51 protein-coding genes (1 of these 51 running past the window's edge) are annotated in these 57,671 nt (G+C 62.3%); 16 read left to right on the top strand and 35 right to left on the bottom strand.

Annotation, left to right across the window (positions count from 1 at the left end; genetic code table 11):
• The 6 genes from AABE10_RS03960 to mscL form a co-directional block, all read right to left on the bottom strand.
• Positions 1–1,679 carry the 5' portion of a CHASE2 domain-containing protein gene (locus AABE10_RS03960; RefSeq protein WP_342931960.1) on the bottom strand. Its footprint begins 772 nt before the window's first position, so only the first 1,679 of its 2,451 coding nucleotides appear in the window; its start codon is at positions 1,677–1,679; the stop codon falls past the left edge of the window.
• Positions 1,679–3,058: a FecR domain-containing protein gene (locus tag AABE10_RS03955; RefSeq protein ID WP_428983264.1), complete on the bottom strand. Its 1,380-nt coding sequence runs from the start codon at positions 3,056–3,058 to the stop codon at positions 1,679–1,681. The genes AABE10_RS03960 and AABE10_RS03955 overlap by 1 nt, the downstream gene beginning before the upstream one ends.
• A gap of 74 nt (positions 3,059–3,132) precedes the next feature.
• Positions 3,133–3,831, bottom strand: a complete 699-nt coding sequence (locus AABE10_RS03950; protein WP_342931959.1) for a response regulator transcription factor — start codon at positions 3,829–3,831, stop codon at positions 3,133–3,135.
• Positions 3,832–3,897: 66 nt separating this feature from the next.
• Positions 3,898–4,305, bottom strand: a complete 408-nt coding sequence (locus AABE10_RS03945) for a hypothetical protein (protein WP_342931958.1) — start codon at positions 4,303–4,305, stop codon at positions 3,898–3,900.
• A gap of 545 nt (positions 4,306–4,850) precedes the next feature.
• Positions 4,851–4,991 carry a hypothetical protein gene (locus AABE10_RS03940; RefSeq protein WP_342931957.1) on the bottom strand — a complete coding sequence of 47 codons (141 nt, stop codon included), beginning with the start codon at positions 4,989–4,991 and terminating at the stop codon, positions 4,851–4,853.
• Between the two features lie 124 nt (positions 4,992–5,115).
• Positions 5,116–5,562, bottom strand: coding sequence for a large conductance mechanosensitive channel protein MscL (gene mscL, locus AABE10_RS03935; protein WP_342931956.1), 447 nt, complete (start codon positions 5,560–5,562; stop codon positions 5,116–5,118).
• Positions 5,563–6,006: 444 nt separating this feature from the next.
• Between mscL and AABE10_RS03930 the strand changes: the two genes are divergently transcribed.
• A complete protein-coding gene (locus tag AABE10_RS03930; RefSeq protein ID WP_342931955.1) occupies positions 6,007–6,279 on the top strand; it encodes a hypothetical protein in 273 nt (90 codons plus the stop codon).
• Between the two features lie 205 nt (positions 6,280–6,484).
• Here AABE10_RS03930 and AABE10_RS03925 read toward each other — a convergent pair whose 3' ends face one another.
• Together AABE10_RS03925 and AABE10_RS03920 are read right to left on the bottom strand one after the other, a co-directional pair.
• A complete protein-coding gene (locus AABE10_RS03925) occupies positions 6,485–6,709 on the bottom strand; it encodes a hypothetical protein (protein ID WP_342931954.1) in 225 nt (74 codons plus the stop codon).
• A 293-nt stretch (positions 6,710–7,002) separates the two neighbouring features.
• Positions 7,003–9,444, bottom strand: a complete 2,442-nt coding sequence (locus AABE10_RS03920; RefSeq protein WP_342931953.1) for a glycosyl hydrolase family 65 protein — start codon at positions 9,442–9,444, stop codon at positions 7,003–7,005.
• A 316-nt stretch (positions 9,445–9,760) separates the two neighbouring features.
• Here AABE10_RS03920 and AABE10_RS03915 point away from each other — a divergent pair, with 316 nt between their 5' ends.
• Positions 9,761–12,199 (top strand): glucose/quinate/shikimate family membrane-bound PQQ-dependent dehydrogenase, encoded by a 2,439-nt coding sequence (locus tag AABE10_RS03915; protein ID WP_342931952.1) that lies wholly within the window; start codon positions 9,761–9,763, stop codon positions 12,197–12,199.
• Positions 12,200–12,315: 116 nt separating this feature from the next.
• Here AABE10_RS03915 and AABE10_RS03910 read toward each other — a convergent pair whose 3' ends face one another.
• Positions 12,316–13,521: a zinc-dependent alcohol dehydrogenase gene (locus tag AABE10_RS03910; protein WP_342931951.1), complete on the bottom strand. Its 1,206-nt coding sequence runs from the start codon at positions 13,519–13,521 to the stop codon at positions 12,316–12,318.
• A gap of 201 nt (positions 13,522–13,722) precedes the next feature.
• On the opposite strand from AABE10_RS03910, the gene AABE10_RS03905 reads away from it, so the two are divergent.
• The 3 genes from AABE10_RS03905 (at position 13,723) to AABE10_RS03895 (ending at position 15,461) form a co-directional block, all read left to right on the top strand.
• On the top strand, positions 13,723–14,679 hold the full coding sequence (locus AABE10_RS03905) for a PfkB family carbohydrate kinase (RefSeq protein WP_342931950.1): 957 nt from the start codon (positions 13,723–13,725) through the stop codon (positions 14,677–14,679).
• Between the two features lie 280 nt (positions 14,680–14,959).
• Positions 14,960–15,139, top strand: coding sequence for a hypothetical protein (locus AABE10_RS03900; protein ID WP_342931949.1), 180 nt, complete (start codon positions 14,960–14,962; stop codon positions 15,137–15,139).
• 52 nt (positions 15,140–15,191) lie between these two features.
• Positions 15,192–15,461 carry a DUF1488 family protein gene (locus AABE10_RS03895; RefSeq protein ID WP_342931948.1) on the top strand — a complete coding sequence of 90 codons (270 nt, stop codon included), beginning with the start codon at positions 15,192–15,194 and terminating at the stop codon, positions 15,459–15,461.
• Between the two features lie 51 nt (positions 15,462–15,512).
• Here AABE10_RS03895 and AABE10_RS03890 read toward each other — a convergent pair whose 3' ends face one another.
• Positions 15,513–16,688: an MFS transporter gene (locus tag AABE10_RS03890; RefSeq protein WP_342931947.1), complete on the bottom strand. Its 1,176-nt coding sequence runs from the start codon at positions 16,686–16,688 to the stop codon at positions 15,513–15,515.
• Positions 16,689–16,829: 141 nt separating this feature from the next.
• On the opposite strand from AABE10_RS03890, the gene AABE10_RS03885 reads away from it, so the two are divergent.
• Positions 16,830–17,717: a LysR family transcriptional regulator gene (locus tag AABE10_RS03885; RefSeq protein ID WP_342931946.1), complete on the top strand. Its 888-nt coding sequence runs from the start codon at positions 16,830–16,832 to the stop codon at positions 17,715–17,717.
• 76 nt (positions 17,718–17,793) lie between these two features.
• On the opposite strand, the gene AABE10_RS03880 is transcribed toward AABE10_RS03885, so the two are convergent.
• From AABE10_RS03880 to AABE10_RS03835, 10 genes are all read right to left on the bottom strand, one after another.
• Entirely contained in the window at positions 17,794–19,143 is a 1,350-nt protein-coding gene (locus tag AABE10_RS03880) for an MFS transporter (RefSeq protein WP_342931945.1), read from the bottom strand.
• 260 nt (positions 19,144–19,403) lie between these two features.
• Entirely contained in the window at positions 19,404–20,711 is a 1,308-nt protein-coding gene (locus AABE10_RS03875) for a TRAP transporter large permease (protein ID WP_342931944.1), read from the bottom strand.
• On the bottom strand, positions 20,708–21,256 hold the full coding sequence (locus tag AABE10_RS03870) for a TRAP transporter small permease (RefSeq protein ID WP_342931943.1): 549 nt from the start codon (positions 21,254–21,256) through the stop codon (positions 20,708–20,710). The genes AABE10_RS03875 and AABE10_RS03870 overlap by 4 nt, the downstream gene beginning before the upstream one ends.
• 9 nt (positions 21,257–21,265) lie before the next feature.
• A complete protein-coding gene (locus AABE10_RS03865) occupies positions 21,266–22,285 on the bottom strand; it encodes a TRAP transporter substrate-binding protein DctP (protein WP_342931942.1) in 1,020 nt (339 codons plus the stop codon).
• A gap of 59 nt (positions 22,286–22,344) precedes the next feature.
• Positions 22,345–23,265 (bottom strand): ArgK/MeaB family GTPase, encoded by a 921-nt coding sequence (locus AABE10_RS03860; protein ID WP_342931941.1) that lies wholly within the window; start codon positions 23,263–23,265, stop codon positions 22,345–22,347.
• Entirely contained in the window at positions 23,262–24,440 is a 1,179-nt protein-coding gene (locus AABE10_RS03855) for a CoA transferase (RefSeq protein WP_342931940.1), read from the bottom strand. The genes AABE10_RS03860 and AABE10_RS03855 overlap by 4 nt, the downstream gene beginning before the upstream one ends.
• Positions 24,437–24,901 (bottom strand): cobalamin B12-binding domain-containing protein, encoded by a 465-nt coding sequence (locus AABE10_RS03850; protein ID WP_342931939.1) that lies wholly within the window; start codon positions 24,899–24,901, stop codon positions 24,437–24,439. Before AABE10_RS03850 ends, AABE10_RS03855 begins: the two co-directional genes overlap by 4 nt.
• Entirely contained in the window at positions 24,898–26,532 is a 1,635-nt protein-coding gene (locus AABE10_RS03845; protein WP_342931938.1) for an acyl-CoA mutase large subunit family protein, read from the bottom strand. The genes AABE10_RS03850 and AABE10_RS03845 overlap by 4 nt, the downstream gene beginning before the upstream one ends.
• Before the next feature lie 50 nt (positions 26,533–26,582).
• A complete protein-coding gene (locus tag AABE10_RS03840) occupies positions 26,583–27,428 on the bottom strand; it encodes an enoyl-CoA hydratase/isomerase family protein (protein ID WP_342931937.1) in 846 nt (281 codons plus the stop codon).
• A gap of 27 nt (positions 27,429–27,455) precedes the next feature.
• On the bottom strand, positions 27,456–28,187 hold the full coding sequence (locus AABE10_RS03835) for an IclR family transcriptional regulator (RefSeq protein ID WP_342931936.1): 732 nt from the start codon (positions 28,185–28,187) through the stop codon (positions 27,456–27,458).
• Between the two features lie 382 nt (positions 28,188–28,569).
• On the opposite strand from AABE10_RS03835, the gene AABE10_RS03830 reads away from it, so the two are divergent.
• From AABE10_RS03830 to AABE10_RS03805, 6 genes are all read left to right on the top strand, one after another.
• Complete coding sequence (locus AABE10_RS03830) at positions 28,570–29,856, top strand: MFS transporter (RefSeq protein WP_342931935.1); 1,287 nt, start codon at positions 28,570–28,572, stop codon at positions 29,854–29,856.
• Positions 29,857–29,878: 22 nt separating this feature from the next.
• Positions 29,879–30,748, top strand: a complete 870-nt coding sequence (locus AABE10_RS03825; protein WP_342931934.1) for an amidohydrolase family protein — start codon at positions 29,879–29,881, stop codon at positions 30,746–30,748.
• A 32-nt stretch (positions 30,749–30,780) separates the two neighbouring features.
• Positions 30,781–31,560 carry a class II aldolase/adducin family protein gene (locus AABE10_RS03820; protein WP_342931933.1) on the top strand — a complete coding sequence of 260 codons (780 nt, stop codon included), beginning with the start codon at positions 30,781–30,783 and terminating at the stop codon, positions 31,558–31,560.
• A 105-nt stretch (positions 31,561–31,665) separates the two neighbouring features.
• Positions 31,666–32,136, top strand: coding sequence for a VOC family protein (locus tag AABE10_RS03815; protein WP_342931932.1), 471 nt, complete (start codon positions 31,666–31,668; stop codon positions 32,134–32,136).
• A 187-nt stretch (positions 32,137–32,323) separates the two neighbouring features.
• Complete coding sequence (locus tag AABE10_RS03810) at positions 32,324–33,151, top strand: MetQ/NlpA family lipoprotein (RefSeq protein ID WP_342931931.1); 828 nt, start codon at positions 32,324–32,326, stop codon at positions 33,149–33,151.
• A gap of 126 nt (positions 33,152–33,277) precedes the next feature.
• Positions 33,278–34,258, top strand: coding sequence for a sulfonate ABC transporter substrate-binding protein (locus AABE10_RS03805; protein ID WP_342931930.1), 981 nt, complete (start codon positions 33,278–33,280; stop codon positions 34,256–34,258).
• Positions 34,259–34,286: 28 nt separating this feature from the next.
• On the opposite strand, the gene AABE10_RS03800 is transcribed toward AABE10_RS03805, so the two are convergent.
• The gene (locus tag AABE10_RS03800) at positions 34,287–35,255 is read right to left on the bottom strand and encodes a LysR family transcriptional regulator (RefSeq protein WP_342931929.1); all 969 of its coding nucleotides are present in this window, start codon (positions 35,253–35,255) and stop codon (positions 34,287–34,289) included.
• 179 nt (positions 35,256–35,434) lie between these two features.
• On the opposite strand from AABE10_RS03800, the gene AABE10_RS03795 reads away from it, so the two are divergent.
• From AABE10_RS03795 to AABE10_RS03780, 4 genes are all read left to right on the top strand, one after another.
• Positions 35,435–36,799, top strand: a complete 1,365-nt coding sequence (locus AABE10_RS03795) for an MFS transporter (protein ID WP_342932256.1) — start codon at positions 35,435–35,437, stop codon at positions 36,797–36,799.
• Positions 36,796–37,293: a GAF domain-containing protein gene (locus tag AABE10_RS03790; RefSeq protein ID WP_342931928.1), complete on the top strand. Its 498-nt coding sequence runs from the start codon at positions 36,796–36,798 to the stop codon at positions 37,291–37,293. The genes AABE10_RS03795 and AABE10_RS03790 overlap by 4 nt, the downstream gene beginning before the upstream one ends.
• 110 nt (positions 37,294–37,403) lie before the next feature.
• Positions 37,404–38,645 (top strand): metal-dependent hydrolase family protein, encoded by a 1,242-nt coding sequence (locus AABE10_RS03785; protein WP_342931927.1) that lies wholly within the window; start codon positions 37,404–37,406, stop codon positions 38,643–38,645.
• A gap of 375 nt (positions 38,646–39,020) precedes the next feature.
• Entirely contained in the window at positions 39,021–40,442 is a 1,422-nt protein-coding gene (locus AABE10_RS03780; RefSeq protein WP_342931926.1) for an inorganic phosphate transporter, read from the top strand.
• A gap of 323 nt (positions 40,443–40,765) precedes the next feature.
• Here the strand turns inward: AABE10_RS03780 and AABE10_RS03775 are convergent, their stop codons facing one another.
• From AABE10_RS03775 to AABE10_RS03710, 14 genes are all read right to left on the bottom strand, one after another.
• On the bottom strand, positions 40,766–41,896 hold the full coding sequence (locus AABE10_RS03775) for a hybrid-cluster NAD(P)-dependent oxidoreductase (protein ID WP_342932255.1): 1,131 nt from the start codon (positions 41,894–41,896) through the stop codon (positions 40,766–40,768).
• 14 nt (positions 41,897–41,910) lie between these two features.
• Positions 41,911–43,167 carry an aromatic ring-hydroxylating dioxygenase subunit alpha gene (locus AABE10_RS03770; RefSeq protein WP_342931925.1) on the bottom strand — a complete coding sequence of 419 codons (1,257 nt, stop codon included), beginning with the start codon at positions 43,165–43,167 and terminating at the stop codon, positions 41,911–41,913.
• A gap of 183 nt (positions 43,168–43,350) precedes the next feature.
• Positions 43,351–44,280, bottom strand: coding sequence for a LysR substrate-binding domain-containing protein (locus tag AABE10_RS03765; RefSeq protein WP_342931924.1), 930 nt, complete (start codon positions 44,278–44,280; stop codon positions 43,351–43,353).
• Between the two features lie 20 nt (positions 44,281–44,300).
• Positions 44,301–44,705 carry a cupin domain-containing protein gene (locus tag AABE10_RS03760; RefSeq protein ID WP_342931923.1) on the bottom strand — a complete coding sequence of 135 codons (405 nt, stop codon included), beginning with the start codon at positions 44,703–44,705 and terminating at the stop codon, positions 44,301–44,303.
• A gap of 61 nt (positions 44,706–44,766) precedes the next feature.
• On the bottom strand, positions 44,767–45,801 hold the full coding sequence (locus tag AABE10_RS03755; protein WP_342931922.1) for a GlxA family transcriptional regulator: 1,035 nt from the start codon (positions 45,799–45,801) through the stop codon (positions 44,767–44,769).
• 106 nt (positions 45,802–45,907) lie between these two features.
• On the bottom strand, positions 45,908–46,909 hold the full coding sequence (locus tag AABE10_RS03750) for a LysR substrate-binding domain-containing protein (protein WP_342932254.1): 1,002 nt from the start codon (positions 46,907–46,909) through the stop codon (positions 45,908–45,910).
• A gap of 197 nt (positions 46,910–47,106) precedes the next feature.
• Positions 47,107–47,877, bottom strand: coding sequence for a pyrroline-5-carboxylate reductase (locus tag AABE10_RS03745; protein WP_342931921.1), 771 nt, complete (start codon positions 47,875–47,877; stop codon positions 47,107–47,109).
• Between the two features lie 101 nt (positions 47,878–47,978).
• Complete coding sequence (locus AABE10_RS03740) at positions 47,979–49,472, bottom strand: aldehyde dehydrogenase (RefSeq protein WP_342931920.1); 1,494 nt, start codon at positions 49,470–49,472, stop codon at positions 47,979–47,981.
• 17 nt (positions 49,473–49,489) lie between these two features.
• Positions 49,490–50,821: an FAD-binding oxidoreductase gene (locus tag AABE10_RS03735; RefSeq protein ID WP_342931919.1), complete on the bottom strand. Its 1,332-nt coding sequence runs from the start codon at positions 50,819–50,821 to the stop codon at positions 49,490–49,492.
• A gap of 5 nt (positions 50,822–50,826) precedes the next feature.
• Complete coding sequence (locus tag AABE10_RS03730; RefSeq protein WP_342931918.1) at positions 50,827–51,714, bottom strand: dihydrodipicolinate synthase family protein; 888 nt, start codon at positions 51,712–51,714, stop codon at positions 50,827–50,829.
• 43 nt (positions 51,715–51,757) lie between these two features.
• The gene (glyA, locus tag AABE10_RS03725) at positions 51,758–53,053 is read right to left on the bottom strand and encodes a serine hydroxymethyltransferase (RefSeq protein WP_342931917.1); all 1,296 of its coding nucleotides are present in this window, start codon (positions 53,051–53,053) and stop codon (positions 51,758–51,760) included.
• Positions 53,054–53,160: 107 nt separating this feature from the next.
• The gene (locus AABE10_RS03720) at positions 53,161–54,042 is read right to left on the bottom strand and encodes a glycine betaine ABC transporter substrate-binding protein (RefSeq protein WP_342931916.1); all 882 of its coding nucleotides are present in this window, start codon (positions 54,040–54,042) and stop codon (positions 53,161–53,163) included.
• A gap of 71 nt (positions 54,043–54,113) precedes the next feature.
• Positions 54,114–54,995, bottom strand: a complete 882-nt coding sequence (locus AABE10_RS03715) for a proline/glycine betaine ABC transporter permease (RefSeq protein ID WP_342931915.1) — start codon at positions 54,993–54,995, stop codon at positions 54,114–54,116.
• Positions 54,992–56,281: a glycine betaine/L-proline ABC transporter ATP-binding protein gene (locus AABE10_RS03710; RefSeq protein WP_342931914.1), complete on the bottom strand. Its 1,290-nt coding sequence runs from the start codon at positions 56,279–56,281 to the stop codon at positions 54,992–54,994. Before AABE10_RS03710 ends, AABE10_RS03715 begins: the two co-directional genes overlap by 4 nt.
• Positions 56,282–57,671 lie beyond the last annotated feature (1,390 nt).

Below are 57,671 nucleotides of genomic sequence, written 5' to 3'. Positions count from 1 at the left end.
GCCTCGCCTTGCGCGTTCGTGCATCTCGCGTAGCGCAACAGGTGATCGCGCTGGTTGCGGTCGCGCACTTCGATGCCCTGCTCCATCATCCCGGCAAACGCAATCCGGCCAGGGTCGAGTATCGCGGGCCAATGCGCGTGCCCGAAGCTGTCGGCCTCCGCGCTCGAGCCGATCGCCTTCACGAAGACGAGATCGCCGAGCACTTCGCGCATCTGCCGTCCTTCGGGCCTCGGCGCGCCAAGCCCCGCGAAGTGCGCCTTCGCCGCATGGTTCGCGATCAGCACGATACCGCGCACATCGCTCACGAGGATCGGTTCCGGCACGCTGTCAAGGCTGTCCCACACGAAGCGCTTCATGTCCTGCACGCGCCGAGCCGCCTGCGCCATCAGCGCCATGTGCTGCGCGAGCACGTCGCCGCCGAACTCGCGGCTGCGATGCGGCGCCTCGGGCAGCAGATACGGCTCGTCGGCGAGACGCTGCAGTTCTTTTCGCAGATACGACATCGTCATTTCGAGCCGACGCCAGTTCCATATCGGATACACGGCGATCAGTCCGACGATGGCGGGCACGGGCGAAATCCAGAGCCGCAGTCCGTACAGCAGCGCCGCGCTGCCCGCCATCATCGCGACGCAGAGCACGAGCGTCATCAGCAGCGAACGCAGCGGCGACAGCACGAGCAGACCCGCGAGCAGTGCGCCGAGCGGCACGAGCGACGCGGCGCACACGAGCGCCTGGGTCGCGGGCTCGATCTCGCGTCCGGTGACGAGCATATCCAGCACGTTCGCGTGGATGTAGACGCCGGGCAACGGGCCGAGCTGGCCCGACACAGGCGTCGAGAACCTGTCGTAGAGCCCCGATGCCGTCACGCCGATCACCACGATCTTTCCGCGCAGCATGTCTTGCGGCACCCGGCCATCGAGCACGCTCGCGAACGAAACCTTCGGATACGACTGCGCGAGCGGGCTGAACGGAATCAGATAGCGCCCTTCGCCATTGCCGTCGACTCTCGTTCGATCCGGCGATGCCGTAGCCGTGCCGGGACCGTCCGCGAGCTTCAGCTGGCCCTGCCTGATCGCGCGCCATACGGGCACCATCAGCTGCGGCCAGCGCATATGCGCGCCGCCTTCGAACAGCGCGACACTGCGCACGATGCCGTCGCCATCCACTTCGAGGTTGATATGGCCGAGCCCCGCCGCTGCCTCGGCGAGCGGCTCGACGGGCTTGACCGCGACGCGCTCGCCGCTCGCATCTTCAGGCGTCAGCAGAACAGGCAGCCACGTCGGATTCGCGGCGATCGATTGGGCGAGTTGCGCATCGTCTTCGGCCGGCTCGGTGAAGAGCACGTCGTAGACCACGGCAGCGGGATGCGCTTTCGCGATTTCGTCCAGCAGCCGCGCATGCACGGCGCGCGGCCAGGGCCAGCGCCCGAGCCGCGCGATGCTCGCGTTGTCGATTTCGACGACGGCGATATCGGGCAGCACCGGTTGCGCGCGCCAGCGCAGAAAGCGGTCATAGACGAGGTGATCGGCGCTCGACGTCAGCCTGCCGAGCGAGCCGAGCAGGACGACCACGACGCCGAGGCAGCCGATGCACAGCCATTCGAACAGAAAGCGGCGCCCGACTGGCCGCCCAAGACGTATGCGCGGATCGAAGCTCATGCGCGGGCCGCCAGTGGTCATCACCTGGCCAGTGTAAACGAGCGGACGGAACTTCCCTTCTGATAGAAGCGGCCGTTTTCGAACTGCTCGGCGATCACGGTCCAGTAGTAGACACCCGGCGGCAAATCGGACACGACGATCTGTCCCGCCGCGAGATCCGTGCGATCGACGATCGGCTCGCGCAAATCGTCGGTGGTGGCCAGCACGAAGCGGAACCGCGTCTCGACACCCGGACGGCTCGCCGACAGCCAGCGGAACTCGAAGTCGCGGCTGCCGGCGCGTTGTCCCGCCGATGCGTCGAGCGCGAACTGGCGGCGCTCGAATGCATAGATCTGCGGCAAGCCTTCGAGGCCGATGTCGTCGATTGACGTAACGCGCACGAAGTAGTTGCCGTCCGGCAAGTCCTGGAACGATGCGCGCGGCGCATTCACGCGCTGGTCGCGGATCAGGTCGAACAGGTCGGCGTCGCGCGCGATCTGCACGCGATACGCGCGAGCTTTGTCGGATGGCACGATAGCGAACGAGACGTCCTTCGCGTCCTGCACCTTGCCGGGTTCCGCGAGCGCGGGTGCAGGCAGCAACGCCACGGGCGCGCCGACGCCGCCCTTCGCGCGCGTAACGCTGCCGAACTTCGCGCCGATCAGTTGCGTCGACGCCTGCAGCGGCACGCCCGGCGCGCGCGGAGGCAGGCGCGCGGCATCGACGCCGACCGCGCCATCGAGCACGGCGACGGCCGTCGATTGCTCGCCGCCGTCATAGTTCACGCGAAAGCGCGTGCCGCGCACGCCCGCCACCACGGAAGGCGAGCGGATCTGAAAGCGATCGTCCTTCTTCGTCGCATGCGTGACCTCGCTGTCGACCTCGCCTTGCCTCAGCTCGATCACGCGATCCTGTGAACCCGTCAGCACGGTCTGGCGCAACGTGCCGATCTCGATCGTGCTGTCCTGCGGCACCGACAGATGCGAGCCGTCGTCGAGTTCCAGCGTAGCGAAGCCGTTGTGGCCCGTGCGCACGCGGTCTCCTTCGACAAGCGTCATGCCGACGGTGACGGGCACGAACGCGTTCTGACGAAACGCGTGTTCGGCGGGACCGCTCATCGCGACGACGCGTGCGGTCCTGGGCTCCTGCTTCAGCAACGCGACGGGCAGGATCAGCTTCGCGCCCGGCTGAAGATGAAGCGGGTCCGCGACGTCATTGAGCTTACGCAGCAGGACCCAGTCGCGCGGGTCGCGCAGATAGCGATCGGCGACGTCGTAGAGCGTGTCGCCGGCATGCGTCACATAGATCGTGGATGCAGCAGGCGCATGTCCCGCCGATGTTTGCGCGTCGGCGCACGCGGGCAGCAGCGCCAGCGCAGCCATCAGGCATGGAATGATGCCGCGCAATGCGAATGGCGCCATCCGGATGGAAACGCGCGGCGTCGGCAACGACGGCGTCGACGGCACGCGCAGTGCAATGTCCACTGCGGCCACCGTCACGCATCCCCCTTTTCGAGTCGTTCGAGCCGGTAGCCGTAGCCGTAGATAGGCGTCAGCCGATAGCCCTTCTCGGGGCGAAGACCGAGCTTCGCACGCAGCATCGATACGTGCGTGTCCATCGTGCGCGACGGAATGTCGATGTCCTGTCTCCAGATTGCTTCGAGAATATGCGCGCGCGACAGCGGCTGGCTCAGATGCCGGAACAGCAGCAACGCGAGTTCGAATTCCTTCTGCGTCAGCGTGACGGGCAGGCCGCGAGCGACCACCTGCTTCGATCCCAGCTCGAACTCGAATTCCCCGAAGATTTCCCGCGTCGCCGCCTGGTTGAGCTGGTATGCGCGGCGCAGCAGCGACCTGACGCGCGCGAGAAGCACGCTCGTAGCGACGGGCTTGACGACATAGTCGTCGGCGCCCTTGTTCAGCATCGCCGCGATGTCCGTCTCGCGGCTGCGGCTCGTCATGAACAGCACGGGCAAACGGTCGGACAGGCTCTGACGCACCCAGCGCAGCACCTCTTCGCCCGACATGTCGGGCACGTTCCAGTCGAGCACCAGCAGATCGAACGTCTGGCGGCGCAAATGCCTCACCAGCGCCTGGCCTTCGGCAAAAGCATGGCAATCGTGTCCATCTACCGCCAGCGACTGACAAACGAAGTCGGCTTGCGCCACGTCATCGTCCAGCACTGCAATTCTCATAAGACCCCGCACGCGAAATCACTCATCGGGCAGACGGACCGCATCGTCCGGGACGCGCTCTGTCCATCATGCCTTTGCTCCAGCGCCACTCAGCGCCGCCACCTTGTCGTCAACGTTTTCCTTCGGCCGCAGATGCGCGCTCAGCGCCGCCTCCAGCCCCTTCCTCACATGCTCCCACACGGCGTGCGCGTAGTCCGGCTCGCGCGACGCCCACTCCTGCGCGAGGTCGAACACGCGGCGAACCGTCGATGCGCAATTCGTCAGACCGGCATCGCCGCGTGTCGCGGAATCGCGCAGCCATTCGGCGAGCCACGGCATGTCCAACGCACAGGAATCCGCATAGGCTTCCATTGCCGCGCGAGCGTGATAGTCGCTCGCCGGGTCCAGCTGGATCCGCCGCCCGTCGCTGCCGCCCTTGCGCGATTCTTCGCCGGTCCTGAACGGAATCCTCGTAGTGCCTGGTCTGAAAAACATCCGATCCCTCGGTGAACGACGACGATTCGAGTCCCTCTCCGTGCCGACCGGGCCGGGTAGCCCGAAAAATTGTCATCCGACGTTGACGGATTTTGACAATTTTGCGCACAGTATAAAAAGAGGGCGCAATAAAATCATTTAAAGATTGTTAGATCGGTTAGATCGGTTCGCCTAATCGATTGCTTTCGCCCGCCGGGGCCGCCCGCAAGGCAGCGCTTTCGACGGTGCGGCGGGACGCCTGTCATCGACCTCTCGTGGGCCTTTCATCGGCCTCGGGCCCGCCTCTCGCCCCTGCCGCGGGCCGTGATCGCTGGCTGCGGATTCACGTCGGTAGCCCTGAACTGTCGCCATCCGTCAGTTGTGGCGATCTGCTGTCACCATGAACTGTCAAACGGCTGACGGCCACAAAGCGGATGAATTGACAATTGAGCAGACGGGGCCGTGTCGATTGCAGCGGTCCCGCTCATCGTCGCCGACTCGCCGCTCGCGGCACGCGAACTACCGGATGGTTGCCGGCTCGCACCGGCAACCGATCGGCAGATGAGTTACGGATGCACGACGTGGGGCAGCGTTCCACCCGCGCCACGTGCGGCCACGCCTTCCTGCAGGATCACGCACATGCTCGTGAACAGGACGAGGACGATGAGCGCCATGCTGCACAATCCGATGATTCTCCAGGTCTTCATCTTCGCCATCCCTGTAAGCAGCGTGCGATGAGCGCGCGTTGCGAATGAAAGGCCTCGGTAATGCTTTGAGTCGCGGCTTGAACACTTCGCGAATCGCGCCGTGAATCGCGCTGGGAATGAACCCTCAGGAAACGCGGCCCGTCACGGCATCGCGAATCTCACGCAGCAGCAGCACGTCTTCCGATGGCGCGGCGGGTGCGGCTGCGGCGACCGGGTCCGGACTGCGCAGACGATTGATGAACTTCACCATCATGAAGATGATGAAAGCGAGGATGATGAAGTTGATCAGCACGGTGACAAAAGAGCCGTAACCGAACGCCGCGACGCCGGCAGCCTGCAGATCTTTATAGGAGTCCGGGTTGCCCTTGAAGGTGGACGGTATGTCGCCAAGACGTATGAACATGTTCGAGAAGTCGAGGCCGCCAGTCGCGACACCGATCACGGGCATGATCAGATCCTTAACCAGCGAATTGACGATGCCCGAAAAGGCACCGCCAATGATGACGCCGACAGCAAGATCCATTACGTTGCCCTTGAGGGCAAATTCCTTGAATTCCTGAACGATAGCCATCGACTTTCCTTTATCTTTTTGCGAGCAAATTGCAATGACTTCTGCGTGACGACTTGATGACCGCGACGTGTCATTCGCACGCTTTAACGGTCATCGGGACGCTGGATAGTCCAGTCTGGTAGTTCTCCCTGATTGCCCTCGTATTCGAAGAAATTCGAATTGCGGTAGGTACTATATGAGATTCGCGAATCGAATTCTTTTAGCAATTGTCAAGTTGGAGAACAAACACGAATGACAATTCCGGTGTGTGCCTTTGATGCAATGACATAGCGAAAGAAGACGTGCACATGCGTGTCGTGCGGAAACTGCACTAACATTATTTAAAAAACGAACACATCGGGTTTTGGTAGTCTTTTGACGTCAGAATCGATCGTCGTATGTGAACGAGCAGTGCAACAGCTTCGCAGCCTGCGCAACGTTGTCCGATAATGCGAGGGATTCATCATGCTGATGTGGATTGCAAACTGGGCAGCACGCCACGCGCCGACGCCCGAGAAACAGGCCGAACGCGCGGTGGATGAACTGCGCATGGAATTGTTCCGTGCCGAACAGCAGGTAATCGACGCACAGTTGCGCGCCGAGTACTACCGGTCTCGCCTGATCTTCCTCGAAGATGTCACGAGAAAGGGCATCGAGGCGGTGTCCGATCAGCGCAAAGGACAACAGGACGTGTCACTGCCGACTCGCCCGGGACCGAGGCTCACTGCCGCGCAATAGCGGCATCGCGACTTGCGACGCAGGGAATGTGTTGAAAGCCGAAGGGATTTGCGACGCAAAACCCTTCGGCTTATTTGAATGACCGCGAAGAAGACTTCACAGCTGCAACTCTGCCGCGATTCGAGTCTTCATACGTGCAGCCAACGCATCGACGATTACACAACTGCCCGGTCTCGTCTTGCACCGGCCGGCATGCGGTACGCGATTACGCCTGGGAACCCGAGGCGTCATCCGCTTGCGTATCGTCCGCTGCCTCTTGCGCGTCATCCTTTTTCTTTTCGATCAGCGACTCCAGCGCGCCCGCGCCTTCGAAGCCTGCCACTGCGGCCGCTGCCTTGGTCAGCAGACCTGCATCCGAATCAACCTTTTCGAGCGCTTCGACTGCCGCTACTGCGCCCGCAATTTCGCCTACCTTGTCGAGGATTCCCATATCACGCTCCCTTAAAAGAATTCGTTGCCCACATCGAGCCATGCCGCATACGCGCTGCCGTCACACGCTGCCAATAGCATCTTCATTCACAACGCAAAAAAAGAAGCCGCAGCCACGGCTGCGGCTCTAAATGCCACTTGCGGTACGGTCACCGCGTCTTCATTCTCGTTCGTTGTCCCGCAGGCATCAACGTCGATCGTGCAGATTTAACCATCTTTGAACTTCTGACGATGTCGCCCGCGCATCTGTTCGTCGAATGGGTTTTTGCAGATCCTGCGAATCGACGCGCGCAGTCACGTGATCGCGATAGCGCCGCTGCCCGCGCGTATCGTCAACGCAGCGCCTGGTTCAAGCATGATGCGTCGTCCGCGCGCGGCGACAGCGACTTCCTGCGTGTTGTCGCGCGCAGCACGCAGCGCAACGGCCTGCACGCCACCTTCGAGTTGCAACTGCTGATGACGGAACATCAGCGACAGGCAGGTTCGCGGCAATTCTCGCGGCCACGCAGGATCGAATTGCAACACGCCGTCTTCGAAGTCCACGCCGCCATAATGACGCACGACGACATCGAGCGTCCCCGCCAGCGCGCCCAGATGCAATCCCTCGTGAGCGCTGCCCTCGCGCGGCGTGACATCGGTTGCCAGCGCATTGGAGAAGTACTGCCACGATCGCTCGGGCTGGCCGCGCGCGAGCGCGCCAGCGCACACCACCTGCGACAGACTCGATTCGTGCGTCATGCGAGCAAGGTAATAGTCGAGCGTGCGGCGCGCGGCAGTTGCGTCGAACGCATAGCCCGCCTGTGCGAGCAATTCGCGCAAGTTCGTTTCGCCGAGCAGATAGAACAGCATCACGACGTCGGGCTGCTTCGCGACCTGCCATGCGTTCACCGTATCGCCGGCACGTTCGAGCGACCAGTCCACGCGCGCGCCGTCATCGGCGAGTCCTTTCGGATCGGCGGCTCGGCGCAGGCGCGCGAAGCCTTCGAACTGTTCGATCACGCCATCGTCGACGAAAGGCACAGCCAGATTGCGCGCAACGTCGAGCCATCGATCAGGCTCGTCGTCGCGCAACGCAATCTTGCGCGCCAGCGCGGCGCGGTCGCGCTCGACGAGCGCTGCCAGCGCCTTGTGCGCGCAGCGCAGCGTCCACATCGCCATCACGTTCGTGTATGCGTTGTTGCGCAAGCCGGGCCTGTGCGTTTGCGGCGATAGATCGTGATACTCGTCCGGCCCGATCACGCCGTCGATCGCATAGCGGCCGCTGTGTTCGTCGAAGGCCGCCGCGCTCGCCCAGAAGCGCGCGATTTCGATGATCATCTCCGCACCGCGATCGCGAAAGAATCCGTCATCCGCCGATGCACCCCAGTAGCGCCAGATATTCCACGCGATCGACGAGCCGACATGCCGTTCGAGGCGCGTGTGGTCGCGCATCCATCGGCCGTCGAGCGGATTGAACTGCAGGCGCGGTGTTTCTTCATCGCCCGTTGCCGCGCTTCGCCACGGATACATCGCGCCTTCGAGACCCGCCGCGCGCGCCGCCAAGCGAGCCACGTCGAGACGCCGGTAGCGATAGAGCAGCGGCCCGCGCGCATGATCCGGCTCGTCACGCGTGACGACGGGCAGCACGAACAGGTCGTCCCAGAACACATGGCCGTGGTAGCCCTCCTGCCAGCCGCGCGCGGGAATGCCCGCGTCCTCGAGCGCCGAATGCGCGGAGACCGTCTGCAGTACGTGAAATGCGCGCAGATTCAGTTGACGCACGAGCGGTTCGTCGTCGCCATCGGCGCGCACGCCGTCCCACGTCGGCTGCCACGAGCGAAGATGCGCGTCATACAGACTGTCTGCGTTGCGTGCGCGATGCACGGCAGCAAGCGCCGCATCGGCGGGGTCGGGAGCGACTGCATCGCGCGACGTATGCACCGACACGATCTTGTCGATGCATACCGTCTCGCCCGCGCGCAGATGCACGGTACGACGCGTGAAGCAGGCCGCGCCCTCTTTCCATTCGACGCGTGAGCCGATTTCCTCACTCGCGCACTGCACGTCCACACGCGATCCGATCGCGATGCTCACCTGCGCGCCCGACAACATCGCGCTCGTCAGCAGCACGCCATCGGGCTGCATCGCGTGCATCGCATCGACGATGTGGCGGCCGTCGAACGCGCGCTGCCTTTCGACGATCGCGTTGCGCACGTCGCCGTCCGTGCCGTCGGCGATATCGAGCGGCCCCGACCAGTCGCACGCCGTGACCTGCCAGCGAATCACGAACACGGACGGATGCGCCGCGCTGACAAAACGCGATTCGACGATCTGCGTCGTGCTGTCCGCCAAGCGCAGCAAAAGCGTACGCGTTGCCTGCGCCGTCTCCATGTCGAGCGCATGCGTGTAGCGAACGAGCTGCGCCGTCTGCGAGCCGAGCCACGGCTCGCCGCTGCGCCGAACCGCGAGCACCGTCGCATCCGGCAAGCGCGGCAGGAATGCCGCGCGCAAAGTCTCGCCGTTCGCACATGCTGTCATCGAGTTGTAAAGCCCCGCGCGATAGATGCCGGGATAGTGCGCGTGCGCTTCGTCCAGCGGGTAGTTTGCCGGGAAGTCGAAGGTACGCGCGAGGCGTTGTTCCGGCGCGCTTGCACGCACGAACAGCACGCCATTGCCGAGACCGAGCAGCGACTCGCGGCGCCGCTCGTCGCGCGGATCGTAGGCATCGAAACGCAACGGATGCGTGTCAGGATTCATGAGCGCTCGGCGAGCAATCAACGAACCCGGCGCATCGTCAGATGTCGTCGATTGAAAATTTTCCCTGCGCCGCGTGACGAAAATCGGGTGTCACCGATGAAGACTCAATGCGCGAAAACGTGCCATCATCGATCGCACCGGCGTACGTCGCTCGCGTCGTTGCCTATGACGTCGCCCATGATCCGCGATGCATGCAAGCCGGGCGCGCAACATGCTTGATCGCGAGGTTGCAGATCAGATTGCTCGCGCATGTTTTGCGCATACCGGCCGAACATGCATTTCGTATCGGCACGCCGACGATCCGGAGGGATACAGCATGAACGACGAAAAGAAAGCGGACGCGTCCAGGGCTTCTTCGGGTGACGCGTCAAAGCCCAGGCCCCCATTGAACATCGCAAGCTGGTTGAGCGTGCTCTTTGCCGCGCTGTCGGGGCTGTATCTGCTCGCGGGCGGAGCGTGGCTCGTCGCGATCGGCGGGTCGCCTTATTACGTGGTTGCCGGGATCGTGCTGCTCGTGGTCGCGTGGCTTGCATATCGACGCAATGGGCTCGCGCTGCTGCTCTATGCGCTGCTGCTGATCGGCACGCTCGCGTGGGCCATCGCAGAATCGGGCTTCGACTTCTGGGCGCTCGTGCCGCGCACCGATATCCTTGTGCTGTTCGGCCTGTGGCTGTTGCTGACGTTCGTCTTTCAGGCGTTCGGCACGTCGGCGCGAGCCGGCGCGCTCGCGCTCGTCGCGTGCCTCGTCGTCACGGGCATCGCGCTCGCGTATGCCGCGTTCAACGATCCGCAGCAGATCAACGGCACGGTCGCGGCAAACGCGGCGACGAATGCGGCGGCGCCAGCGCAAACGGATGTCCCGCGCGAGGACTGGACGGCGTACGGCCGCACGCAGGCAGGCACCCGCTATTCGCCGCTCACGCAGATCGACCAGCACAACGTGAAGGATCTGCAAGTCGCGTGGACATTCGAAACAGGCGACAAGAAAGGCCCGAACGATCCCGTCGAAATCACGAACGAAGTGACGCCGATCAAGGCCGGCGACATGCTGTACCTGTGCTCGCCGCACCAGATCCTGTTCGCGCTCGATGCCGCGACGGGCAAGGAGAAGTGGCGCTTCGATCCGGGCCTGAAGGCCGACCCGAGCTTCCAGCACGTGACCTGTCGCGGCGTGTCGTATCACGAGACGGCCGCCGCCAGCAGCGGCGCCGCGCAAGGCGCGCAGCCCGCTTGCGCGCGGCGCGTGATCCTGCCCGTCAACAACGGCCATCTGTTCGAGCTGGATGCTGCAACGGGCCAGCGCTGCGCCGGCTTCGGCAACAACGGCGACCTCGATCTCCAGCATCTGCAGCCCGTCACCACATCGGGGCAGTACGAACCGACATCGCCGCCCATCGTCACCGACAAGATCATCGTCGTCGCGGGGTCCGTGACCGACAACTATTCGACGCGCGAACCTTCTGGCGTGATACGCGGCTTCGACGTCGAAACGGGCAAGCTCGTGTGGGCCTTCGATCCCGGCTCCAAAACACCGAACGAGATTCCCGACGACCAGCACAGCTTCATTCACAATTCGCCGAACTCGTGGGCGCCTTCCGCCTATGACGCGAAGCTCGATCTCGTCTATCTGCCGATGGGCGTGGCAACGCCCGACATCTGGGGCGGCGACCGCACGCCCGACAACGAGCGCTATGCAAGCGGATTGCTCGCGCTGCATGCATCGACGGGCAAGCTCGCGTGGTTCTATCAGACGGTCCATCACGATCTGTGGGACATGGACGTGCCCGCGCAGCCGACGCTCGCGGATATCCCCGATAGCAGCGGCAATGTCGTGCCCGCGATCTACGTGCCGGCGAAGACAGGCAACCTGTTCGTGCTCGATCGCCGCACGGGCAAGCTGATCGTGCCCGCGCCGGAACAGCCCGTGCCGCAAGGCGCTGCGAAAGGCGATCATGTATCGCCGACACAGCCGTTCTCGCAACTGACCTTCCGTCCGACGAAGAATCTCACAGGCGCCGACATGTGGGGCGCAACGATGTACGATCAGCTCGCGTGCCGCGTGATGTTTCACCGGCTGCGCTACGAAGGCACGTTCACGCCGCCATCCGAGCAGGGAACGCTGGTGTTCCCGGGCAATCTCGGCATGTTCGAATGGGGCGGGCTCGCCGTCGATACGGACCGGCAGATCGCGATCGCGAATCCGATCGCTCTGCCGTTCGTCTCGCGGCTGATGCCGCGCGGCCCCGGCAATCCGATCGAGCCGGCGGAGGCCGGTCCCGCCGGCACGGGCACCGAGGTCGGCATCCAGCCTCAATACGGCACGCCGTTCGGCGTGACGCTGAACCCGTTCCTATCACCCGTCGGACTGCCGTGCAAGCAGCCCGCGTGGGGCTATGTCGCAGCCGTCGATCTGAAGACCAACCAGATCGTGTGGAAGAAGCGGATCGGCACGGTGCGCGACAGCGCGCCTGTTCCGCTGCCGTTCAAGATGGGCATGCCGATGCTCGGCGGCCCGATCACGACGGCGGGTCATGTGTTCTTCATCGGCGCGACGGCCGACAACTATCTGCGCGCGTTCAGCACGGACACGGGCGAGGAGCTATGGCGCGCGCGCCTGCCCGCAGGCGGACAGGCCACGCCGATGACCTACGAGATGAACGGCAGGCAGTACGTGGTCATCGCCGCGGGCGGGCACGGCTCGTTCGGCACGAAGCTCGGCGACTATGTGATCGCGTATGCGTTGCCCAACAAGTGACGCTCGTTCATCAGCGGCAAGTGCACGTTAGCGGGCTTCATGGCTCGGCAGGAGGCCCGCTAACACTGCGATCCGTATTGCTTGAAGAACGCTCAATGCCGGACGCCCGGTGCTGCTCAAGGTTCCAGCTTGACCTTGATCCAGCCCGGCTCGCGCTTGTCGAAGGCCTGGTACGCTTCGATCGCATTCGTAATCGGCTCGCGATGCGTGAGGATCGACGCAGGATCGAATGAGCCGTTCGCTACGAGTTCGACCAGCCGCGGCACGATCGAGCGATGATTGCAGTTGCCCATCTTCACGGACAGATTGCGGTTCATCGCCTCGCCTATCGGGAAGAAACGATCGTTCATCGGATAGACGCCGATCACCGATAGCGTGCCCGCCTTCGCCACTGCCTTCACTGCCCACTGCAACACTTGCGATGGACCGCTGCCGGGTTTCCATTGACCGTCCTGCACGTTCTGCTCGGGCGCGATCTCGCTGAGCTCTTCGTCGAACTTGCCTTTGTCGGTCTGAGCGTTTGCGGCGGGGCCCTGTTCCGCGCGCTGCGCATCGACGCCCACTGCATCGATCACGCGATCGACGCCGATGCCGCCCGTCAGTTCGAGGATCGTCTGCACGGGATCGTCGTCGTCGAAGTTGACGACCTCGGCGCCTTGTGCGCGCGCCATGTCGAGACGCGAAGGCACGCGATCCACGGCGATCACGCGGCCCGCGCCCATCAGCTTCGCGCTGGCGATCGCAAACTGGCCGACAGGCCCCGCGCCGAACACGGCAACCGTATCGCCGAGCTTGATCTCCGCGAGTTGCGCGCCGAAATAGCCGGTCGGAAAGATATCCGACATCAGGATCGCGCGATCGTCGTCGACGTTGTCGGGCAGCCGAAGCAGGCTCGCGTTCGCGAGCGGCGTGCGCGCGTATTGCGCCTGCAAGCCGTTGAACGGCCCCGTCGATTTCGGGCCGCCATAGAAGGCGGTGCCCGCAAGCGGCCCGTTCGGATTCGCGGTGTCGCATTGCGCCGTATAGCCCGCGCGACAGTACGCGCAATAGCCGCACGAGATCGTCGACGGCACGAGCACGCGATCGCCCGGACGCAGATTGCGCACGTTGCGACCCACTTCCTCGACCATGCCGACGCCCTCGTGCCCGAGTATCGTCCCCGGCTGCATGCCCGGCATCGTGCCGCGCACCATGTGCAGATCGGTGCCGCATATCGCGCTCGATGTCACGCGCACGACGGCATCTGTAGGCTGCTCGATGACGGGATCGGGAACGGTGTCGAGCCGGATATCGCCGATACCGTGAAATACGACTGCTCTCATGTTGCGCACTCCCTTTGATGAACATGAATCGAAACGCGCCCGCTAGACGCGGGCATCTGTGCGAATCAGCCGCATGTGCCATTCCCGCGCCGACGTGCCGTTCGAGTCCCGCGTTCCGCTGCGTTCCGCTGTGTCCCGATAGCGGGCCCGCGACTTGCGGCGTGTCCCGACATCTCCTGTCAGCCTTGGGGGTACTGCATCGTGGCCACCGTTGTGAGCATCGGCAGCATCAATCTCGACCTCCAGATGCGCATCGACGAGCCGCCTGGCGCGGAGACCGTTCGCGCCCGCGATTTCTCGCGGCTATCGGGCGGCAAGGCGGCGAACCGTGCGTATCTCGCGCGCCTGCTCGGACACGAAGCGATGCTGATCGGCATGGTCGGCAGCGACGATTTCGGCAACGAAGCGCTCGCGCCGCTCAGCGGCATCGGCGTCGACGTGAATGGAGTCGGCGTTGCGCAAGGTGTCGCAACGGCCGTGTCGATCATCGTGGTGCCGCCCGACGGCAAAAAACGCATCGTGTTCGCGTCGAATGCGAACGAGGCCTGGAACGAAAGCGATATCGATCTCGCGACCCGCGCGCTCGCGTCGGCGCCACGCGACGCCGTCGTGGCAATGGACTGCGAAATCGCGGCCGGTGCATGCGCCGCGTTGCTCGATGCCGCGATCGAGCGAGGCGCGCGCGTCGTGCTCGACCCGGCGCCGCCGGCGCATGCGCTCGATCAACGGGTGCAACATCTGTGGTCCGGCGTATACGCAGTAACGCCCAACGAAGAAGAAGCGGCCGCGCTGACAGGCATTCGCATCGAATTCGGGCAAGATGTCGTGTGCGCGGCTCGCTGCCTTCACGATCGCGGCGTCGCGCTCGCGGTCGTGAAGCGCAGCGATGGCGGCTGCATCGCCGTATCGGATGACGGCGTGATTGCCGTACGCGTCGGCAAGGTGGACGTCGTCGATTCGACGGGCGCAGGCGATGCGTTCACGGGCGCGCTGGCCGCCGCGCTCGCCGAGCGGCGCCCGCTCGATGCCGCGTTGCGTTTTGCGACTGCCGCTGCGAATCTCGCCGTCACGCGATGGGGGTCGCAACCGGCCTACGGACGGCGCGACGAGATCGAAACGTGGTCCGCGAAGCTGACCACGGAAAGAATCGATGGTTGATGCCCGAGCGCATTGCCGCGCCGCATGTCTGACCCGTCTGCCCTGCCCCGCCCTGTTCTTTCCCGCCGCGCACCCATCCCGCGAGAACCCATCGGTGCGAAGTCCAGTAGCGACAGGCATGTCCGGAATATTCCGCTTTCGGACACATCGCGCTTCTCCGCAACCACTTTCTGCGCGGCTAGAATCCGTTTGACAATTGAGGGCGCGTAGCCGCGATCGAAATGCAGTGCCGGGTGATCGCGCCGCAATGACGCCAGGACGCAAGAAGAGAGGTGACCAGATGACGAGCATTCGTGATTTGCCACTGCCAGTGGATTCGGACGAACAGCCGGCGCGGCGCATTCTTCCTTATGTGCTCGTTCATGTGCTCGAACGGCTGGGCGAGCGCGACGAGTTTCCGCAAGAGTACCTGCCATATCTGCTCGTGGCTGTCGAGCGCATCAAGAACAGCCATTCGTGAGGCCGACACTCAACCAGAAAGCGCCCCTTGACGCGCTGACTTCCGATTGCCGATGGAAACACTCGATCTGGAACCGCAGGTGCTCGCAAATGGCCGTGGCGTGACATTCGGCCTCGTGCATCAGAACAGCACCGTCGAATGCGTGATCAGCATCGCTGCGCTCGAAGCGTATTTCTGGCTCGAACCGAAGGCGAGCGACGCACGCGTGCTGAAGACCTTCCGCGACGGCTATGGCCGCATCCGCGCCATCGCGGAGCGCAAGCTGCTCGCGCATCAGGCCGCGCATATCGAGCTGACGGCGGACGATTTCGCGCGTCGTTGAGCTCAACGGCTAAAGCATTGCGTGGCATAGCCCGCCGTCGCGCCGCCCGCATCAACCGCGCGATCGTTGCCGATGCGCCGTCTCACCCGCAGGCCCCGCCTGCAACATCAGCGACCCGCATCCGAGCAGCAGTCCGACCGCGCATACGCCCGGCCAGTGCCATACGCTCCACGCCCAGATGCCCAACGACGAGCCGAGCGCGCCGCCCGCAAAGCGAATCGCCATATAAAGCGTATTGATGCGGCTGCTGGCGTCGCTTCTGATGCTCATATTGCGCGCCATGTTCGCGACATGCCCGCTCTGCAATCCGAGGTCGAGAACGATGACGCCTGCGACGAGCCCCGCGATCGTGGAACCCGCCAGTGCGAGGATCGCGAACGCCGCGACGAAGATCGCGCCGCTCGCCAGCACGACGAGACGCGGATTGCGCGTGTCGATCAGCTTGCCCGCGCTCGTCGATGCAAGCGCGCCCGCTACGCCGACGAGTCCGAACAGCCCCGCCACCTCGCTTCCGTAACTCGCGTCCATGCTGCGCAAGTGAAACGCCAGCGTTGCCCAGAACGCGCTGAATGCGGCGAACTGAAGCGCCGCGATGGCCGACGTTTGACGCACGAGCGGCTCTTCGCGGAGGAGCGTCCAGAGCGAACCCATCAAATGGCGATAGGTGCCCGTGTAGCTCGGCTGGCCGCGCGGCAACATGCGCGACAGCACGGCAGCCGTGACGAGCATCGCAGCCGCCGCGAGCCAATAGACGGCGCGCCAGCCGAAGTGCCCGGCGATCGTTCCGGAAATCGAGCGCGACACGAGGATGCCGCACAACAGCCCGAACATCACGATGCCGACCGCTTCGCCGCGCTGCTGAGGCCCAGCCAGTTGCGCCGCGAACGGCGTGAGCAACTGCGGCGCGACGCTCGCGAGGCCGGTCACGAAGCTGGCGGCGACGAGCCAGTTCAGTGTCGGCGACAGCGCGACGGCAACGAGCGAAAGGCTCGCGGCGCATAGCAACGCGCGCAGCATCGAGCGGCGCTCGAGCATGTCGCCGAGCGGCACGAACAGTAGCAGGCCGAGCGCATAACCTGTCTGCGCAGCCACCGACACCGTTCCCGCCTGCCGCTCGCTCGCATGAAACGCAAGCGCGAATTCGGCCAGCAACGGCTGGTTGTAGTAGTTGTTCGCGACCACGATGCCGGCCGCGGCTGCCATCAGCCAGTAGATCGAACGTTTCATCCTTGCGCTCCAAAGCCTGGACGCGGGGCGACACATGCCGCCATCGGCCGCCTCTTGCGCAACGAATGTAGACTATTCCGTAAATCGCCGGTATCCCTGTCAATCGGCAAGCACCCTTGCGAAATCCGGGAGACTCGAATCATGGACCGATTTGAAGCAATGAACGTCTACGTGCGGGTCGTGGAGGCGGGAAGCCTGTCCGCGGCTGCGCGCGCAATCCCGATGTCGTTGACTTCGGTGAGCAGGCACCTCTCGGCGCTGGAAGAGCAGTTCGGCGCGCAGTTGCTCCGGCGCACCACGCGCAACCTCGCGATGACGGACGAAGGACGCATTCTGTATGACCGTGCGAAAGCGATACTCGGCGAGGTCGATGAGCTCGGCAGTGCGCTGTCGGCCGGTCGCGGCAAGCTGTCCGGCCGTCTGCGGATCAGCGCGCCGAATCTGCTTGGCCGGCTCGTGATCGCGCCGCTGCTGCCGCGCTTTCTCGCGCTTCATCCGGAAGTCGCCGTCGATCTCGTGCTTGTCGACCGTGTGGTCAATCTCGTCGAAGAGGGCCTGCACCTCGCCGTGCGCGTGGGCCGTCTGCCGGATTCGAGTCTGGTTGCGCGCAAGCTCGATGACATTCAGATGGTCGTGTGCGCGGCGCCCGCGTATCTCGCGCGGCGCGGCACGCCCCGCGCGCCCGACGATCTGCGCAAGCACGATTGCCTCGTGTTCTCGGACGCGCCGGGCCCCGTCGACTGGCGCTTCCAGTCGGGCGCGACACGCTCGCGCATCGGCGTGACGGGGCGTCTGTGGATGAATAGCCTGGATGCCCTCGTGTCGGCGTCGATCGAAGGCGCGGGCGTCGTGCGCGCGCCCGGATGGCAGGTCGCGGCGCATATCGAGGCGGGACGCCTGCGGCTCGTGCTTGAGAAGTACGCACCGCCCGCGACGCCCGTCCACGTGCTGTTCGAACGCGCGAAGCTGTCATCGCCGAAGATCCGGACGTTCGTCGATTACCTCGTCGAACAATGGCCCGGCCGCTGACGGGCTTCGCGCATTTAGCGGTAAAACGCGTGGCGCGGTGAGGCGACTGCGCCGTCGCCGCGCACACGCCATGCGCCTACGGCCCGACGGTGCTTGCGCGGCGGGCGTCGTCGAGATCGTCCGTCGATGCCGCTTCGAGCGAAGGGTCGTGATGCAGCAGCAGAACGGCCGCCACGCCGATCATACCCGCGCCCGCGAGACACAGCAGACCCGCGCCGAACCCGCCCGTGCTGTCCTTGATCCAGCCCATCGCATAAGGTCCGAAGAAGCCCGCCAGGTTGCCGAGCGAATTGATCGCGGCGATGCCGCCCGCAGCCGCTGCGCCTGACAGGAAAGCGGCCGGCAACGTCCAGATCACGGGCAGGCAACCGAAGATCCCGAACCCCGCGATGGACAGCGCGGCCATCTTCAGCACGGGATTGTCGAGGCCAGCCGACGCCGCAATGCCGCCCGCCGCGACCAGCAATGCAATCGCGACGTGCCAGCGGCGCTCCAGCTTGCGGTCCGAGTGGCGGCCCCACGCGATCATGCTGATCACGCCGACCACATAAGGCAGCGACGTCACGAAACCTGTCTGCACGTTCGTCAGGCCGAACGACTTGACGATCTGCGGCAGAAAGAAGCTCAGGCCGTAGTTCGTTGCATTGGCACCGAAATAGATCAACGCAATGGCGAGCACACGTGGATTGATGAGCGCCTCCTTCACGCTGAATGCACGCACGGCCTCCCGTTGCCTGCGTTCCTCTGCCTGGCGCATGACGAGCCAGTCGCGCTCGTCAGTCGAAAGCCAGTGTGCATCGGCCGGCTTGTCCGTCAGGTAGAAGTACACGACAAACGCAAGCAGCAGCGCCGGCAACGCTTCAATCAGGTAGAGCCACTGCCAGCCCGCGAGCTGGCCGCGACCATCGAGCGACAGCAGCGCGCCCGATATCGGGCTGCCGATCACCGTCGACAACGGAATCGCCGCCATGAAATAGCCGACGACCCGCCCGCGATACACGGCGGGAAACCACAACGTCAGCAGGAAAATGATGCCGGGGAAAAATCCCGCTTCGGCGATGCCCAGCAGCACACGCAGCCCGTAGAACACATGAACCGACGACATTCCCGTATATCGGGAAATATCCGGAATGAAGGCCATCAGGCCAGCGAGAATGCCCCACGTGAACATGATCCGCGCGATCCAGCGCCGCGCGCCGAACCGCTCGAGCAGAAGATTCGACGGTACTTCGAAAAAGAAGTACGCGATGAAGAATACGCCCGCACCGAAACCGAACTGGCTTGCCGAAAAGCCCAGTTCCTTGTTCATCTGCAACGCCGCGAAGCCGACATTCACGCGGTCGAGATAGGCAATGAAATAACAAACGATCAGGAATGGCACGAGACGCATCATCACGCGCCGCATGGTGCGGTTTTCCAGCTCCATCGGTTGTCTCCTCCGAAATTGATCCGGTATCAATGCTTCACGAGACTACTCCTTAGGCCGCGCGCGCAAAAGCGATTTATGGCCGTTTGAAAGGAAGGGGCTTCGCTGGCAAAGTATCGAGAGCAAACCTTCGGAAAGAATTTCCTTGCGAAAGCATTCATCAGCAACACGTTCCGCAAGATGCGGCCGTGAATCGCCAGACAGTTGCACGCGAGAACGCTTTGCTTCGATGTTGTTGTACGTTTTTGACGTGCTTCCCGTCACGCGCCATTGAAAAGCAGCATCGTCAGTTGCGGATAGATGCCGATCAGCGCAAGCACGCCTGCCATGATGAACACATAGGGCAGCGTCCCCAGCACGATGCGTCGCAGCGGCACGTCGGGCGCCACGCTTTGCACGACGAAGAGGTTGAGTCCGACGGGCGGATGGATCAGCGCCATCTCCATGTTGATCACGACGACGACGCCGAACCAGATCAGGTTCCAGTGATACGCCTGCACCACAGGAACGAGCACGGGCATCGTCACGACGATGATCGCAATGGTCTCCATGAAACAGCCGAGAAAGATCAGCAGCAGGTTGATGCTGATGAACAGCACCCACGGCTCGACGTGAGCGCCCGCAACCGCTTGCGTCAACGATGCGGCCACCTGGCTCGTCGTCATTACATAGCCGAACACGATCGCCGATGAAATCACGGCCAGGATCATCACGCTGCTTTGCGCCGCGTTGATGAGAATCTCGTGAAACTTCCGCCAGTTCAGTTCGCGGTAGACGACGCCCGCCAGAATCAGGCTTGCGATAATGCCGAGCGACGCCGCTTCCTGCGGCGTCGCGAGCCCGCGATACAGCGAGCCGAGAATGATCAGGATCAGCAGCGCGAACGGCCCGATGTCCTTCAGCGCGACGATGCGCGCGCTGAGCGGCGCAAGCGGGCGCGTGCGGCGTTCGCCACGCGACTTGCGGCGCAGCGCGAGCGCCATCTGATAGACGCCGAACGCCGACGCCATGATTGCACCCGGCACCAGCGTCGCGACGAACAGGCGGCCGATCGACTGCTCGGCGATCACGCTATAGACGATGAGCGGAATGCTCGGAGGCAACAGGATACCGAGCGTTCCGCCTGCCGCCACCGAACCGCACGCCTGTGACGCAGGCAATCCGTGCCGCCGCATCTCCGAGACGGCGAACCCGCCGATCGCCGCCGCCGTCGCGACACTCGATCCCGATACGGCCGCCATCACGCCGCACGCGAGCGTCGTCGCGACGGCGAGACCGCCCGGCACGCCGTCGAGGATCGTCGCGAGCGCGCTATAGAGCCGCGCGCCCATGCCCGACGCCGACACGATCGCGCCCATGAACATGAACATCGGCACGGAAGTGAGCGTGAAGGTCGCCACCGATCCCCAGTACGTGCTCGGGATCAGATTCAGCGCATCCCACCCGCCGCCCGTGACGAACAGCGACACGAGCGCGACGAACAACAGCGCGAACGCGATCGGCACGCCGAACGACAGCACCGCGAGCAGCCCGCCGAACATGCCGGCGCCGATGAAAAGCTGGGTCACTTGTCTCTCCCGAGCACGAGTTCTTCGACGGACAGATCGTGGGTCAGCTCGCGGCGCGCGAACACGATCGTCGCGAGCCGCACCAGTTGCACGAGCGTCAGCAGCAGCGTGCCGGCGACGAGGCACAGATAGGGTATCCACAGCGGCAGCGAGAACATGCCCCACGAACGCTCGCCGCTCGTGTACGCGTCCCACCAGAACTGCACGGCCAGCACCGCGATCACGACGGCGACAGCCGACATCACGATCGTCGAGACGGCGGCCAGCACACGCTTGCCGCCTTCGCCGAGATGATGTCCGAGCACGTCGATCTTAAGATGCCGCGACTGCCATGCGAGCGCCGCCGTGCCGACGAACGTCATATACGCCATCAGATACGTCGTCACTTCTGTCACCCAGACGTCCGACAGATGCAACACTTCGCGCGCCATCACGCCATACGAAATCACCGCGACCGTCGCGATCACGGCGACACCGGCCGACAGCGCGACGCCCTTGCAAAAGACGTCGAGCAGATGAACGAGACGATCGAGCGGCCCTCGCATGCCTGCCTCCTACTTGTACAGCGCGACGCTCTGATCGAGCAGCCGCGCGCCGTCGGGCACTTCGTTGCGGAACTTCGGGAAGCTGACCTGCTGGAACAGCTTCTGCCATTGCGTCCATTCGTCGAGCGTCATCTTGTGGATCTGCACGCCGTGGCTCGCAAAGAGTTGCGCGACCCGGCGGTCGTCGGCTTTCGCGCCTTCGAATGCGCTCTGTTCGAGGCTCTGCCCCACGTCCGTCAGGATCTTCTGCTGCGCGGGCGTCAGCTTGTTCCAGGTCTTCATGCTGATCGCGATCGGCTCGATCGTGTAATAGATGCTGTACTGCTCGGGCGAGTCGTAGTACTTGGCCACCTCATAGAGACGGTACGAGCCGAACGTGCCCGACGACGTCCACAGGCCATCGAGCAGCCCCAGTTGCATCGCGTTATACGTCTCCGACGAAGCCATCGACACCGTGCTCGCACCCGCGCTCTGCAACGCCGCCTCCATCATCTTGCCGGCGCCGCGCACCTTCGTCCTCGAGAGATCGCCAGGCACGTTGACGGGCTTTCCCTTCGACGCCATGCCGCCCGATATCTGTATCCAGCACAAGGTCTTGAAGCCGTATGCTTCCATCTTCGCTTCCAGTTCGCGCCACGGCGCGGACGTGCGGAAGCGGTAGACGTCGTCGGGCGTCTTCCAGAGGCCCGGCAACAGGATCAGGTTCATCTGCGGGATCGCGCCCGCTGCATAGATGTACGGATAGATCGCCAGATCGACGCTCCCGTTGCGCAGCGCCGTATGCATGTTCAGCGCCTTCACCAGCGATTCGGCGGGAAAGATGTCGATATGGATCTTGCCGCCCGAGCGCTGCATCACTTCCTGCGCGAACTTCTTGCCCGTCTGCACGACGTAGTCGTTCGGATCGTCGGGCCACTGGTGAGCCATCTTCAGCGTGATCGCATCGTCCGCATGCGCCACGGGCAACGCGGCGACGGTACACGCCACGGCCGCCATCAGCGTCGTCAACAGATAACGAAGTCGTTTCATCCGCGTCTCCTTCCATGTTGGTTTGTCGTTGTGCGGAACGATGTCTCGCTACGCCGGCATCATCCCGTATCGCCTACCTGCTTCGCGATGCACGCGTAAAGCTGCGCGACCGATGCGGCCCGCGCGTCCTCGGGCAACGTATCGATGAGCTCGGCCACGCGGCGCGTCAGCAGGCTGCGCACGTGAAAGCGCTTGCGCAACTCTTCGGCGTGGGCTGCATCCACGTTTGCCGCGCGCCATTGCGCGTGTTCGTCGATCGCGGACGACAGTTGCGCGATCGATGCGTCGTCGTTCGCGCGCGTCAACAGCACGGGCGCGATGCGGTGTCCGTTCGCGCGATTGCGTTCGAGCACGTTGCGGATGTCCTGCGCCATGCGCTCGGCGCCCGGCAGATCGCACTTGTTGATGACGACGATATCGGCGGTTTCCAGCACGCCCGCCTTCATAGCCTGAATCTGATCGCCCGATTGCGGGCCCATCGTCAGCACGAGCGTATCGACGAGCGCGCGCGCGCCGTTCTCGACCTGCCCCACGCCGACCGTTTCCAGCAGGATTTCGTCGAAGCCATCGCCTTCGACGGCGGCGAGCACGTCGGCGAGGTTGTCGGACAGGCCGTCGGCGGACCAGCCGCTCGGCAACGAGCGGATAAAGACGTCGGTGTCGGCGAGCACGGCGTCCATCCTCACGCGGTCGCCGAGCAATGCGCCCGAAGTCGCGGGGCTGCTCGGATCGATGGCGATGATCGCGATGGACTCGCCTCGCGCCGCGCGCACTTTCGCGACGCGGCCGATCAGCGTGCTCTTGCCCGCGCCCGGCGGTCCCGTAAAGCCGATGCGGCGCGCGGGCCTTGCGCCGTGCGCGCGCAGAACCTGCAACGACTCGGCGACGCTTGCGCGCGCGATCTTCGACAAATCGCGCGCCAACTGGCGGCGCGCGCTGCTCGCGACACTCGCCGCCGATGCGCCGTCCCGGCCGCTCATGTCGACACCTCGCCGCACCACGCCGCCGTGTGCTCGCCGAGCAGCGGCGGCGGGCTATAGCTCGTGCGCACGCCGTCCATATGGATCGGGTTGCCGACCATCTTCAGCGGTCCCGCTTCGGATTCGATCTCGACGACGAGTCCGCGCGCCTGCGCCTGCGCGCTGTCGAGCGCTTCGCCGATCGACGCGAGCCGCGACACCACCACGCCCGACGACGCCAGCCTGTCGAGCCAATGCTGCGTGGTCTCGCCCGCGAACATCGCCGACAGCGCGTCGATCACCGTTGCGCGATGCGCGCGCCGCTCCGCCATCGTCGCGAAGGCCGCTTGCGTGATCCATTCGGGATGCCCGACGCGTTCAGCAAAGATGCGCCAGAAGTTGTCGTGCGTGATGAAGAGCATCAGCCAGTCGTCGCGCGTTTTGAACAGTTGCGCGGGCACGATGTATGGATGCGATGACAGCGCGTGCCGCGACGGCTGCTCGCCGCCGTTGAGCACGGCGCCCGCGACGTAGTTGAGCTGCGAGACCATCACGTCGAACATCGCGATATCGACCTGTCCGCCGCGCCCTTCGACGATCTTCGCGAGCAAACCGACAGCGCCCATGATGCCCGTCGAGTTGTCGACCGTGGAGAAGCCCGCCTTGGTCGGCGGACCGTCGGGGTCGCCCGTCAGATGCATGATGCCCGTGAGCGCCTGGATCACGTAATCGTAGGCAGGCAGTTCGGCGTTCGGGCTGTCGAGGCCGAAGCCCGTCAGCGCGACGCAGACGATCCGCTCGTTGTGCTCGCGCAGCCGGTCGTAGGTCAGGCCGAGCTTGCGAATCGCCGATGGCCGCAGATTCGTCACGAGCGCGTGTGCGTCGCGCACCATCGTTGCGAGCGCCTGCTTGCCGCTCTCGCTTGCGAGATCGAGCACGACGCTCTGCTTGTTGCGATTGAGGCTCGCGAAATACGCGTTGTGTGGACCGATCGCGTGCGGACTGATCGAGCGCCCGATGTCGCCGCCCGACGGCTCGATCTTGATCACTTGCGCGCCGAGGTCGGCGAGCAGCATGCCGCAGTACGGGCCCATCAACATGTGCCCGATCTCGATCACGCGGATGCCCGCGAGCGGTCCGTCGCGCGCGTCACGCTTGCGCGTATCGCCGGGCACGGCGAATCCGGGCGCGTTCATCCGAGCACCTTTGCAACGGCGTCGATCACGTCGGCGAGCGGCATGTCGCTCGTGAACACCCCGCGAATGCCCGCCTTCAGGAACGCCGCGCGATCGTCGGCGGGTATCGTGCCGCCGACGAACACGGGAATCTCGCCCGCGCCGCGATCCGAGAGCAGCTCGACCGTGCGCGCGACGAGTTCGTTGTGGCTGCCCGACAGAATGGACAGGCCGACTGCATCGACGTCTTCATCGACGGCTATCCTCGCGATGTACTCGGGGCTCTTGCGCAGGCCCGTGTAGATCACGCTCGCGCCGGCATCGCGAAACGCGAGCGCGATCACCTTGGCGCCGATATCGTGTCCGTCGAGCCCGGGCTTCGCAACGAGAATGCGCTTGCCCTTGAGCGGCGCGCGCGCGCTGCGGGGCGTCGCGGCCGCATGGCCAGCCGGATTGGCGGAACTGCTGCTCGTGCTGTTCATAGATGGACCGGCTCCTCGAATTCGCCCCATTGCTCTTTCAAACGCGCAACCATTTCGCCGACGGTCGCGTACGCATGACAGCAATCGACGAGATACGGCATCAGGTTGCCCTCGTCGCGCGCGGCCGCCGCGCTCAATGCGTCGAGCGACTTCTGCGCTTGCGTCTGATTGCGCGTATCGCGCAGCCGCTCGAAACGCTCGACGACGGTCGCGCTCGCCTGCGGATTCAGATGAAACAGTTCGCCCGGCTGCTCGACCTGGTTCTCGCGCCGGAAACAGTTCTGCCCGACGACGAGCCGCTCGCGATCATCCGTCTCGCGCTTGCGTTGCAGCGCGCTCTTCGCGATGCGCAGTTGCAGCCAGCCGTCTTCGATCGCTTTCACCGCGCCGCCATAGGCGTCGATCTCGTCCATCAGTTCGCGGATGCGCGCTTCCGTACGGTCGGTGAGTTCCTCGACGAAATATGAGCCGCCGAGCGGATCGACCGTGCGCGCGATGCCGCTTTCGTAACCGATGATCTGTTGCGTGCGCAACGCAAGCTCGGCGGAAAATTCGGTTGGAATCTGGAATGCTTCGTCGTAGGCGCACGTAAAGACGGATTGCGCGCCGCCCATCACGGCCGCGCACGCTTCGATCGCGACGCGCACGACGTTGTTGTACGGCTGCGCGGACGTCAGCGACGAGCCGCCGCAAACGACGCCGAAGCGGAACATCTGCGCCTTCTCGTCATCGACGCCGTAGCGCGCCTTGATCAACCGCGCCCACGTACGGCGCCCCGCGCGAAACTTCGCGACCTCTTCGAAGAGGTCCATGTGCACGTAGAAGAAGAAGCTCAGACGGCGCGCGAACTTCGCGACATCGCCGCCTCGCGCGACGACGGCATCGACATACGCAAGGCCGTTGGCGAGCGTATACGCCATTTCCTCGACGGCCGTGCAGCCCGCGTCGCGCATGTGCGCGCCCGCAATCGAAATCGGATTGAAGCGCGGCGACACTTCATTCGAGTACAGGATCGAATCGGCGATCAGGCGCATCGACGGACGCACGGGGAAGATCCATGTGCCGCGCGCCACGTATTCCTTCAGGATGTCGTTCTGGATCGTGCCCGTCAGCTTGTCGCGCGGCACGCCCTTCTTGTCCGCACAGGCGACGTACATCGCGTAGATCATCGCTGCCGTGCCGTTGATCGTGAACGACGTAGAAATGCGGCTCAGGTCGATGCCCTGAAACAGCAGCTCCATCTCGGACAGGTTCGAAAGCGATACGCCGACCTTGCCGATCTCGGAGCGCGCCATCGGATCGTCGGGATCGAGGCCGCATTGCGTCGGCAGGTCCAGTGCGACGGAAAGGCCCGTCTGCCCCTGCTGCAACAGGAAGCGGTAGCGTTCGTTCGATTCTTCCGCCGTGCCGAATCCCGAATACTGGCGCATCGTCCACAGGCGCCCGCGGTAGCCGTCCGCGAAGATGCCGCGCGTGAACGGAAACTGTCCCGGTGCGCCGATTCTGTCATCGCCATTCGCGCTGCTTGCTTCGCCGGGTCCGACGACGACGGGCACGTGCAGTCCCGATGGCGTGCGGTCAGGATGCGGCATGGCCATCGCTTCGTCGAGTTCGGCTGCGCTTGACTTCATGCTCGGAGGCTCCTTTCTGTGCAATGGCGGAACGGCACACGCAGCACCGGCTACGCCTTCGGGTCGGTTGTCGATGCGCGCTGCCGGTCGAGAAATTTTTGCGCCTGCTCCCAGTGCGCGGGCGCAGTCCATGTCGCGACGAAGGCGGCGCGCTCCGCATCGCGTGTCGCGTGCGCCAGGGCGAGGCGATGCGCGGCCGCGATCTGCCTGATTGCGCGAACCACATGCGGCGCGCGGCCGGCAAACGGCTGCGCGAACTGCGCGACGCGTTCGGCGAGCGGCTGCGCCGGATCGCACACATCGTCGATCAGGCCGAGCGCCAGCGATTCTTTCGCGTCCATCAAACGCGCTTCGGCGAGCACGCGCATCGCGCGCGCAGGGCCGAGCAGCGCGAACAGATCGGCCGAACCGCTGAAGCCCGTCGTAATGGCGAGCGTCGCCTGCACGAAGCCGATGCACGCATGCGCCGCCGCGACGCGGTAGTCGCACGCCACCGCCAGTTCCGCGCCGCCGCCGAGCGCCGTGCCGTTCAGCGCGGCGATCACGGGCACGGGCGTCGCGCGGATCGCGTCGAGCGCGGCGGCTGCATGATCGAACAGCGCGGTCGCATCGGCAACGCTGCGTAACGCGTCGAACTCGCGCAAGTCGCCGCCCGCCGCGAAGCTGCGTTCGCCCGCCGCCGTCAACACGACGGCGTGCAACGCGGTGTCGTGCGCGGCACCGGCGAAAACTTCGCGCAACGCGTCGAGCGTCGCCCGGTTCAGCGCATTGCGTTTATCCGGGCGATTGATCGTCACGTGAAGAACGCCGTCGCGCACATCCGTCAGCACGTTCGCTTGTGCGCTTGCTTGTGCGTTCGTCTGCATGCGAGCTTCGGCGTCATGCCGGTCGGTCATGGCTTGCTGTCTCCCCGGCGCGCGTCTTCAGTGGCCGCCCGCTTCGATCGCGCGCTTCGCTTCGAGCAGCACGGCGCCGATTCGCTCGATCTGATCCTCCATCCGGTGACGCGGCCCGGCGATGGCGATGCCCAGCACGTCGCGGTTCACGTCGACAGGCACCGCGACCGCGAACACATCGCTGACGCTCTCGCCGCGCGTCACGAAGTAGCCCTGCTCGCGTGACTGCGCGATGTCGTCGAACAGCGCGTCGGCCGTCGTCATCGTGTTGTCCGTGACGCTCGACAGCGCGGCCTGCGCGAGGAAGCGTCGCAATTCGCCTGCGTCGACGCGGCTCAGCATCGCCTTGCCGATCGACGTCGAATGCAACGGCTTCAATGCGCCCGCAGCGGAGCTATAGCGAATCGTCTGCGGCCCTTCCAGCACGCGCAGATAGACGATTTCGTCGTGCTGCCGCTTGCCGACGATGACGGTTTCCTGCGTCGCGTCGCGCAGCGTTTGAAGCTGAGGCTCGATGCGTTCGAGGTACGGATCGTTCGCGATGATCTTCGCCGCCATGTCATACAGGCGACGCGTGGGAAACAGGTCCTTTCTGCGGCTCGTCAGATACAGATAGCCGCGTTCGAGCAGCACCCGGACGATGCCGTGACTCGTGCTCACGGGCAGGCCTGCCGCCTCGGCGAGTTCGCTGAGCGTCATCGGACGCCCCTCGTTCTCGAATGCTTCGAAAATTCCCAGCGCGCGATCGGTCGGTTTCATTTCGTATGTTTGAAAAATGATTTGGTATTTCGAAAACAAGTATAGGGAAATTGGCCGTCTGTGCCAGCACCGTATGCTAGTGGAAAGCCCTGGTGCGTGTTCCTCAATGCGCCTCAATGGCTCGCGAAACGCTGCTACACGTGACGCGACAGGGCTGTGGCGCTATCCGGCGCAGCAGGAGCATTCCTTGACACGTCAAAAACCGGCTCCTATATTTCGATGCAAATATACGAAAATGCTTTCGAAATAGCGAAAATTACGCATTGATGCGGCAAGAGCAGCGATCCCGCGCCGCGTTGCAGAGGCCATTGAAACGATTCGGATGACGAACGTTTTGCGATGCCCGGTGCGGCGCAAGCCGGCGCACGATCAGGAGACAGACATGTGGATGACGGAGCTCGACAAGACTGAGCGGCGCACCATGGCCGGCTGTTTCCTTGGCTGGACACTCGATGCGCTCGACGTGCAGGTCTACAGCTTTGTCATCCCGACGTTGCTGATCAGCTGGCACATCACGGCAGCCGAAGCCGGCGTACTCGGCACGGTGACGCTGCTCGCATCGGCGATCGGCGGATGGCTCAGCGGACTCGCCGCCGACCGGTTCGGCCGCGTCGCCGTATTGCAGGCCACGATCCTCTGGTACGCGATCTTCACGTTCGCGTCCGGCTTCACGCAGAGCTACGAGCAGCTGTTCATCTGCCGCGCGTTGCAGGGCTTCGGCTTTGGCGGCGAATGGGCGGCGGGCGCCGTGCTGATCGGCGAAACGGTGCGGGGCGTCTATCGCGGCCGCGCAGTCGGCATCGTGCAGAGCGGATGGGCCGTCGGCTGGGGGCTGGCGGCGCTGCTGTTCGGCCTGTTCTTCTCGATCATGCCGGAGCATCTCGCGTGGCGCGCGCTCTTCTGGATCGGCCTCGCGCCCGCGCTGCTGGTGTTCTGGGTGCGCCGGCACGTACCCGAGTCGGGCGTCTTCACGAAGGGACGACGCGAGCGGCCCAATCGCGGCATGCTGCGTCAGTTGCTCGCCATCTTTCGCACCGACTATCTCGCGACGACGCTCAGGGTCTCCGCGCTCGCGACGGGATCGATCGGCGGCTCGTACACGTTCCTGATCTGGCTGCCGACATACCTCAAGACGACTCGCGGCCTCTCGGTGATCGGCACGACGGGCTATACGACGGTGATGATCGTCGGCGCGTTTGTCGGCTTCATTCTCGGCGCTTACCTGGCCGACTCGATCGGACGCAAGCGGACTTTCATGCTCAGCGCGATCGGCTCTGCGGTCATCCTCGGCGCCTACATGTTGATGCCGATCAGCAATGGCGCAATGCTCGTGCTCGGTTTTCCGCTCGGCCTCTGCGCGTTCATGATGTTCTCGCCGATGGGACCGTACATGACCGAGCTTTTCCCGACGCGCATCCGTGCTGCGGGACAAGGCTTCTGCTACAACTTCGGCCGTGGCATCGGCGCGCTCTTTCCGGCGCTCGTCGGCAAGCTGACGAGCGTGATAGGACTGGGCAACGCGATTGCGGCGTTCGGCATCGCGGCTTATGCCGTCATGTTCCTCGCCGTGCTGCTGTTGCCCGAAACGCTCGGCAGGCCCTTGCCCGACGATGCCGAGCCGTCCCTGCAGTCCGAAGGCGGCGCCGCAAAGAGCTATACCCCTTCCTGATACCGATAGCTCCCTATCCTTCATGTCCGCAAGCTGCCAGGCACCACGCACGACGATCAGCGCGCCCGAACATAAGGCGCCGCGCGGCGCGTGCGATTGCCATATTCATATCTCCGGTCCGTTCGAACGCTTTCCGTTGAGCAAAGGCCGCGCGTATACGCCGCCCGAAGCGTCGCTGCGCCAGTACGAGCATGTGCAGGACGTGCTCGGCGTGCAGCGCGTCGTCATCGTGCAGCCTAGCTTCTACGGCACCGACAACCGTTGCACGCTCGATGCCGTGGCGCACTTCGGCGCGCAGCGCAGCCGCGCGGTCGTCGTGATCGATCCGCATATCGGCGATGCACAGTTGCGGCTGATGCACGAAGCCGGCGTGCGCGGCGTGCGAGTCAATCTCGTGACGCCGGGCGGTCCACCCGTCGAGCATCTGGCGCAACTTTCGCAGAAGATCGCGACCTTCGGCTGGCACACGCAGATCTACGCAAACGGCGCGGACCTGCCCGACCTGCTGCCGATACTGCGCCGCCTGCCTACCGACGTGGTCATCGATCACATGGGGCAGATACCCGCCGCGTGGGGCACGGCGCATCCCGCCGTCACGGCGTTGCGCGCGCTGCTCGACGGCGGCCGTGCATGGTTGAAGCTATGCGGGTATCGTTGCTCGAACGAGGGCTATCCGTTTCGCGATGTCGACGCGCTCGCGACACTCTTCGCGCGCGTGGCGACGGAACGTTGCGTGTGGGGCACCGATTGGCCTCATCCCAATCTGGAAGGCACAATGCCCGATGACGGCGACCTGCTCGACGCGCTGATGCGTTGGGCGCCGTCGACGCAGGCCCAGCAACGCATCCTCGTGGACAACCCTGGCACGCTCTACGGGTTCGACCCGCAATGAGCCGCGCTATCCGATGAATTCTGGAGACGACCATGCTGATGGAACACAACGTGCCGTCCGACGTGAAATCGACGGTTTCCGAAGCCGAGTGGAATACGCGTGTCGATCTGGCCGCATGTTACCGGCTAATGCCGTATTTCGGCTTGAGCGATCTCGTGTACAACCACATCACGGCACGCATTCCCGGCGACGACACGCGCCTGCTGATCAATCCGTATGGCTATATGTACGAGGAGATCACGGCGTCGAGTCTGATCACGATCGATATCGACGGCAACGTGCTCTTCAATCCGAACGATGGCACCTACGGCGTCAACGCGGCCGGCTATGTGATTCACAGCGCGGTGCATGCGGCGAGGCACGACGTGAATTGCGTGATCCACACGCATAGCCGCGGCGGGCTCGCTGTGTCGGCGCTGTCGTGCGGGCTTTTGCCGCTCACGCAAACGGCGATGCGCTTCAGTCCCGTCGCGTATCACGACTATCAGGGCGTGGCGATCGACCTCGAAGAACGCAAGATGCTCGCTGAAGACCTGGGCAATGCCGAAGCGATGATTCTGCGCAATCACGGTCTGCTGGTCGCGAGCGCATCGATACCGCAAGCCTTCAACGCAATGTACTGGCTGGAAAACGCGTGCCGCGCGCAAGTCGATGCGATGGCGTGCAATACGGAGCTTCATTTGCCGCCGCAGCACGTGATCGACAAGACAGCGCACCTGTACAAGCCCGAAACGCGCCGTCCATACGGCGAAATGGAATGGCCCGCGATGCTGCGCTTTCTCGATCGACGTGACCCTTCGTATCGCGACTAGTCCGTGTATCGCGCCTCTCGCCGCACGTACGAATCGACTGGCGGACTTCGATAAAGACTGCGAAACTGGCAAGGCTTTCCCTGCAACGGCAACAGGAGAATCGACATGACCGATGCCTACCGTAGCAAAGGGCTATCCAGCGCAGTTTCGTATCAGGACCCGAAGGCCGCTTTTCGCTGGCTCGAAGCCGCATTCGGGTTCGAGCCGCTGTTCGTGATCCTCGATAGTGACGGCCATCTCGCCCACTCCGAAATGTCATATGGCGATTCCGTCGTGATGGTCGGCAGCGAGTGGAGCGACGACCATAAGAGCCCGCGCTCCGTGGGTGGCAAGAACACGCAGTCCGTGCATGTGCAACTCGCCGAGGGCGAAGACATCGACGCCCATTGCGCCCATGCGCGCGCGGCGGGCGCGACGATCCTCGCAGAGCCGCAAACGCAGTTCTATGGCGACCGGACTTATCGTGCAAAGGACCCGGAGGGTCACATCTGGACATTCGGCGTCACCGTGCAAAAGATGACGCCTGAAGATTGGGACAAGGCGAGCGGGTTCACCACGCGGACGCGGCTAGATTGAGCGCCTTGATCTGGTCGATGGCCGTCGGCCCGAGCCGCGGCATAGCGCGTACCGCGCAAAAGGCTTTGCATCGCTGAATGAATTCACTTGCGCTTATCCGCGATAACGATAGCGCTCGATATTATTTGCGCGACCGCAAGCGCCTCTCTACGATCGGGTGATCTTAATTTCGATTACCTTCGATCCCATGAGAACAACGAAGACGCTCAAAGCCGCGCTCCTTTCCCTTCTTCTCACTTGCGGCATCGTGAGCACGCAGCCGGCGCTCGCGGCCGGTCAGACAGTGCGTGTCGGCATCATGTCCGGCGAGGACGAGGACGTCTGGCGCGCGGTCGCAGCCAATGCGGCGAAGCACGGCATCACCGTCAAGGTCACGACATTCTCCGACTACACGCAACCGAACGAAGCGCTCGCGCAGCACGATCTCGACGCCAATTCGTTTCAGCACAAGCCTTATCTCGATGCGCAGATCGCAGCGCGCCACTATGACATCGTGCCAGTAGGCTTCACGTACGTGCAGCCGATCGGACTCTACTCGCGCAAGGTGAAATCGGTCGCCGCGCTGCCGCAGAATGCGACGATCGGCGTGCCGAACGATCCGAGCAACGAAGGCCGCGCGCTGCTGCTGTTGCAGGCGAACGGGCTCATCAAGCTGCGCGCCGACGTCGGCCTGCTGCCAACGGCTCGCGACATCGCGGACAATCCGAAGCACATCCAGATCAAGGAACTCGACGCGGGCATCGTCGGCCGCGCGATCGGCGATCTGGACGCGGCCGTGGTCAATACCGACTGGGCGATCAAGGCCGGCATCCAGATTCCGCAGGAACGCATCGCGCAAGAGAAGGTGCCCGGCAACCCGTATCGCAACTTCATCGCGGTCAACACGAAAGATGCGAGAGCGCCCTGGGTGAAGACGCTCGTCGACAGCTATCAGCAGGCCAACGTCGCTTCGACGATCCTGACCGTCTATCACGGCGCGACGCTGCCCGCATGGGAGGGCGCGCCGCAGCATTGACTCCACGCGGCGCAAGTAGCGCCGTGCACTCACTGAAAGTTGCGAGGCGCGCATCGGGTCGCGCGCCCCGCAACATCGTGCCCGCTCCTGAAGACTCGCCCTCTCCTTTCCTCCCATTCCTCTGCCATGTCCATCATCAACACGTCCCGCGATCGACGCGCGTTCCTGAAACTTTCGCTCGGTGCGGTTGCGGCAGCGGCCTCGACTGCCGTCGTACCCGTTTCGTCGGCCCAGGCGGCAACGCCGCGCACGCTGCGCATCGGCAATCAGAAGGGCTATCTGAATCTGCTGAAGGGTCGCGGCACGCTCGAAAAGCGGCTGGCTCCCCTCAACGTATCGGTGAGCTGGACGGAGTTCGCGGCGGGCCCCGTGCAACTGGAAGCGCTGAATGTCGGCTCGATCGATTTCGGCGACGTAGGCGAGGCGCCGCCGATCTTCGCGCAGGCAGCGGGCGCGCCCCTCGCGTATGTCGCGGCGACGGTCACGCGGCCGCAGTCGGAAGCGGTGCTCGTGCCGCCGCAATCGCCGATCCGCTCGGTGACGGACCTGAAGGGAAAAAGAATTGCGCTCAACAAGGGCAGCAACGTCCACTACTTTCTGGTGAAACTGCTGCGTCAGCATGGCCTGCAATACAGCGACGTCAACCTGGTCTTTCTCGCGCCCGCCGATGCACGAGCCGCATTCGAGCGGGCCTCCATCGACGCGTGGGTCATCTGGGACCCGTTCTTCGCGGCAGCGGAGAAATCGCTGGGCGCGCGCGTGATCGCCGATGCAAGCGGCGTCGTCGGCAATCGCGCGTACTATTTTTCGTCGCAGACGTATGCCGCGAAGAACCCCGACGTGATCCGGATTCTGATCGACGAACTCGACAAGGTCGATCAGTGGGGCAAGCAAAACAAGGATCAACTGGCGAGCGAACTGGCGCAGCTATGGGGCCTGCCGAAGCCCGTCGTCGATGCGGCCGTGGGCCGCCAGCAGTTCGGCACGCAGCCGATTACCCGTGCGATTCTCGGCGAGCAGCAACAGATCGCGGATACGTTCCTCGATCTCGGCCTGATTCCGAAACACGTCGATGTGCTGAAAGCGGCGCCGCCGAATCTCGCGTAGCGCGCGCCACGATCGCGTCACACGCGACCTACACCGAACTGGCCCGCCGCTCTCCCCCAGCCGGAAGCGCGCGTTGCGCGGCGAGCCCAGGCGAAGCAAACATATCGACCAGTTGATCGCGCAACCAGCGATGCGCGGGCACAGTCTCGTTGCGCTGATGCCAGAACAGGCTGATCACGCGATCGGGTGCCTCGAGCGGCGCGCGCACGCTCACGAGTTCTCCATCTCCACTGCGTTCGCACAGATCGCGCGGCAACACGGCGATCAGGTCGCTTGCGCGAATGATCTCGCACGCGACCGTGTAATGGTTGACCGTCGCGACGAGGTTGCGCTTCAGTCCGCGCGACGCAAGAAAGCTGTCGAATGACGGTTGCGTTTGCCCCGCGAGACTGATGTCGACATGGCTCGCATTCAGAAAGCGCCGCATGTTCAGCCGGCCCGGCGCCGCAAGCGGATGACCGCGTCGCATCAGGCACGCGTAGTCCACCGTCCAGAGCGAGCGCGAGCGGATGTGCGCGGGCGGCAGCGTCTCGTTCACATAGACGCCGATCACGCAGTCCACACGATTGCCTTCGAGCAGCGCCGGCGCATCGAGCAGAATGTTCGGCACGGTGTGCCATTGCAGGCTCGGCGCGCTTTCGCTGAACCGCTCGATCAGGCGCGGCATCACGATACCCGCGACGTAATCCGACATCGACAGGCTGAAGCTGACCCGCGCGTTGCGCGGCGAGAACGTCTCCTCATCGAGCGCGGCGCGAATGCGGCTCAGCGAATCGCCGACAGGCCCCCACAGCGCCATCGCGCGTTGCGTCGGCGTGACGCCCGTGCCGTTGCGCACGAAGAGCGGATCGTCGAATGCCTCGCGCAGGCGGCTCAACGCATTGCTGACGGCGGGCTGCGTGAGCGACAGCTTGGTGGCGGCCCGCGTCACGGCGCCTTCCGTCATCAAGGCTTCGAATACCTTCAGCAGGTTCAGATCGAGCGACCGAAAGCTCATTGCCGTCCATTCACGAGGTCAATGTACAAGATCAAGAATATAAATATTTATGACGTTCGACAAGCCATAGAATCGGCCTCAACCAAAGGGGCCGTACGCACGCGAACCTTGCGCGGGCTCACTCCGTCAGGCCGAGCGACTATCGCGACTACAGGAGCACATCCGTGTCGAACGTCACCGTGTCAAATGTTTCTGCACGCATCGAGCGCCTTCCGTTTGGACGCTTTCACGGACACCTGCTGCTGATGGGCGGCCTCGGCTATGCGTTCGACGCGATGGATGCCGCCGCCGTCGCCTTCGTGCTGCCCGTGCTGCGCCACGACTGGAGCCTGTCCAGCGTGCAGACGGGCGTGCTCGGCAGCGGCAACTTCATCGGCTTCTTTTTTGGCGCGCTGCTCGCAGGCACGCTCGGCGACCTGATCGGCCGACGCAAGGTCATGATGTCGGCGCTGCTGATCTACTGCGTCGCTTCCGTCGTCAGCGCGATGACCGATTCGTGGCCGACGTTTCTCGCCGCGCGGATCGTGGCCGGCATGGGAACAGGTGCCGAGAGCGCGATCATCGCGCCCTACCTCGCCGAATTCGTCGCGAAGCGGTATCGGGGCATCTTCACGGGTGCGCTGGCCGGGTTCTTTTCATTCGGCTTCGTGGCCGCCGCATTGCTCGGCTACTTTATCGTGCCGGCGTTCGATGCGGGCTGGCGCGTCGTGCTGCTCATCACCGCCGTGCCGATCCTGATGCTGCTCTGGTGGCGCCGCGCGCTGCCCGAGTCGCCTCGCTGGCTCGAAAGCCGCGGGCGGACGGATGAAGCGGTGCGTGTGCTCGATCACATCGAAGCCGGTTTCGCCGCGCGCGGCATCGATTTGCCGGAGCCAGAGCCAGAGGGTCCGCGCGGCGAGCCTTCGATGTCGACGGGCACGCTGTCCGCGAATTTCCGCGTGTTGTGGACAGGACGCCAGGCGCGCATCACGACGATGACATGGCTGATGTGGCTGTCGATCACGTTCAGCTACTACGCGTTCTTCACGTGGATTCCCGGCCTGCTCGTCCAGCATGGGATGAGCATCACGCGCAGCTTCGGCTATTCGGTTGCAATGTATGTCGCGCAGGTGCCCGGCTACTTCAGCGCGTCGTGGTTCAACGAGCGCATCGGACGGCAGGCGACGATCGCGTCGTACATGCTGTTCGGCTGCGCGTGCGCATTGGGCATGGCATTCGCCGGCACCAACGGCGAGATCATGGCAGCGGGCATCGGCCTGTCGTTCTTCATGAACGGCACGTATGCGGGCGTCTATGCGTACACGGCTGAAGTGTTTCCGACGGCCGTGCGCACGACGGGCGCGGGAACGGCGTCGGCGATCGGCCGGATCGGCGCGATCGTGTCGCCGATACTCGTCGGCTATCTGTATCCGAAGTTCGGATTCGCGGGCGTGTTCGGCGTGACGACGGTCGTCCTGTTGCTCGGCGCGATTTCGGTGGTGATGATGGGCGTGCCGACACGCGGACGCTCGCTCGAAGACATCGCCGCAGGAGAAGCGGTATGAACGACACACGCGAACGCGGATTGCAACCTTTCTTCGCGCTGGCTCATGCGCAGATGCACGCTGATCAGCCGGCGACCCTGTATCGCGCGCTCGACACGGTGCTCGCCGAAACGATCGGGCACACGCTCTTCACGATCTTGCGCTACGACGCCACGACAAACGAATCGGCGCGCGTCTACAGCAATCTGCCGAACGAATATCCGACCGCAGCGAAAAAGCCACTCGCGGGCGGCAGTTGGGTCGATACGGTGCTGACGCGCGGCGACGCGTTCATCGGCAGAACGGCAGAAGATCTGCGTGCCGTGTTTCCCGATCATGAGCTGATCGCGTCGCTCGGTTGCGAAAGCGTGCTGAACGTGCCCGTACGCTGGAAGGGGCGCACGCTCGCGTCGCTGAACCTGTTGCACACGCGCGCCTGGTATCGGGACGATCACGTGCCGTTCGCGCAATCGCTCGCACAGTTCGCGCTGCCTGCGCTGCTCGACGACGTTTGACAACGACGCGTGCGGCGGCAGCGGATCGAATCATCGACGCAACGTATTGAAGCAACGCATCGACGGAACCCACTGACGGAACCCATTGACGCAATCCAAAGGGGAAACGAATGGAAAGCATCCTGTTCGCGAACGCAAACGTGCTCGATGTCGAGCGCGGCGAACTGCGCGAAGCGCATCACGTGCTGGTCGAGAACGGCCTTATCAAGGAAGTGTCCGACAGGCCTTTGAAAAGCGCGTCCGCGCGCGAGATCGACCTGAGAGGCAAGACGCTGATGCCGGGATTGATCGATCTGCATGTACATGTGGTGGCGGTACAGCTGAACCTCGCGCAGCAGGTGCACATGCCAAATGTGCTCGTCACGCTGCGCTCGGTGCCCATCATGCGCTCGATGTTGCGGCGCGGATTCACGACCGTGCGCGACGCGGGCGGCGCAGGGTATCCGCACAAGCAGGCCGTGGAAAGCGGGCTGGCCGTCGGTCCGCGTCTCTTCGTTGCGGGACGCGCGCTCAGCCAGACGGGCGGCCACGGCGACATGCGCGCGCGTTCCGATTATCTGGGCGACAGCGCGCCGTGCGGCTGCTGCGTCCGGGTAGGCGCGCTCGCGCGCGTCGCGGATGGCGTCGACGCAGTGCGCCGCGCCGCGCGCGAAGAATTGCAGATGGGCGCGGACCATCTGAAGATCATGGCCTCGGGAGGCGTCGCATCGCCGACAGACCCCGTCGGCGCATTCGGCTACGCGGAAGACGAAGTGCGCGCGATCGTCGACGAAGCGCGCGCGCGTCATACCTATGTGATGGCGCATGCGTACACGGCCGAGGCGATTGCGCGCGTCGTGCGCTGGGGCGTGCGCACGATCGAGCACGGCAATCTGATCGACGCGCCCACGGCGAGACTGATGGCCGAGATGGGTGCCTATGTGGTGCCGACGCTCGTCACCTACGAAGCGCTGGCATCCGAGGGCGCGCAATATGGTCTCGAAGAAGAGAGCGTCGCGAAGATCGCAGACGTGCGCGAGGCGGGATTGCGTTCGCTCGAAATCTATCGCGATGCGGGCGTGAAAATGGGCTTCGGCTCGGACCTGCTGGGACCGTCGCAACGCCTGCAAAGCGACGAGTTCCGCATTCGCGCCGAAGTGCTCGGCAATGCCGCGACGCTCGCCTGCGCGACGACGACGGCTGCCGAAGTGCTCGGCTTGCCGGAGAAGCTCGGACGCATCGCGCCTGATGCATGGGCGGACCTGATCGTCGTGGATGGCGATCCGCTGCGCGACATCTCGTGTCTGCTCGGGCAAGGCGAACGCATACCGCTCGTGATGAAAGGCGGAACGATCGCGTTCGGAGAGGTGTGAGCGCGATCTGGTTATATGTCGCGCTTCTCGACGACGATGCTATGCCGTCCGCGAGAGCCATTGAACATCGACGAGCCGATCCGCGTTCGATAGGGCGCATGCGCCACCGCGCAACTGTCGACCGACAACGGATCGTGAGTGCCGTTGCGCGCAACGCGCCACCGGCAATATGACTGAACGATGACGCGACGAAGGCACCCGTTCACGTGTGAAGCGCCAACGGTGATCGCGTCCCTCTCCTCGTGAACCGGCGCGCGGGAACGATCCCTGCTCGCATAAACGCTGCATCTCTAGCTGCCGGATTTCGAGGCTTCCTGCTCACAGAAACGACGTCCGGCATCCGCTGGCCGCGCGCCTGTTCCCTCAGGAGGTCCAATGCTTGCTCACTTCGCGCCGTCATCCGGCGTGCTTGTCGCGATGCTCGCCGTTTGCTTCGTGCTGGTGCTCGCGTTCGAAACGACGAACGGCTTTCATGACTCGTCGAACGCGGTCGCGACCGTCATCTACACGCAATCGCTCGGGCCCGCGCGCGCGGTGGTCTGGTCCGGCATCATGAATTTCATCGGCGTGCTTGCGGGCGGAATCGCCGTCGCCTATGCGCTCGTACGCATTTTGCCGCCTGAAGTGCTGACGCCGCCCGACGGCTCGCCCGCTGTTCCGATGTTGATTGCCGTGTTCGCATCGGCGCTTTTCTGGAACGTGCTCACGTGGGCATTCGGAATCCCGAACAGCAGCTCGCATTGCCTGATCGGCGCGCTCATCGGTGTCGCGGCGTCGGACGCGATACTGGCATCGAATAATCTGGCCGCCGGCGTTGACTGGAAGCAGATCATCAGCGTGCTTCGTGCGCTTGCTGTGTCGCCTTTGCTCGGCTTCTTTGTCGCTGGCGCGCTCTATGGCGTTCTCCGTCTCGTGGTACCGCGAGGCGACCTGTTCGAGCCGCCGAAGCCCGGGCAGCCGCCAGTATGGTGGCTCCGCGGCTTGTTGATCCTGTCATGCACGCTCGTCAGTTTTTCGCACGGCACGAACGATGGACAGAAGAGCGTCGGGCTCATCATGCTGACGATCATCGGCCTGCTGCCCGCCACCTATGCGGTGGATCTTCACGCGCGCGCCGAGCTGGCACAACTCGACGCGCACGCATCGGCTGCCATTCCGCTGATCGAGAAGTACGGCGACGAACGAAAGGACCGTGCGTTGCAGGCCGCCCGGCAACTGCAACGGGGCATGACGCAGTCGCTCGTCGACACCGCCGTCTTCGATACGGGCACCCGTTCCTCTGATCGCGAGCAACGGGTCTTGCGGTCGCGTCTGCGGTCCGAAATATTCGACGTCACGTGGCAGATGAATCGCATCAGCCAGAACAGCCGCGCGACGCCGGACGAACGCAAGCAGGCCGGCACGCTGATCCGTCAGATCAACCGCCCCGTCGAGTACGCGCCTTACTGGGTTCGCCTGTTGAGCGCGTTGTGCCTCGGTCTCGGCACGATGGTTGGCTATCGGCGCGTGGTTCGCACGCTCGGCGAACGTCTGGGCAGGCAACGCATGACACCGGGACAGGGCGCGAGCGCCGAACTGGTCGGCTCGGCGCTGATCAGCACTGCCGGTTTTACTGGGCTTCCCGTGAGTACGACGCATATCGTGACTTCCGGCATCACGGGCACGATGGCGGCGGGCGGACAAGGCGTGCAAACGGGCGTGCTCGTGCGCATCGCGCTGACGTGGCTCATCACGCTGCCTGTCACGATGATCGGGGCAGGCGCGATCTTTTATCTGTTGGCCAATCCAAAGCTCTAGTGCGCGCGTTGCCTGTTATCGCGTGCTTTATCGGTTCATTCCCGGCAAATTCAGCGACGCGTGCCGCGAGGAATTCGCGTCCCTTCAGGCGCAGCAGTTCTGAAACCCGCGCGCGCCGTTCGACACAGCTTCCCCTATGACGGGCAAGCACGTCGACGCGATCGCCAGTCGTGCCGATCGTTGCACGAGAGAAGAGTTGCGCTACTAGTTTCCGTCACCCGCGCGTAACGAAAGGTCCAACCGACTGCGCCGCGCAATCCAAGGTCCGGATTCAGTCCGTCGAATATATGCTCGCAACTGTGGAATTCCCACGCGATGACCGATCACAGCTCCAGCACCAGATCGGAGGTAGGACGGCTGCAACACAACAGCCGGAAGCCCTTCTGGACTTCTCTGTCGCGAATGCCGCCGTTGTGTTTCATATCCACTGTGCCTTCAAGTACTTTGGTCTTGCACGTGCCACATACGCCCTGACTGCACGACGATGCAATCGCAACGCCCGCTTTTTTCGCGGCCGCAAGTACGGTTTCGGATGCGTTGATCGTGAACGTCTTCGACGAGCCGGAAAGCTTAACGGTGAATGTTTGCTGAGCCGCTTCGCTATTCTGCGATGCGGGTTCTCCGGCGACGCCCGCTGAAATATCGAAGCTTTCCTGGTGATATCGAGCCGGGTCATGTCCCCCTTCGCGAAGCAAGTCCCTGACTGCCGACATGTAGCCGGCGGGACCACACGTGAATACCTCGCGGTCCGCGTAATCGGGCAGCCACTCCGACAGCAGCGTGAGACTTAGCCTGCCTGTCGCGCCCGCCCAATCGCTTTCATCGCCGACGCCTTCACATATGAAGAACAGCTTCAGTCGCGGCGACAGTTGCGCCAGCCTTTGCAGTTCGTCGCGAAAGACGATATCGGCAGGCGTCCTCGCGCTGTGCACGAACGCGATGTCCCGATCGAGACCGAGATCGATGCTCGCCCGGGTCATCGACATCAACGGTGTCACTCCCGAACCCGCTGACAGATAGAGCGACTTGGGCGCGGAAGAAGCTGTGGACGTGAAGGTTCCTGACGGACCGTATGCTCGCAACTGGCTTCGGGGCTTCATGCTGTCGTGAAGCCAGTTCGACATGACGCCGCCAGAAACGCGCTTGACGGTAATGGACACCAGGTACGGACGCGTCGGCGGCGAAGAAATCGTGTAGCAGCGCTCGACCGGTTGGCCCTGCACATTCGCCAACACCGTCATGAACTGGCCCGGCTCGAAGCGCACAGGCAAGCCATCCTCCGTGCGAAACTCAAAGCTCTTGACGTCGTGAGTTTCGTCGATGACACGGCAACACGTCAGCGTCTGCTGTTCGCTACTCGGCCATTGCCGGGCGCCATTCTCCCAGGTCGCGGCGTTGGTGAGCCGATCGGCAGCTGTCGGCGCGCGGTCGAACATTCTTTCTACGCAATTCATGGCGGTCATGCTGCTCAGATTCCGTGTGCATTCAATCGCGCGGCGTACCAGCGCGAAAACTGATCGACGTACGCTTCCGTGAACGGCGAGAATACGCCCGGTGCATAGGCGGGATCTTGCGTACCTTCGTGCGTGATTTCGACGAGATGCTTGTCTTGCGTGTTGGTCGCAACCCACACTTCGGTCAGATCCTTGACGTTGTAATCGACGCCTTCGACAGCGTCGGCGTGAACGAGCCACTTGGAACGCACCAGCGTCTTGTCCGGTCCGAGCGGGACGATGTAGCTGATGACCGCGTGGTCGCTCATGACGTGCGTCCACGAATTGTGTGTCCAGAGGTGCTGGTCGCCGAGGTCACGTCGCGTGATATTGCCAAACAGCTTTGTGCTTGCGACCCTGGTGCTGATGGTCTGCGACTCACCCTCGCCGGCGATGACCAGTTGCTGCGTGCGGAACTGTGTGACCGCATCTTCGTCGAGCCACTCGACCGTTTCGCCAATGAACCCATCGCGCTCCCAGCTAGCCTGGCACGTTGCGTTGCGCGCCTTGTAGTCTTCGAGCGCGCGAAGCGATTCTTCGCTGAGGTTCTCCGGACAGAATCCGAAGTCTTCCGGCAGAAATGATGCCGTCAGTTCCGGGTGAGTGCCCTGGCAGTGGTAGCACTCGCGGTTGTTCTCAATGACTAGCTTCCAGTTGCCGTTCTCAATCATTTCCTGCTCGAAGGCAATCTTCGTGTTTTGCAGATCGTACGGCGCGAAACGCGGCGTCATCGTCTCTTCGAGCTTTGAAATGTCCGCAGGCGCGTTCTCGTCGAGACACACGAAGATGTGCGTGCCGATGATCTTCGTGTGCACGGGAATCAGACTGCGGCACGTCGGATCGAAATCCTTTCCCATGTGCGTCGTGTGACGCAAGCTTCCGTCAAGGTCGTAAGTCCACTGGTGATACGGGCAAACCAGCATGCCCACGGTCGACTTGCCAACTTCCTTGAGACGCGCGCCGCGATGGCGACACACGTTTCGATAGGTCCGGATGTTCTCGTCGTCGTCACGGACGATGATGATCGAAGCCCTGCCGATGTCCACGGTCGAAACATCGCCCGGTTCGGGAACATCCGCCGTGACCCCGACCAGAATCCAGTGCTTGTGGAAGAACACGTCGACGTCCGTTTCGAAAACGTCCTGGCGGCCAAACAGCTCGCCAGACATGCCGTGGCCAGGCTGACGGCTTCGAATGAGTTCGCCATGAGTTTTGGGTTGCACTTCAGACATCGTCGTTCTCCAATGTTCAGGGGTCCGGGGAGTTCGATTGTTCCCGCTATGACCCGAGTATTGGATTGACGAAAAAGAGCGTCAATGTGCTTTATTTTCGCTCTGGCATTACCTTGGATTATGCGAGAGCCAGACGAGAGCCAGACCGTTTCCGACGGGCGCCGTCAGGCATTGCAAAGCGCTTCAGGTCTCGATGGAATCCTGCCGAAGCCCGTCGATGAGACCGTCGATTGCAGGTGTGATCGTGCGTCCGTGCGGCACGACGACATAATACGAATCGCTCGTCTTGAACGAGGCGACCGGCAGCCGCACGAGTTCGCCTGTCTCGATCAGATCGTGGACCAGCCTTCCCCAGCCAAGGGCAATGCCCTGGCCGTAACGCGCGGCCTCGATGGCGTCCGTATAAAGGCTGCAGCGCAGCGCAAAGTTCAATCGCACCGGCCTGAAGCCCACGGCCTGAAACCACTCTTCCCACTTCATCCAGCCTTCCGAGGTCGCATCGGACTCGATGAGCGCGGCGTTTGCGACGTCCTGCGGCAATTCCGGCGTGCCTCGCGACTTCACATACTCCGGCGAACAGACGGGAAAAACTTCCTCGTCGAAAAGCAGGGTTGCGGAACCATCGCTCCATTGTCCGTTTCCGTATCGAACGGCGACATCGATCTCCTTGGGCCTGAGATCGGCGGTGAACATCTGCGTCGAGATGCGAAGCTGAAGATCCGGCTGGGCCTTCTTTAGCGATGCCAGCCGCGGCAAAAGACGAAAGTGCGAGAACGCGGACGTTGCTGCAAGCACCAGTTCCTGCTGGACCGGCCCGCTTGATAACCGGTCGAACACCCCGGCAATTCTTTGCATCGACTCGGCGACGACCCGATACAAAGTCTCTCCTTCATCCGTGAGTTCGATTGATCGATGCAGGCGATTGAAAAGCCGGGTTCCAAGCGTTTCCTCCAGAAACTTGATCTGTCGACTGACTGCCGCCTGAGTCACGCCGAGTTCATCGGCGGCCAGCGTGAAACTGCTATGACGTGCGACTGCCTCGAATTCGACGAGGGCCGTCACCGAAGGAATGAGCCGCCGATATCCTTTGGTGCGCGCAATGACCGGTTTCATTTGACCCTGGCTCACACGGGTTACGAATGAGACACTAATGTCGACGCTGTGTGAGCCACGACCAGCACGGTACAGCCCTCTTTCGACGATGTGCTATGCCGCGAGCCGGCAGGGTACGACACTGTGTGACCGGGCAGGAAATCCGTGCCGTCGTCGTCAGTGAATACGCCATCGAGGATCAGGATCAGCTCCGTCGAATCATGCCGATGCTCCAATGAACGCGCGCCGGGTTGCAAACGCATCCAGTAGCTACTCCAGGCCCCGTTCTCGTCGTCGGCGACGGGAATCCAGAAAAAACCCGGAAGCACCGTTTCACCGATTTTCATTGGCCGCCAGTCGCGCTCATCGATTGAATACCACCGACGACCACCTTTGACGTGCAAGCCAAAGAAAACCATTTCATCGCGCATCTGCTCGGTTGTCATTTTCTTCGATGTCCAGTTTATGAACACAAGGGGGAAGTCCTGCTTGTCGTGGCTCCGTGCCTTATGCATCCGCCAACGCTTGCGATTGGCGCTGCGGTCGCGCGACGCGATAGGCGTTCGGTGATTCGCCGAATTCCTTTCTGAACTCGCGGCCGAGATGCGAAGCATCAGAGAAGCCGCATGATGTGGCAATGTCAGCGACTGTACGGTCCGAACTCGTGAGCAGCCATGACGCCATCCGTATCCGGATCTGGCGTGCGTACGCCTGCGGAGATTTTCCCGTCTCCGATGTAAAGAGACGCTCGAGTTGCCGGACCGACATCTCGAGCCGTCGCGCCAATTCCACGAGGCTCAATGGCTGTCCAATATGCTGCTCCATCAACAGGATCGCTCGCCTCACCTTTGGATGTGTGGCGGGTTCGAGTCCTGGCGGGTGCGGCTGCGGAGCATTCCCTTTCTGCGCATCATCGACGAGCATGATACGCAGCGCCTTCTGTACGACTGTCGCCTCGAAGTGGCGCAACAGGATAGCCGCTGCAACGTCGATAGAAGCCCGTCCACCTGAACATGTAATGCGTCGCCGGTCGATCACGAATAGCCGGTCCGCAACGAGATTGCGTTCATCGACGCCCGGAAAGCGTTCTACAAAATCCCAGTAATGGAACCAGCTCACGCACATGCGATAGCCATCCATCACTTCGGCGCGCATCAGCGCAAACACTCCAGTGCAAATGCCGACCAACGTAGCAGACGTCGCCGCTGCGTCATGAATGAACTGAAGCGTTGCTTCGCTTGCGGACGGCCCCGAGTGCAGCAATCCGCCGACGACCACGACGTAATCGAAGGACCCGGCTTCTTCGAAAGTTGTCCACGGCGTGACCTGAATTCCGCAGCTTGCCCGCACGGGAACGAGCGATTCGCCAACGATGGTCCATGAACAGCGAACCGGTCTGCTCATGTCCCCTTCATCGCTCGCAAGCCTGAGTACATCCACGAAGCCGGAAAATGCCGTCAGCGTGAAATTGGGCAACAGGACGATTCCAAAGCGGAGTGGCCGCGTAGTACCGGCTTTGGGGCTGACGAGGTCGCTAAACATGGGACTGCCTGTACTTGAACTAACGCTTCAAACGTCACGCTTGAAAAGTCGACCAGGACTCCACCGACGAAGCTGTTCGCGCTTTCGTAACCGACGTCCACAAAGTCTATTTAGTCGTTTCAGTTTCGGCGCTCCGCCATTCGCGCATCATCGCGCTCACTTCCTCTCCGAGCCATTCACGGAACTGAAGATATTCCGGACGAAGCTTTGCGTTCTTATTCGTTATCAAATAATGGTGACGGTCATGGAATTCGAGCACATCTTGCACGGGGCGAATCAGTAGCCCTTGTTCGACCTGACGATGGACAAGATGATGCCAGCCAAGCAAGGTGCCCTCTCCCGCTTCCGCTTGCGATACGAGCAGTCGATAGTCGTTGCTCTCCAGATGCTCGTTTTCGACCATTCTTTCCGTGCCATCGCCTTGCTGAAACCAGTTTCGCCAAACGGACCAGTCGACATGCTCGCAAATCTGCGCGCGCCCCAACAACGAGAGGTTCAACGTCGCGTGCGATAGAAGCTCCAAGGGCTTCACTGACCTGCCGTGAAAATGGCGCTCATAAAAAGACTGGCTGCACACGGGATAGACGACGTCGTGAAAGAGCGGCTCGACTTCGTACTCCGGCTCGCGCGGTGGATTCTTCGTGATGATGATGTCGGGTTCCATGAGCTCGTCGAGTTCCATGAAATGCTCCGTCACCATCACGTGCAATCGAATATCGGGAAAACGCTTGCGGAACGAGGGCAGCCTGAACGACAGCCATAGCGCCGAGAAAGTGTGCGAGACGCAAATTGTCAGCGCATGCCTGTCGGTCCGACGCACCGCCTGGGCTGCCTCGGCGATGTTCATGATCGACAGATAGGACGCGTTGTACAGAATGCGCCCCGCGTCGGTGAGCGCGATGTGCCGACCTGTCCGCTCGAATAGCGCAACTTCCAGCGAATCCTCGAGTTCCTTGATTTGTCGGCTGATTGCGGCCTGCGTGACGCAAAGCACTTCTGCGGCCTGCGTAAAACTCTCGTACCGGGCCGCCGTGACGAAGCATTTCAGCGCCCGTAACGACGGCATTTGAGCGAGTAACCGGTCGGCAAACACCTGTTTCTTTTGCATGGCTTTCACCTGTGAAGCGGAAGCGCGGGTGGTCCAAAGACAACCCGGTCAACGCTGCGCACTGCCCCGTGACAATGCGTAGACTGCGCGCCCGAGCCGAATCGCTCGTGCGTGAAAATAGTGTGCGAGTCTTCGCGCTAACTGACAAGGGCAGATCAGCATCCGCCCTCCTTAATAGTACTCTTCGTGGCCGCCTGTTATGCGGCCCCGCGAACTCGCTTCAGCACGCCATCGAGTGCGTCTTTGTACAGGCCGTATGCACCTCGGCGAGAAAGCTCGGTGTGCATCTGCTCGTTGATGCCGCCCGGTGTCATGCACTGCGTAACCATGACTGAAAACGGTTGTTCTGTGCGTGCTGCGTCATTCGCAAGCCCGACACAATAGCCCGACAAAAAAGCGTGCGCCGCCGAGTAGTCGAGACCTTGTTCCACGAGCCAGGCCGCCTGGGTTTCGAGAACCGCATAGAAGCTCACCATCGTCGCCGTGACGGCGGAGAGCGCGTCAAACTTGCGTTCGTCGTCCACCTCCACCGCTTCGCCCAGCGTCGAAAAGACGGCTTTCGCGACCTCATCGGCGGGGCAGATGGCAGTGCTTCCGTTGCCTTCAGCGACTGCCGGCAGCGGGACTGCGCGTGCGATTCTATTCACCTGTGGGACGAGGCGGCGAAGCTCGTCGAGAGAAATGCCCGCCATGAAACTGATAATGTGGTGACGCGATTCGAATTCGAGTTTGCCCAGAACTTCCGCGGCGATTTGCGGAACGACCGCGAGGCAAACGACATCCGAATTTTCGAGTACCTCCTGGTTACTCACGCAAACGCGGATCCGTTCGTCCAGCGTCGCGAGTTCCGCAGCGGTATTCGGATTGCGGGGCGACAACGAGATCCCGTCGAATGGAACGCCGAATCTGCACATGCCTGTCACGACCGCTTTCGTGATGGTCCCCGTTCCGATGAATCCGAGTCGCATGAAATCTCACTTGAGTTTGAAATGCAGCAGTTTCGAACGAATCCACGACAGCCCGGCCTGGCGGACCGCGCTGTCATTGGCTTTCAACAGTCGGATGAAAGCTAGTCGAGCTTCAGCCAGGTCGTCTTCAGTTCGCAATACTGGTCGTGCGCATAGACGGACTTGTCCCGGCCACCGAAGCCCGATTGCTTGAATCCACCGAATGGCGTCGACAGGTCGCCTTCGCCAAAGCAGTTCACCGTCACTGTACCTGCGCGAATACGGCCAGCAATCTTATGCGCGTTATTGACATTGTCAGTCCACAGCGATGCGGCCAGTCCGTAGCACGTATCGTTGGCAATGCGGACCGCTTCGTCGACGTCAGCGTATTCGATAAAGCAGACGACCGGGCCAAAGACCTCTTCGCGAGCGATGCTCATCTCCGGCGTGACGTTATCGAAGATGGTCGGCTCGACAAACCAACCGCCCGTTTCAGTGCGCGTTGCCTTGCCGCCGCACACGACGCGTGCTCCTTCCGACTTTGCTTTCTCGACCTGAGCGAGCACTTTTTCATAGTGCTTCTCTTCGATCAGAGAACCGAGCTTGACGTCAGGATCGAGCGGATCGCCTGTCTTCCATCCTTCGAGAACTGCCAGTACCTTTTCGAGCAACTGTGCCTTCGCGGTCGAATGAACCAGAATGCGGGAGCCTGCGCTACAGTTCTCGCCCATATTCCAGAACGCCGCGGCGACTGCCTGCTCAGCGACAGCGTCGAGATTCGCGACGTCGGGCAGCACGACTTGCGGGTTCTTTCCGCCGCATTCCAGCACGACCCGCTTCAGGTTCGTGTCCGCGGAATAGCGAAGGAATCGCTTTCCCGTTTCTGTGGAGCCGGTAAATGCAACGAGGTCGACGTCTGCATGCCGGCCCAATGCCTGGCCGGCGCTTTCGCCAAAGCCCGTCACGACGCTTAAGACGCCTGCAGGCACGCCAGCTTCTGCTGCCAGATCGGCGATACGCAGTGTGGAAAGCGACGTCTGCTCGGCGGGTTTCACGATGACGCTATTGCCGACGGAAAGCGCCGGGCCGATTTTCCATGCAAGCATGAGCGCCGGAAAGTTCCAGGGAAGCACGGCGCCCACGACTCCAATCGGTTCGCGGGTAATCATGCTGACGACGCTCGCGCCCGACGGCGACAACGCGTCGTAGCGCTTGTCGGTGACTTCTGCGTGCCAACGAATACATGCCGCCGATTCGGGAATGTCCAATCCCATGCACTCGCTAATGGGTTTGCCCGCCTCGAGTGCTTCGAGAAGCGCCAGTTCTTCGGCGTGTTCGTCGATCAGTTGTGCGAGACGCAATAGCACTGCTTTTCGCTGAGCCGGTGCCGCCTTTGACCACACACCGGACTCGAACGCATTTCTCGCTGCGACGACTGCGCGGTCGACATCTTTCGTATCGCACTTTGCGATATCGGCCAGTACCTTTCCCGTCGACGGATTCAGGGTCTGGAACGTCTCGTTCGATGCGGCTGAACACCGTTGCCCGGCGATAAACGCTCGTCCGTCGAGCGACAAGGCTTCTGCTTTCTGCTTCCATTCCTGATAGGTCGTCATGTCCTGTCCTCACAGACTTAAAGCTCGGCTCCCGCCGAAAATTCCTTCATCCAGATAGCCGCAGTGACAGCGACGTCGGCAATGGGACGAACCGGCAGCGAGCGCGGATGCGGCTGATTCAATAGCTGACGAACGAGGTCGCTGTCGTGACCGAGTGCACATTCGGCAATGAGCTTCCCCGACGCAGATCCTCTGCTCAGTCCCAGACCATTGCATCCGACGGATTCGAAAACACCATCGCTGCGGCGTCCGAAAAGCGCCCCGTTGTTGACTGACAGACACAGAGGGCCACCCCAGGTGTACTCGAGCTCGACGTCTTTCAGCATCGGAAAACGGCGATCAAACGAGCGTCGATGCAGGCTCTTCGCCTTGGCCAGATCGGCTTGCGACACTTCGAGACTGGGGCGAAACGCGAAGTGATTTCGAACGCAGATGCGGTCGGTACTCAGACGCCGTATCGTCGAACCCATCGGATCGGCGGGAATCAATGCCCACGATCGCGTGCCGCCCAGCCGGCGCACTTCGTCCGGCGTCATCACACGGGTCATCGATGCAAATGTGTACACGGGCAACAGGCCGTTCGGATGTCCACCGAAAGTCGCCGCGTAGGCATTCGTGCAGCGAATCACGCGCTTCGCCATGATCTTTCCGGCGGCAAAGGTCAACACCTTGTTTGCCCCCTGGTCCTCTATTGCCTTTACTGCGCTCATTTCGAAAACCTTTACGTTTTCCGGCAGCGTCGCAGCTAGACCACGCATGAGCGCCGCCGGCTGGACCGTGCTGCATCCTGGCGTGAAGAGCGCGCCCTCATAGAACCGCGTGCCAGTGACTTTCGCGATTGCGGCTTCGTCGAGCCATTCAAAGTCTTCGTCGATACGAGCGAGTCCTTCGGCGAAATGGGCCAGCGCCGCGTGGCCTTTCTTGTTCACGGAAGCATGAAACTTGCCGTCATCCCGCCAGTCGCAGTCGATGCCGTATTGCTTCACCACTGAACGCACATAGTCGATGCCGTGACGTTGCAGCCGGATATCGGCCTTATCCGCTTCCACGCTTCGCGAGTAGCTTTCACTGCTGATGTCGTGCGGCAAGTCGATAAAGAATCCGGAATTCCGACCGGCTGTCGTGCGCCCTATACGATCCGCCTCGACGAGTGCAATCGAGGCATCAGGCGCGAGTTCAGCCAGCCGCCGGGCAGCGCATAGCCCCGTAATGCCGCCGCCGACAACGACCCAGTCAAATCGCCGTTCCGACGACACAGTATCGGCGGGACGCGGCGCGGGCAGACTCTCCCACCACCCGTTCACGCCATCCGGCGCGGGAAAACGCACGAATTCCAGATTCGAGATCATGAAAGTTACTGCGCGTTGCGCAACATAGGTTGAACCAGCGTTGCAAACACGCTGCGCTCTTCTTCCGTGAGCGTGCCGAGCGGCGCCCGTGCAACACCGACGGGCATACCCGCGAGTTCACATCCGTATCGAACGTATTGAATGAATTTGCCACTGCGCTCCAGCAGTTCGAGTACAGGCAGCAGTTGCGCCATCAGCTCGCGGCCGGTCTCGAAGTCGTTCCGCTTCACGCATGCATCGAAGAGTGCGGTGTGAGCTTCCGGCAAGAAGTTCGAAGCACCGCCGACCCAGCTCTTTGCGCCCCACACGAAAAACTCGAGCGCCTGGTCGTCCATTCCGCAGCTCAGCACCAGCCTGTCGCGGAAGTGCGTCGCGAGATGATGCAGATGCGAGATGTCGCCGGTACTCTCTTTCATTGCGACGAAGTTCGGCCGTTCGAGCAGTTTTTCCAATACCGTATCGCCGATTTCCGTCCCCGTTCGGGCAGGAAAGTTGTAAAGCATGATCGGCATGTCGAGACTGTCGTCCACTTTCAGCATGTGGCCCAACAGTTCTTCTTGCGTCGGCTGCGCGTAGTACGGAGCAGCGAGCAGCAATGCAGACAGTCCGGCGCGCTTCGCCTCTTGTCCAAGGCGAATGACTTCGCTCGTCGTGGTCGCATTGATGCCCGCAGTGAGATACGTCTTGCCGCCTGCTGCTTCTGCAACGGTGTTGAACGTGCGGACACGCTCGTCGAAACTCAACGCATAGTATTCGCCCGTGGTGCCGCCGATACCAAGGCCCGCTACTCGACTCGCGAGATTGGCCGCGTGCTTGCCGAGCAGATCATGGTTAATCTCGCCATCTGCGTTGAATGGCGTAACCAGAGGCGTATGTACTCCCTCGAAGCTCATCGTCGTTCTCTCTTCAGTAAAGGTCGCTGCGCGTCCTCGCCGGTTAGACGAGGGCATCCGCATGTGAATAGATCGGGAACTGGTTGCAGAGGTCACGCACGCGGCTACGCACCGCACGCTCGACGCGTTCGTCGCCGGCGGGCTCTCGTTCGAGTGCCGACAGGACCTCGAGAATCATCTGTCCAACCTGCTCGAACTGCTCGGTTCCGAAGCCTCGCGTCGTGCCCGCAGGTGTGCCGAGACGGATTCCCGAAGTGACGGTCGGGTTTTCCGTGTCGAATGGAATACCGTTCTTATTGCAGGTGATACCCGCGCGCTCCAGCGCCTTTTCAGCCTGCGTACCCGTTAGGTGCTTCGAGCGCAAATCGACCAGCAGCAAGTGGTTATCCGTTCCGCCCGTCACCAGACTGAGGCCGCCCGATTGCAGGACGTTGCCGAGCGCCTGCGCGTTGCGCAGCACGCGGTCGATATATGCGGTGAACTCAGGACGAAGCGCCTCGCCGAATGCAACTGCCTTGCCTGCGATGACGTGCATCAGCGGACCGCCCTGCAACCCCGGGAATACGGCGGAGTTCATCTTCCTGGCAATATCGCCGTTATTGGTGAGGATGAATCCGCCTCGCGGTCCGCGAAGCGTCTTATGGGTAGTGGACGTGACCACGTCGGCGAATGGCACAGGGTTTTCGTGTCTGCCTGCCGCGACAATGCCCGCGATATGTGCCATGTCGACCATCAACATCGCGCCGACGCTATCCGCAATATCGCGGAAAGCCGCGAAATCCAGAGCACGCGGATAGGCTGAATAACCCGCGATAATGAGCTTGGGACGATGCTCTTCCGCGAGCCGACGTACCTGCTCATAGTCGATGCGGTAAGTATCGGGATTCACGCCGTATTGGACGGCGTTGAACCACTTGCCGGAAAGCGCGGGCCGGGCGCCATGCGTCAGGTGGCCTCCCGCATCCAGGGACATGCCCATCACCGTCTCGCCCGGCTTCGCGAGCGCGAGCATCACAGCGCCGTTCGCCTGCGCGCCCGAGTGAGGCTGCACGTTGGCGTATTCGGCTTCGAACAGCGCTTTGACGCGATCGATGGCGAGCGCTTCGACCCTATCCACGTGTTCACATCCGCCGTAATAGCGCTTCGACGGATATCCCTCGGCGTACTTGTTGGTCAGCACAGTACCCTGCGCTTCCATCACTGCTGCCGAGACGATGTTCTCGGACGCAATCAATTCGATCTGCGTTTGCTGGCGGCGCAACTCCAATGCAATCTCTGATGCGATAACGGGGTCGCGGCTCTGGAGGGTTTCGGCAAAAAAGCGTGAGTTCTCGTTCACGTGGTCACTCCGGATGAAATCGTTTGAAGCATGTCTTGCAAGACCATCTGTTGACGCGATGCAGCGTTCGCCATTACCCGGCGGGTAACGGCGAGTTCATCCCCGGCCTATTGCTGCAACCAGGCCTTCACCTTGTCCGGGTGTGCGTCGACGAATTTCTTCGCTGCTGTCGCGTAGTCGTTCGTGGAATTGCCCTCGTATTCGATGGATTCGACGTCAGCGAGCGTCAGCTTGAAATGCTTGAAGAAGACGTCTGCACGGGGAAATTTGGTCGCGAACTGTTTCGACGCGAACGCGTGAACCTGCTCCTCGCCACCTAGCGTGCCCTTGGGGTCCTTGAGATAACGCATCTGCCATTTCTGGAAGAGCCAGTGGGGGCTCCAGACCGTGGCGACGATCCATTGCTTCGACTGATAGGCGCGCGAAACGCCTGCGAGCATGCCGGCTTCGCTTGACGATTGCAGGTTGTAGCCGTTCAGGTCGTATGCCTTGATCGTCTTTTCGGACGCCTGCATCAGACCGCCGCCGGGCTCTATGCCTTGAATGGTGCCGTTCAGCTTGCTCTTGACATCCGGCTTTTCCAGATCGGAAATCGACGCGACCTGCGATTCGGGTATGTACGCCGGCACTGCCCAACCGTTCTTGCCGCCCGTATAGATAACGCCGACGTCATCCATATCGTTCTTGTATCGCGCGTAATACGCTGCGTGAGTCACCGGCAGCCATCCGCCAACCATGATGTCCAGATCACCGCGAGCCACGCCCTGATACTGGATGCCGATATCGGCCTGCACGAATTGAACCGGCTGCTTGAGATTGTTCTCGAGAACGTACTTCGCGACATTGGCTACGGCCAGAACGTCGGCCCAGTTCGTGACTGCAATCTTGATCGGTTCGGCGGCGACAGCGGAGCCGGCACCGACACTCATGGCGACGACCGTCGACATCGCGATGCTCGCAATGAGCGATTTAAATAAATTGCGCTTCATATAGCACTCCTACTTGATTATCGGATTAGTTGAAAATTGACTGCCGCTGCGATGTTCTACAAATTCGTCATTCAGGTTCGTGCTGCGGCACGTGGGCCCGTCTTCGCCGTGCGTGCGCCGGGTCTGGCTTTCTTTGCCTTCACACCGAAACTTTCCGTCAACCGGTCGAGCACGATGGCGAGCAACACAACACCGAGACCACCCTCGAAACCAATCCCGATATCGAGGCGTTGAATGCCGCTCAACACATATTCGCCAAGGCCGCCCGCACCAATCATCGACGCCACCACGACCATCGAAAGCGCCATCATGATGGTCTGATTCACGCCGGCCATGATCGATGGCAGCGCGTTCGGCAACTGGATTTTCCAGAGAAGCTGCGAATCGGTGCTGCCGAACGAGCGGCCCGCTTCCAGCAACTCCTCGCGCACCTGCTTGATGCCCAGCGTCGTGAGGCGCACGACTGGCGGCATCGCGAACACAATGGTTGCAATCACCGCCGGAACGCGGCCCAGCCCGAACAGAATGACGGCGGGAATCAGATAGACGAATGCCGGCATCGTCTGCATGAAATCGAGCAGCGAGCGCAAAATCACTTCCACCCGTTTGTTTCGTGCGCCCCAGATACCAAGCGGCACGCCGATTACAAGGCTGAAGAAAGTCGCCGCGATCACGAGCGCCAGTGTGGAGACGGTTTGAGCCCACAGGCCCATGTAATGAATGGCCAGAAGAGCAACGCCGACGAAGACCGAAAACACGACACCGCGCCGCCACAACGCAAACGCCATGAGGATGATGAGCATGGCGATGAATGGAATAGAAGCCAACCCATCTTCAAGCAGCTTGACGACGGCACCCAGTGCGGCGGAGAAAGCGTCGAAGCCGCCGCGAAAATGCTGAAAGAGAAAATTGACTGCATTTTCTGCAAACTTTCCGATGACTGACGAATTCATGCTGCTCTCCGTTCCATAACCTGCTTGAGTATTGTCCGGCACGACACTACGCCTGCGAGTTGTCCGGTCGTATCGGTGACGGGGACATCGTGTTCCTGGCTCAATGCAATGGCAGCCAGTTCGTGCAAATCCGCATCCAGCGAAACGGCATTCACGTCGCGAAGCAGCGCTTCCCGAACCGGGTGCGCGCCCGCCTTGTGCAGCGATGCGGGCGTGACACAGCCCTGATACCGGCCCGCGTCATCGCACACATAGCCGCACTCGACGCCGCTATCGATAAGCTGATTGAGGTAGCGCTCTGCGGACGTACCGATGTCACAAGAAATCAGCCCACGGTCTACTTGCGTCATCAGACTCGAAGCTTTAAGGAACCGCGAAACGTCAACGTTGCGGAAGAAGTCCCGCACGTATGAATCGGCCGGCGACTGGATAAGCTCGGCAGGCGTGCCGACCTGGATCAGGCAGCCATCCTTCATGATGCCGATCCGGCCGCCGATCTTGATGGCTTCTTCGATGTCGTGCGAAATAAAGACGATGGTCCGCTGCTCTTCCTTCTGAAGCCGCAGAAGCTCGCTCTGCATTTCAAACCGGATCAGCGGGTCCAATGCCGAGAAAGCCTCGTCCATCAGAAGCACCGAGGGGTTCACCGCAAGCGCGCGTGCAAGGCCGACGCGCTGCTGCATGCCGCCGGACAATTCGCTGGGGAACAGCTTTTCATACGAGCCCAGACCGACTCGCGTGAGCGCGGAACGCGCGATATCGTATCGCTCGGCCTTCTTCAGGCCGGCGACTTCCAGCCCATACGCAATGTTGTCGAGCACCGTGCGGTTGGGCAGAAGCGCGAACGACTGGAACACCATCGCCATCTTCTTGCGGCGGACTTCGCGCAGTTCCGTTGTGGACATGGGGGCGATGTCGCGGCCTTCGAGAACGACCTGGCCGGCAGTGGGTTCGATCAGGCGATTGAGCAGTCGAACCAGCGTCGACTTGCCGGAACCCGAGAGGCCCATGACGACAAAGATCTCACCCGCCTTGACGCTCAGGCTGACGTCATTGACGGCGACCATGTTGCCCGTCTGATCGAAAATTTCATTTCGTCCGAGACCTTGCTTTACGAGCTCAGCGGCGCGCTCGGGCTTTGGTCCGAAGATTTTCGACAGGTTCCGGACCGTGAGAATGTCGGTCCCGGAGACTGCGATGGATTTCGCTACCGGGGAAACATCTTCCGCGTGGATTGCGCCCGGATGGAGCACGCCTTCCGGCGCGAATGTCAGGTTTGGGGCCATTGTGTCATCCCAACTGGCAAGTTCAAGAAATCGAAGCGCGACCTGTAGCCTTCACAAACCCCTGCACCTGAAGGCATCGCTTGCTTTTGCCGGATGCACCTGACCAGTTTCGTTTCGAAGCTGTGGGTGTTTGGGCGCGAGACAAACGTCGCGAGGCACTTAAGCCAAACAAGTCACTATTCCGCGCACAAAATGCAGAACATTCGTGCGTCATACGTCGCGCTAGTCGGTGGTTAATGCATGGATTGCAGCGTACCAAGCCAAATTGACGCATCCAGCTACATTTTCTGGGCACTTTTCCATACCTTTGGTAATGCAAAGCGCCTCTGTAGTGCTTCCAGAAAAGCAACGCCGAAAATGAAACTCGCGCTCAGCTCGGCTGGCTGCGGGTTTGCGAGCGACAGCACTCGCCACAGCGCGGCCTTTCACCGCTTCGACTTTCACGCGATCGAGGCCGCCGCATAGGGAATGTCCCAGGTAGGGTCTACGAGAGTACGTCTCGCGGCCCACATGCGATGAGTCGCTGCATCGACATCGCGAACATGCAGCGACTGAGAGCGGGTAGCGGTTTCTGTCTGAGAAGGCCTCAGCAGTTTTTACGCTGGCTTAAGCGGACCCACCAGCATCAGCGAACAATGCGGCCGATGACAATGAACAGAAACCAATGACCGTAATAAACATAAAGCCGTTTCGATTTGTTTATCGCGTGACCTTGCCCAAAATTCAATCAATGCTGAAGATGCTTCGCATTGACATGGAATACCACGGCTAATTAATGTGCAATGCCGGTGTCATTGTTAGCCATAAAAAGAAGGTCTGCGCTTTTTATGACAGCGTCACATTTCCAGTCGACTGCTGTCGCGCGCAATGCTCGAAGAGGGTCGCACACGATCTCGACCTCGCTCCACTACCGATCAGCACCGCTTGCCTCTCATGTGTACCATGCGGCAGTCGCATACGACGCCGCGCAACGCCGCGCACGTCGCGGCACAACGCGATCGGCAAAAAAATCGCCGTGCGGCATCACGCCGACCACATCGCGAGAAAAAAGTACGCAAGGCTACATACGCGCGAGGAGCATTGTTCTCGCGAAGCGCACACGCGTTAGTAGCTATCTAACGATTGGACGCCATTCCTTTACCAATCGATTTTTCGAAATAGCGAATAACAAATTGCTTACACAACGACTTATTTCGCATTCTTTTTCGGCAACGCGTATTGATTCATGTCTCTGACACGCGCAAACGATAAATTTTGCTGGCTGAGGTAGGCAGACACTTCAGCACAGACAGCTCCAATTACAGAACAGGGGTAACAGAACAGATCTCGCAAGTTCAGGACAGGAGCAAATATTTCAATTCTGATTGTCTTCTGGAGATAGGAAATGAAA

Source organism: Paraburkholderia diazotrophica, from assembly GCF_038900755.1.
GTDB classification, from domain to species: Bacteria; Pseudomonadota; Gammaproteobacteria; order Burkholderiales; family Burkholderiaceae; genus Paraburkholderia; species Paraburkholderia diazotrophica_A.
Note: the sequence above shows the minus strand (reverse complement) of the source record. Positions and strands in the feature narration are given on the sequence as shown.

Coding starts and splice junctions, on each gene's coding strand:
- AABE10_RS03830 (WP_342931935.1), top strand. CDS start 28,570: ATGTGGATGACGGAGCTCGACAAGACTGAGCGGCGCACCATGGCCGGC.
- AABE10_RS03805 (WP_342931930.1), top strand. CDS start 33,278: ATGTCCATCATCAACACGTCCCGCGATCGACGCGCGTTCCTGAAACTT.
- AABE10_RS03840 (WP_342931937.1), bottom strand. CDS start 27,428: ATGACCGACCGGCATGACGCCGAAGCTCGCATGCAGACGAACGCACAA.
- AABE10_RS03740 (WP_342931920.1), bottom strand. CDS start 49,472: ATGACGACCTATCAGGAATGGAAGCAGAAAGCAGAAGCCTTGTCGCTC.
- AABE10_RS03800 (WP_342931929.1), bottom strand. CDS start 35,255: ATGAGCTTTCGGTCGCTCGATCTGAACCTGCTGAAGGTATTCGAAGCC.
- AABE10_RS03845 (WP_342931938.1), bottom strand. CDS start 26,532: ATGAAGTCAAGCGCAGCCGAACTCGACGAAGCGATGGCCATGCCGCAT.
- AABE10_RS03930 (WP_342931955.1), top strand. CDS start 6,007: ATGCTGATGTGGATTGCAAACTGGGCAGCACGCCACGCGCCGACGCCC.
- AABE10_RS03820 (WP_342931933.1), top strand. CDS start 30,781: ATGCTGATGGAACACAACGTGCCGTCCGACGTGAAATCGACGGTTTCC.
- AABE10_RS03810 (WP_342931931.1), top strand. CDS start 32,324: ATGAGAACAACGAAGACGCTCAAAGCCGCGCTCCTTTCCCTTCTTCTC.
- AABE10_RS03790 (WP_342931928.1), top strand. CDS start 36,796: ATGAACGACACACGCGAACGCGGATTGCAACCTTTCTTCGCGCTGGCT.
- AABE10_RS03715 (WP_342931915.1), bottom strand. CDS start 54,995: ATGAATTCGTCAGTCATCGGAAAGTTTGCAGAAAATGCAGTCAATTTT.
- AABE10_RS03720 (WP_342931916.1), bottom strand. CDS start 54,042: ATGAAGCGCAATTTATTTAAATCGCTCATTGCGAGCATCGCGATGTCG.
- AABE10_RS03825 (WP_342931934.1), top strand. CDS start 29,879: ATGTCCGCAAGCTGCCAGGCACCACGCACGACGATCAGCGCGCCCGAA.
- AABE10_RS03915 (WP_342931952.1), top strand. CDS start 9,761: ATGAACGACGAAAAGAAAGCGGACGCGTCCAGGGCTTCTTCGGGTGAC.
- AABE10_RS03950 (WP_342931959.1), bottom strand. CDS start 3,831: ATGAGAATTGCAGTGCTGGACGATGACGTGGCGCAAGCCGACTTCGTT.
- AABE10_RS03895 (WP_342931948.1), top strand. CDS start 15,192: ATGGAAACACTCGATCTGGAACCGCAGGTGCTCGCAAATGGCCGTGGC.
- AABE10_RS03945 (WP_342931958.1), bottom strand. CDS start 4,305: ATGTTTTTCAGACCAGGCACTACGAGGATTCCGTTCAGGACCGGCGAA.
- AABE10_RS03850 (WP_342931939.1), bottom strand. CDS start 24,901: ATGAACAGCACGAGCAGCAGTTCCGCCAATCCGGCTGGCCATGCGGCC.
- AABE10_RS03865 (WP_342931942.1), bottom strand. CDS start 22,285: ATGAAACGACTTCGTTATCTGTTGACGACGCTGATGGCGGCCGTGGCG.
- AABE10_RS03735 (WP_342931919.1), bottom strand. CDS start 50,821: ATGATCTCGAATCTGGAATTCGTGCGTTTTCCCGCGCCGGATGGCGTG.
- AABE10_RS03785 (WP_342931927.1), top strand. CDS start 37,404: ATGGAAAGCATCCTGTTCGCGAACGCAAACGTGCTCGATGTCGAGCGC.
- AABE10_RS03880 (WP_342931945.1), bottom strand. CDS start 19,143: ATGGAGCTGGAAAACCGCACCATGCGGCGCGTGATGATGCGTCTCGTG.
- AABE10_RS03920 (WP_342931953.1), bottom strand. CDS start 9,444: ATGAATCCTGACACGCATCCGTTGCGTTTCGATGCCTACGATCCGCGC.
- AABE10_RS03890 (WP_342931947.1), bottom strand. CDS start 16,688: ATGAAACGTTCGATCTACTGGCTGATGGCAGCCGCGGCCGGCATCGTG.
- AABE10_RS03760 (WP_342931923.1), bottom strand. CDS start 44,705: ATGACAACCGAGCAGATGCGCGATGAAATGGTTTTCTTTGGCTTGCAC.
- AABE10_RS03860 (WP_342931941.1), bottom strand. CDS start 23,265: ATGAGCGGCCGGGACGGCGCATCGGCGGCGAGTGTCGCGAGCAGCGCG.
- mscL (WP_342931956.1), bottom strand. CDS start 5,562: ATGGCTATCGTTCAGGAATTCAAGGAATTTGCCCTCAAGGGCAACGTA.
- AABE10_RS03710 (WP_342931914.1), bottom strand. CDS start 56,281: ATGGCCCCAAACCTGACATTCGCGCCGGAAGGCGTGCTCCATCCGGGC.
- AABE10_RS03855 (WP_342931940.1), bottom strand. CDS start 24,440: ATGAACGCGCCCGGATTCGCCGTGCCCGGCGATACGCGCAAGCGTGAC.
- AABE10_RS03815 (WP_342931932.1), top strand. CDS start 31,666: ATGACCGATGCCTACCGTAGCAAAGGGCTATCCAGCGCAGTTTCGTAT.
- AABE10_RS03925 (WP_342931954.1), bottom strand. CDS start 6,709: ATGGGAATCCTCGACAAGGTAGGCGAAATTGCGGGCGCAGTAGCGGCA.
- AABE10_RS03780 (WP_342931926.1), top strand. CDS start 39,021: ATGCTTGCTCACTTCGCGCCGTCATCCGGCGTGCTTGTCGCGATGCTC.
- AABE10_RS03940 (WP_342931957.1), bottom strand. CDS start 4,991: ATGAAGACCTGGAGAATCATCGGATTGTGCAGCATGGCGCTCATCGTC.
- AABE10_RS03770 (WP_342931925.1), bottom strand. CDS start 43,167: ATGTCTGAAGTGCAACCCAAAACTCATGGCGAACTCATTCGAAGCCGT.
- AABE10_RS03870 (WP_342931943.1), bottom strand. CDS start 21,256: ATGCGAGGGCCGCTCGATCGTCTCGTTCATCTGCTCGACGTCTTTTGC.
- AABE10_RS03750 (WP_342932254.1), bottom strand. CDS start 46,909: ATGCAAAAGAAACAGGTGTTTGCCGACCGGTTACTCGCTCAAATGCCG.
- AABE10_RS03765 (WP_342931924.1), bottom strand. CDS start 44,280: ATGAAACCGGTCATTGCGCGCACCAAAGGATATCGGCGGCTCATTCCT.
- AABE10_RS03835 (WP_342931936.1), bottom strand. CDS start 28,187: ATGAAACCGACCGATCGCGCGCTGGGAATTTTCGAAGCATTCGAGAAC.
- AABE10_RS03900 (WP_342931949.1), top strand. CDS start 14,960: ATGACGAGCATTCGTGATTTGCCACTGCCAGTGGATTCGGACGAACAG.
- AABE10_RS03955 (WP_428983264.1), bottom strand. CDS start 3,058: ATGGCGCCATTCGCATTGCGCGGCATCATTCCATGCCTGATGGCTGCG.
- AABE10_RS03910 (WP_342931951.1), bottom strand. CDS start 13,521: ATGAGAGCAGTCGTATTTCACGGTATCGGCGATATCCGGCTCGACACC.
- AABE10_RS03775 (WP_342932255.1), bottom strand. CDS start 41,896: ATGAATTGCGTAGAAAGAATGTTCGACCGCGCGCCGACAGCTGCCGAT.
- AABE10_RS03745 (WP_342931921.1), bottom strand. CDS start 47,877: ATGCGACTCGGATTCATCGGAACGGGGACCATCACGAAAGCGGTCGTG.
- AABE10_RS03885 (WP_342931946.1), top strand. CDS start 16,830: ATGGACCGATTTGAAGCAATGAACGTCTACGTGCGGGTCGTGGAGGCG.
- AABE10_RS03755 (WP_342931922.1), bottom strand. CDS start 45,801: ATGTTTAGCGACCTCGTCAGCCCCAAAGCCGGTACTACGCGGCCACTC.
- AABE10_RS03730 (WP_342931918.1), bottom strand. CDS start 51,714: ATGAGCTTCGAGGGAGTACATACGCCTCTGGTTACGCCATTCAACGCA.